Source organism: Kitasatospora sp. NPDC048365 (assembly GCF_043200835.1).
Taxonomy (GTDB): Bacteria; Actinomycetota; Actinomycetes; order Streptomycetales; family Streptomycetaceae; genus Kitasatospora; species Kitasatospora terrestris.
Genome location: NZ_JBICYJ010000001.1, coordinates 340822 through 398492, shown reverse-complemented (window position 1 = coordinate 398492; position 57671 = coordinate 340822). Strand labels below are relative to the sequence as shown.

The following is a 57671-nucleotide window of genomic DNA, read 5'->3' as shown; positions in this document are numbered from 1 at the left end:
ATGACGGCGGCGGTGCCGCAGGCGAAGACCTCGGTGAGGGTGCCGTCGGCGTTGCCCTGCTTCCACTCGTCGGTGGAGATCTTGCGCTCCTCCACGGCGTAGCCGAGGTCGGAGGCGAGCCGGAGGAGAGAGTCGCGGGTGATGCCGGGCAGCAGGGCGCCGGAGAGCTCCGGGGTGACGATCTTCGCGTCCTTGCCCTCGCCGAAGACGAAGTACAGGTTCATGCCGCCCATCTCCTCGATCCACCGGTGCTCGGCGGCGTCGAGCCAGACGACCTGGTCGCAGCCCTTGGCGGCGGCCTCGGCCTGGGCCACCAGGGAGGCGGCGTAGTTGCCGGCGCACTTGGCGGCACCGGTGCCGCCGGGCGCGGCGCGGACGTAGTCCTCGGAGAGCCAGACGGAGACCGGCTTCACGCCGCCGGAGAAGTACGCGCCGGCCGGCGAGGCGATGATCATGAACAGGTAGGAGTTCGCCGGACGGACACCCAGGCCGACCTCGGTGGCGAACATGAACGGCCGCAGGTAGAGGCTCTGCTCGGCCTGGTTCGGCACCCACGCCTGCTCCTGGCGGACCAGGATCTCCACCGCCTCGACGAAGGTCTCGACCGGCAGCTCGGGCATCGCCAGGCGGCGGGCCGAGGACTGGAAGCGGGCCGCGTTGGCCTCCGGCCTGAAGGTCGCGATCGAGCCGTCGGCCTGGCGGTACGCCTTCAGGCCCTCGAAGATCGCCTGGCCGTAGTGCAGGGTCATGTTCGCCGGGTCGATCTCCAGCGGCGCGTACGGCGTCAGCTGGGCGTCGTGCCAGCCCCGGCCCTCGGTCCACCGGATGGTGACCATGTGGTCGGTGAAGATCCGGCCGAAGCCGGGGTTGCTCAGCCGGGCCTCGCGCTCCGCGTCGGACAGCGGGTGCGCGGAGGGCTTGAGGTCGAACGTGATGGGCGCCTGGGTGGGCGTACTCATGACTGTCTGTCCTTCACCGTGGGGTTGGTCTGGGCCGACCCCCGCAGGTGCGGGAACACACGACGGCACGGCCCACTGTCGATACTCGCATCCAGAGGGCCGTGCCGAACAGCCGGGAGGCTGCGCGCGCTATGGGGTTCCGGCCCGCACGGACCGGAACGCGCTTGTTCGTTCCCGGCCCGTCAGCCGGAAGCGATTGTCGGTTCCGGCCCGTCAGCCGGATACTCGGGCGGCGAGCGCGTCGCCGACCTCGGACGTGGAACGGGTGCCGGTGCGCTCGGTCAGGTCCGCGGCCACAGCCGCCTCGACCTGCGCGGCCTCGGCGGTGAAGCCCAGGTGCTCCAGCAGCATGGCGACCGACAGGACCGTGGCGGTCGGGTCGGCCTTGCCCTGGCCGGCGATGTCCGGGGCCGAACCGTGCACCGGCTCGAACATCGACGGGAAATCGCCGCTCGGGTTGATGTTGCCGGACGCGGCCAGGCCGATGCCGCCGGTGACGGCGGCCGCCAGGTCGGTCAGGATGTCGCCGAACAGGTTGTCGGTGACGATCACGTCGAAGCGCTCGGGCTGGGTGACGAAGAAGATCGTCGCCGCGTCGACGTGCAGGTAGTCGGTGGTGACCTCGGGGAACTCCCGGCCGACCCGCTCGAAGATCCGGGTCCACAGGTGGCCGGCGTGCACCAGCACGTTGTTCTTGTGCACCAGGGTCAGCTTCTTGCGCGGACGCGCGGCCGCCCGGCGGTACGCGTCGCGGACCACCCGCTCGATGCCGAACGCGGTGTTCAGGCTGACCTCGGTGGCCACCTCCTGCTCCGTGCCGGTGCGCAGGGTGCCGCCGTTGCCCACGTACGGGCCCTCGGTGCCCTCGCGGACGACCACGAAGTCGATCTGCGGGTCGCCGGCCAGCGGCGACTTCACACCGGGGAACAGCTTGCCCGGGCGGAGGTTGATGTGGTGGTCGAAGGCGAAGCGCAGCTTCAGCAGCAGCCCGCGCTCCAGCACGCCGGACGGCACGCTCGGGTCGCCGATGGCGCCGAGCAGGATCGCGTCCGCGCCCTTCAGCTCCTCCAGCACGCTGTCCGGCAGGGTCTCGCCGGTGCGGTGGTACAGCCGGGCACCGAGGTCGTACTCGGCGGTCTCCAGCTTGACGTCGGCGGGGAGGGCGGCGCTGAGCACCTTGAGGCCCTCGGCCACGACCTCCTGGCCGATGCCGTCACCCGGGATCACTGCGAGACGAATGGTGCGAGACATGCCTCGGACAGTACTCCCCGTCCCAGGGCCTGAGCACGTACCGTCCACCATCCGGACGCGTCGCGTCAGCGGGAGTTGACGACCTGGAGGCGGCGGCCGTCGGGGTCGAGATGGTGCACCAGGAGGAGGGGTGCCGGGACGGCGGGGTGGACGAACGTGCCCGGGACGACGGGGGTGAGCAGGGTGTCGGAGCGGGTGAGGTCGACGGGGAGGGTGGGGCGGCCGTCGGCGAGGCCGAGCGTGTCGAGGGCGTCGGCCGGGTCGGCGGCGGAGACCGCGGTCCAGAGCGCGTAGCGCGGGCTCGTCAGGGGCGTCCTCAGGGCGGCCAGGCGGACCGGGAGGAGGAGCGTGTCGGTGTCCAGCAGGTCGGTGTCGGTGTCGCCCCAGCGCCCGTTCAGCGGCTGGACGTCCAGCTCGGCCCCGGTCCGGGCGTCCAGGGTGCGGGCGACCAGGATGTCGCTGCCCTTCAGCCGGCCCGCGACGACCAGGGCGTCCGTGGTGCCGTCGCCGTCGGTGTCGAGCGAGGCCCGGACGCCGTAGCCGCCGGCCGGGGTGGGGGCGGGCGCCCAGAGGGCCGCCGCCAGGTAGAGCATGCCGTCGCCGTCGGTGGCGGAACCGGCGGCCCGCAGGTTGGCGGCGCGGTCGCCCGGATCGGTGACGCACAGGTCCCGGCCCGGGCAGTCCGGCCAGCGGGTGCCCTGGGCGTCCAGGTGGAGGACGCTCAGCAGGCCGGCGCCGGTGCCGCGGACGGCGAGCAGGTCGGGGGTGCCGACCGCGGTGTGCGAGGAGGCCGGGCGCGGGGCGGCGAACAGCGGGACGCGCAGCGCGGGGTCGTCCCCGCGGGTCGGGGTGAGCTGCAGCCGGCCGGAGAGCTCACCCCGGTAGGTGCGGGCGCGGCCCGCCTGGGTCAGGTCGAGGGTGGCGTCGGGACGCCGCTCCAGCGCCGCGGGGTCGGGCACGGCCAGCGTGACGGCCACCCGGGCGGTCCCGCCGGGCGGGACGTCCACCCGGGCGGGGGAGATCCGGAAAGCGGCACCGGGGAGCTCGGTCGCGGGGAGGTACGAGGTCGCGTACGAGAGCGGCCGGTCGGAGAGGTTGCGGACCTCGACCTCGCGGACGAGCGCCGTCCGCCCGGTCACCGCAACGGGCCCGAACGACACCCCGACCGCCCCGGTGTCCACGCCGACGCCATCCCCGGCGGAGCCGGCAGCCTCGCCGGGGGCGGGCGAGCCGGTGGGGGCCGCGGTGTCCCCTGCGCCGGCGAGGGCGTAGGCGACGGCGGGGGTGCGGGTGGCGAGGTCGGCGCGGGTGCGGCCGGCGCCGGTGCGTTCGGGGCCGTAGGTGGGGCCGGTGCGGTCGTCGCCGCGCCAGGTGTCGGTGGCGGTGTTCATCAGGGCGGCCTTGACCTGGCCGGCGGTCCAGTCGGGGTGGGCGGCGCGGACCAGGGCGGCGAGGCCGGCGACGTGCGGGGTGGCCATGGAGGTGCCGTCCTCCCGCATGCCGCCGGTGCCGGCCCCGGCCTTGGCGGACCAGATGGTCTCGCCGGGTGCCGCGAGGTCGGGCTTGACCAGGCCGGGGACGCCGATGCCGCGCGAGGTGAAGCTCGCGAGGGTGTCGGCGCGTTGCGGCTGGTCCTGGGAGACCGCGCCGTGCAGCGGGTTGCCCGGGGTGGCGAGCTGGACCCGGACGGGCCCCTCCCCCGCCGCGCGGACGAGCCGTTCGCCGTCCGCGCGGGCGAGGATCGCGGCGGGGATCCGCTCGTTCCCGGCGATCTCGCCGAGCCCGTCGGCGTCGGCGGCGAACAGGGTGCCGACGGCTCCGGCGTCGGCGGCGTGGTCGGCGCGGGCGGCGGATCCGCAGGCGCGGTCGGGTTCGCGGGTGCGCCAGGCGAGCACAGCGATCTTCCCGGTCAGCCGGGCGGCGTCGGCGGCGCTGAAGGCGGTGCAGCCGTCGGTCTGGTCGACGGGCAGGGCGAGGTCGCCGCTGACGTCGGCGGTGGCCCAGCCGCGGTAGCGGGAGCTCCAGTGGGCGGGGACGGGCCCGGCGAGGGTGGCGGGGGCGAGCACCCGGATGCCGTCGGCGTCGGCGTGCGGGTCGACGGAGGCGGCGACGGTGAGGGCGCGGGTGGCGGTGCCGGGGCTGCCGCCGACGGCGTAGATGTCGCCTTCGTTGCCGGCGGCGGCGACGACCACGGTGCCGAGTTCGGCGAGCCGGTCGGCGGCGAGGGCGTCGGCGTCGGCGGGGCTGCCGAAGGGGCTGCCGAGGGAGAGGTTGACGACGTCGAGGCGGTCGGTGAGGTCGCCGTCGCCGTTGGGGTCGGCGGCCAGGTCGAGGGCGTGGGCGAGCTGGTCGGTGGAGCCGTCGCAGCCGAACACCCGGATCGCGTACAGCTGGGCGCCGGGCGCGGCGCCGGGGCCGACGGTGAAGCCGGCCGGGTCGAGGCCGGGCCGGTAGGGGCCGCGGTAGGTGGCGCCGGCGGTGGTGACGCCGTAGCCGGCGGCGGTGCCGGCGACGTGGGTGCCGTGGCCGTTGGCGGCGCAGTCGATCGGGTTGGGGTCGGGGTGCGGGGTGCGGGCGGCCTCGTCGGCGGACGGGTCGGGGTCGTACGCGTCGCCGACCAGGTCCTGGCCGCCGACCACCTTGGTGTTGGGGAAGAGCTCGGGCGGGGCGGGCCTGGCGCCGTCCACGGCAGTGAAGGCGGCCGCGGTGCCGGGGCCGCCGAAGTCGGCGTGGGTGTAGTCGATGCCGGAGTCGACGATGCCGATCCGCACGCCCTCGCCCGTGGTGCCGGTGGACCCGGCGCCGCCGGACGCGCCGGACCAGACGGCGGGGGCACCGGTGAGCGGGACGGAGTACCCGTTGGCGCGGGTCTTGAGCGCCACCGGCCGCACCGCCCGGACGCCGGGCAGGGTGCCGAGCCGGGGCAGGTCGGCGGGGCGTACCCGCAGGGCGAGGCCGGTGGCCAGGGTGCGGGTGCGGTAGAGCGGGGCGGCGCCGGGGACGGCAGTGCGCACCGCGCGGTCGAGCCGGTCGATCGCCCGGTCGGCGCGGGCGCGCTGGTCGGCGCCGGCCCGGGCGGCTTCGCGGCGGACCGCGTCGGGTGCCCGGCGGGCCCGCTTGGCCTCGGCCGCGGCCCGCTGGTAGGCGGGCGCGGCGGCCTCGGTGTCGAGCTCCAGCAGGACGGTCAGCGTGCCCCTGGCGGGGACGGCCGCGGCGGCGGGCTGGACGGGGGCGAGCAGGGCGAGGGCGACGCCGAGAGCGGTGAGTGGGGTGCGCACGCCCTCAAGCTAGGGAGCGCGCACTGCTCCGTGCGAGCAAAGTCACTCTCAGGTGACGCCCCGTCACCCGGGCGGCCCAACGGGCCGTCAGTGGCCGGTGGCGCCACCGTTGTCGCGGCGGTCCAGCGCGCGCTGGAGGGCGGCCGCGGCGTAGGGGTTGGGCTCGGTGCGGCGACGGCGGCGCGGGGCGCGGTCGGTGGTGGCGGCGGGGGTGGCGTGGCGGTCTGCGACGGGGGGCATACCGGACTCCTTGGTGCAGGTGCGCGGACAGGCGCGCGCGAGGGTGGGGAGAGGGGTACGCGGAGCAGGGATCGCCTGCGAAGGAGCGTACGGGCACACGGGCCACACACCCTGGCTTGCAGGGGTGGCACACCGTATGACTCCTTCACGGTACGACGGGAAGGCCGTGGTGTCTCTAGGAATACTTGGATTTCCTAGTATCTGAGACGAGGTTCACCCGGGTGCGCCCCGGCGCATGCGAACGGCCCTCCCGCCGCAGGGGCGAGAGGGCCGTTCGGGGCCGACGAACGGTCAGCCGAGGTTGACCGAGCGGGCGAAACGGGCGCCGATCGCGCCGGCGATCTCGCCGAGGACCTCCTGGGAGACCTCGCTGTCCACGGTGATGGACGCGAGCGCGCTGTCGCCGTCGCGGGCGACCTGCATGCCGGCGATGTTGATGCCGGCGTCGCCGAGGATCCGGCCGAGGGTGCCGACCACGCCGGGACGGTCCTCGTACTGGAAGAAGGCCATGTGGTCGGTGAGCGCCACGTCGACGTCGAAGCCGTCCACGCCGACGATCTTCTGGACCTGCTTCGGGCCGGACAGGGTGCCCGAGATGGACACCTCGCCGCCGCCCGACAGGGTGCCGCGCACGGTGATCACGTTGCGGTGCTCGGGCGACTCGCTGGAGGTGGTCAGGCGGACCTCGACGCCACGCTCCTGGGCGAACAGCGGGGCGTTGACGTAGGACACCGTCTCGGCCACCACGTCCTCGAACACGCCCTTCAGCGCGGAGAGTTCGAGCACCTTGACGTCGTGCTGGGTGATCTCGCCGCGGACCTCGACGTCGAGGCGGACGGCGACCTCGCCGGCCAGCGCGGTGAAGATCCGGCCGAGCTTCTCGGCGAGCGGCAGACCCGGGCGCACATCCTCGGCGATCACGCCGCCCTGGACGTTGACCGCGTCCGGCACGAGCTCGCCGGCCAGCGCGAGGCGCACCGAGCGGGCGACCGCGATACCGGCCTTCTCCTGCGCCTCGTCGGTGGAGGCGCCCAGGTGCGGGGTGGCGACCACGTTGTCGAAGGCGAACAGCGGGGAGTCGGTGCACGGCTCCTTGGCGTACACGTCCAGGCCGGCGCCGGCGACGCGGCCGTCGCGCAGCGCGGAGGCCAGGGCCGCCTCGTCGACGATGCCGCCGCGGGCGGCGTTGACGATGCGCACGGTCGGCTTGACCTTGTGCAGCGCCTCCTCGCCGATCAGGCCGATGGTCTCCGGGGTCTTCGGGAGGTGGACGGTGATGAAGTCCGACACCTCCAGCAGCTCCTCCAGGGAGAGCAGCTTGACGCCCATCTGGGCGGCGCGGGCGGCCTGGATGTAGGGGTCGTACGCGACGATCTTCATGCCGAAGGCCGACATCCGCTGCGCGACCAGGACGCCGATCCGGCCGAGGCCGACCACGCCGAGGGTCTTCTCGCTCAGCTCGACGCCGGTGTACTTGTTGCGCTTCCACTCGCCCTGCTTGAGCGCGGCGTTGGCCGGCGCGATGTTGCGGGCGACGGAGATCAGCAGGCCGCAGGCGAGCTCGGCCGCGGTGACGATGTTGGAGGTCGGCGCGTTGACGACCATCACACCGGCCTTGGTGGCGGCGGAGACGTCCACGTTGTCCAGACCGACACCGGCGCGGGCGACGACCTTGAGCTTCTTGGCCGCGGCCAGCGCCTCGGCGTCCACCTTGGTGGCGGAGCGGATCAGGATGGCGTCGACGTCGGCGATCGCGGTCAGCAGCTCGGTGCGGTCGGCGCCGTTGCAGTTCCGGATCTCGAAGTCCGGCCCGAGGGCGTCGACGGTGGCGGGCGAGAGCTCTTCGGCGATGAGGACTACGGATTTGCTCACGACAGTGTGTCCTTAACTGTCCGGTTCACCCCGCCGCACGGAGGTGGCGTGCACAGGGGCGGGGGAAGGTGGCATGTCGCGTAGCTAGACGCACGACGCTGTGGGCCTGACGCGTACTCGGGAGTCTATCGGCGGGTTCTATACGGGACTGCTCCCGTCCGGCGAAATCACTCGGACGAGAGCAGCCTCGTTGTACAAGCGGGAAGGACCGGCTCAGGCGGTCTCGTCCACCCAGCTCATCAGCTTGCGGAGCTTCTTGCCGGTGGTCTCCAGCAGGTGCTCGGAGTCGGCGTTCTTGTACTCGTTGTACTTCGGCAGGCCGGCCTTGTACTCGGCGATCCAGGTGTTGGCGAAGGTGCCGTCCTGGATCTCGGCGAGGACCTGCTTCATCGCGGCCTTGGTGTCGGCGGTGATGATGCGGGGGCCGGTCACGTAGTCGCCCCACTCGGCGGTCTCGGAGACCGACCAGCGCATCTTCTCCAGGCCGCCCTCGTACATCAGGTCGACGATGAGCTTCAGCTCGTGCAGGCACTCGAAGTAGGCGATCTCCGGCTGGTAGCCCGCCTCGACCAGGGTCTCGAAGCCAGCCTTCACCAGGGCGGCGGTGCCACCGCAGAGGACGGCCTGCTCACCGAACAGGTCGGTCTCGGTCTCCTCGGTGAAGGTGGTCTTGATCACGCCGGCCTTGGTCGCGCCCAGGCCCTTGGCGTAGGAGAGCGCCAGGTCGAACGCCTTGCCGGTGGCGTCCTGCTCCACCGCGACGATCGCCGGAACGCCGCGACCCTCCTGGTACTGACGGCGCACCAGGTGACCCGGGCCCTTCGGGGCGACCATGCAGACGTCGACGTCGGCCGGCGGCTGGATGAAGCCGAAGCGGATGTTCAGGCCGTGGCCGAAGAACAGCGCGTCGCCGGCCTTCAGGTTCGGCTCGATCGCGTCCTTGTAGACGTCCGCCTGGATCGGGTCCGGCACCAGGATCATGATGACGTCGGCCTCGGCCGCCGCCTCCGACGGGGTCACGACCCGCAGACCCTGCTCCTCGGCGGCCGCGCGGGACTTCGAGCCCTCCAGCAGACCGACCCGGACGTCGGCACCCGAGTCACGCAGCGACAGCGCGTGGGCGTGGCCCTGGCTGCCGTAACCGATGATCGCGACCTTGCGGCCCTGGATGATGGACAGGTCGGCGTCGTCTTCGTAGAACAGCTCGGCCACGGGGGCACATCTCCTTGCGTGGTGGTGATGCCGGGTCTTGCGGTTCCTACCGTACGAGGACCCGGCGTGATGTGGGGCGGTGCTTCAGGGTGTGAGACGCGGCGCCCGCGCGGAGCGCCAGTGTTACTACGCGCTGCGATCGAGGGCGCGCAGCGAGCGGTCGGTGATCGAACGGGCGCCGCGACCGATGGCGACCAGGCCGGACTGGACCAACTCCTTGATGCCGTAGGGCTCCAGCATCTTGAGCATGGCCTCCAGCTTGTCGGAGGAGCCGGTGGCCTCGATGGTCACCGCGTCCGGCGAGACGTCGACGGTCTTGGCGCGGAACAGCTGGACGATCTCGACGATCTGCGAGCGGGTCTCGGCGTCGGCGCGCACCTTGACCAGGACCAGCTCGCGCTGGACGGCCTGGGCCTGGTCCAGCTCGACGATCTTTATCACGTTGACCAGCTTGTTGAGCTGCTTGGTGACCTGCTCCAGCGGCAGGTCCTCGACGTTGACCACGATGGTCATCCGGGAGATGTCCGGGTGCTCGGTCGGGCCGACGGCGAGGGAGTCGATGTTGAAGCCCCGACGGGAGAACAGGGAGGCGATGCGGGCGAGCACGCCGGGCTTGTTCTCGACCAGGACGGAGAGGGTGTGCTTGGACATGGCGGTCATTGGCTCTCTATCGGTGGGTCGGGGCCGTCAGTCGAGGTCGTCGCCGAAGTCGGGACGGATGTCCCGGGCGAAGAGGATCTCGTCGTTGCTGGTGCCGGCCGCGACCATCGGCCAGACCATCGCGTCCTGGTGGACGATGAAGTCGATGACCACCGGGCGGTCGTTGATCTCCATCGCCTGCTTGATCACCGCGTCCAGGTCCTCCGGGCGCTCGCAGCGCAGGCCGACGCAGCCCATCGCCTCGGAGAGCAGCACGAAGTCGGGGATCCGGGTGCCCTGGGCCGGCGGCTCGATGCCGTCGTGGTCCGGGCCGGAGTGCAGCACGGTGTTGGAGTAGCGCTGGTTGTAGAACAGGGTCTGCCACTGGCGGACCATGCCCAGCGAACCGTTATTGATCACCGCGACCTTGATCGGGATGTTGTTCAGCGCGCAGGTGACCAGCTCCTGGTTGGTCATCTGGAAGCAGCCGTCGCCGTCGATCGCCCAGACCGCGGTCTCCGGCATGCCCGCCTTGGCGCCCATCGCGGCCGGAACGGCGTAGCCCATGGTGCCCGCGCCGCCGGAGTTCAGCCAGGTGGCCGGCTTCTCGAACTGGATGAACTGGCTGGCCCACATCTGGTGCTGGCCGACGCCCGCGGCGTAGATCGCCTCCGGGCCGACCAGCTGGCCGATCCGCTCGATCACCTGCTGCGGGGAGAGCTCACCGGCCGGGGCCGGCTCGTAGCCGAGCGGGTAGGTCTTCTTCCACTGGTCGAGCTTGGTCCACCAGTCGGCGTAGTCGCCGCGGTGGCCGGCGTCGTACTCGGCCTGGACGGCGACGATCAGGTCGGCGATCACCTCGCGGGCGTCACCGACGATCGGCACGTCCGCCGGGCGGTTCTTGCCGATCTCGGCGGGGTCGATGTCGGCGTGGACGACCTTGGCACCGGGGGCGAAGGAGTCCAGCTTGCCGGTGACCCGGTCGTCGAAGCGGGCGCCGAGGGTGAACAGCAGGTCCGCCTTCTGCAGCGCGGTGACCGCCGGGACGGAGCCGTGCATGCCGGGCATGCCCAGGTGCTGCGGGTGGCTGTCCGGGAAGACGCCGATCGCCATCAGGGTGGTGACCACCGGGGCACCGGTCAGCTCGGCCAGGATCCGCAGCTCGGCGGAGGCCTGCGCCTTGAGCACGCCGCCGCCGACGTAGAGGACCGGGCGCTTGGCGTTGACCAGCAGCTTCGCGGCCTCGCGGATCTGCTTGGCGTGCGGCTTGGTGACCGGGCGGTAGCCGGGCAGCGAGGTCTCCACCGGCCAGCGGAAGGTGGTGGTGGCCTGCAGCGCGTCCTTGGCGATGTCGACCAGGACCGGGCCGGGACGGCCGGTGGCCGCGATGTGGAAGGCCTCGGCGATCACCCGGGGGATCTCGGCCGGGTCGGTCACCAGGAAGTTGTGCTTGGTGATCGGCATCGTGATGCCGCAGATGTCCGCCTCCTGGAAGGCGTCGGTGCCGATCGCCTTGGAAGCGACCTGGCCGGTGATCGCCACCATGGCGACGGAGTCCATGTAGGCGTCGGCGATCGGGGTCACCAGGTTGGTGGCGCCCGGGCCGGAGGTCGCCATGCAGACGCCGACCTTGCCGGTGGCCTGCGCGTAGCCGGTGGCGGCGTGGCCGGCGCCCTGCTCGTGGCGGACCAGGATGTGGCGGACCTTGGTGGAGTCCATCAGCGGGTCGTACGCGGGGAGGATGGCACCACCGGGGATACCGAAGACGGTGTCCGCGCCTACGGCCTCGAGCGAGCGGATGAGCGACTGCGCGCCGGTCATGGTCTCGACGGTGGTCTGGGGACCCGGCGCGTGGGCTGCCGGGTTGTCCCCGCGGCGGGGGGCGGCGTGCTCAGTCATCTGCCTGTCTCTTCTCGGATCGCGTGGTGTCTCAATCGTCCCGATTCGGGGCGTTCGAGGCCAGTGGTTCTGCGGTGGTGGAGCAGCTTTCGTGCAACAAAAAACCCCTCGTGCCCATGGGCATGCGAGGGGTGGCGCGTCGGGCTGCTTCAGCCGACGCGCCCGCCAAGTACGAGAATTCGGGTGCGCATGGCAACGACCTTCCTCCCACGCAGTGGCGGGTGTCAAGCTGGTGGAACCGGCGTCTCACCATGCGGTCCGCCCCCCGGACCGCCGACGGTATGGCGTTGTGGCAGGTCAAGTGCCCCGTGCAGGTGCGCGGACCGAGCCTGAACAGCACCCGATCGGGCGTCCGCGCCGAGGTGCGGACGGCGCCCGCCGAGGGTGCCGACCGGACGCGGCAGCGGGAAGCCCCGGCGCAGCAGCGCGCGGCGCAGCCGGAGCTCGTCCAACGGCTGGGCGAAGGCCAGGCCCTGGGCCCGCCGGCAGCCCAGCTCCTGGAGCACCGCGAGCTGCCGGGGGGTGTCCACCCCCTCGGCGCCGGTGATCAGGCCGAGGTCGCGGCCGAGCCGCAGCGCGTGCCCGGCCAGGGTGCGGCCGAGCGCCGAGTCGGCGACGTCCTGGACCAGGCTGCGGTCCAGCTTCAGCGCGTCGAACGGGAGCCGGGTGAGCGCCCCCAGCGAGCCGCTGCCGGCCCCGAAGCCGGCCAGCGCGGTGGAGACCCCGAGCCGGCGCAGCGCGGCCAGCCGGCGGCCCAGCTCGTCCGCGGACTCGTCCGGCCCGGTCCGGGCCAGCTCGATCACCAGCAGCTCGGGCGGCAGCGCGCTCTCGCGCAGTGCGGCGGCGACCGTCTCGTACATCCCGGGGGCGCAGATCCGGTCGGCGCCGAGCCGGACGGTGACCGGGACGGGCGGCGCGCCGGGCCCGTCGGCGCGCCGGCGGGCGGCGGCGGCCACCGCCTCCTGGAGCATCCAGCGGGCGAACCGGGTGGCCGCGTCGCCCTGCTCGGCGGTGCGCAGGAACTCGGCGGGAGTGAGCAGCAGGCCCTGCGCGGAACGCCAGCGGGCCTGCGCCTCGACCCCGGCCAGCCGGCCGCCGGAGAGCTCCACCACCGGCTGGTGGAGCAGGGTGAAGCCGCCCTCGCGGACCGCGAGCCGCAGCCGGTCCTCCAGCTCGGTGCGGCGCTCCCGCTCGGCCCGCATGGCCGGGGCGTAGAGCACCACCCGGCCCTTGCCCTCGGACTTGGCCCGGTACATCGCCAGGTCGGCGTTGCGCAGCAGCTCGTCGGCGGCCGTTCCGCCGATCGGATCGGCCCCGGGCGCCGGCCCGGGGACGGCGGGCGGCCGTTCTCCGGCCCCGGGCTGGGCCGGGATGACCGGGCGCGGGGCCGGGGCGGGCTCGCGCGGGGCGAAGGCGATGCCGATGGAGGCGGCGACGCCGAGCTCGACGCCCCCGATCCAGTACGGCTCGGAGAGCGCGGAGCGGATCCGCTCGGCGAGGTCCTGCACCTGGGGCCGGCCGAGCCGGCCGCGCACCAGCACCGCGAACTCGTCGCCGCCGAACCGGGCCACGGTGTCCCCGGAGCGGACGGCGCCCTGCAGCCGGCGGGCGGCCTGCACCAGCAGCTCGTCGCCGACCTGGTGGCCGGCCGAGTCGTTGACCGCCTTGAAGCCGTCCAGGTCGAGGAAGAGCACGGCGGTGGCGGTGCCGTCCGACCCGTCCGCGTCCAGCGCGGCGCGCACCCGGTGGCCGAACAGGGCGCGGTTGGGCAGGTCGGTGAGCGGGTCGTGGAAGGCGTTGTGCTGCAGCTGGGCCTGCAGGAGGACCCGCTCGCTGACGTCCCGGCTGTTGAGGATCAGCCCGTCCCGGTACCGGTTGACGGTGGACTCCACGTGCAGCCACTCGCCGCCGCTGCCGGAGCGGATCCGGCACTCGACCCGGGCCGAGGGCTCGGCGGCGGCGCCCCGGGCGCGGGAGCGGGCGAGGATCCGGCGGACCTCGCCGAGCACCCGGTCCACGTCCTCGGGGTGGACCAGGTTGAGCAGGTTGCCGCCGACCAGCTCCTCCGGGTCGCGGCTGTAGACCCGCAGCGCGGCCGGGCTGACGTAGGAGAGCACCCCGGTCTCCCCGGCGATCATGATGACGTCGCTGGAGCCCTGCACCAGGGAGCGGAAGTGGGCTTCCTTGTGCGCGAGTTCCTGGGCGAGCGAGAGGTTGTCCAGCAGCATGACGCCCTGCCGGAGGATCAGCGCCAGGCCGACCGTGCAGGCCGCGGCGAGCACCACCCGGTCCAGCGCGTGGCCGCCGAGCGCGTTGTAGAGGATCCCGGCGGTGGCCACGGCGGCGGCCACGTACGGGGTGAGCGCGCTGAAGGTGGAGGCGACCCGGCGGCGCGGGAGGCCGCCGAGCGAGGGGTGCTCGGAGCGGGCCGGGCGGCGGTCGTGCGACCAGGGCGCCCAGGCCAGCAGCACGCTGCCGGCGAACCAGCCGGCGTCCAGCAGCTCGCCGGAGTGGTACCCGCTGCGGAACTCGGGCGAGGTGAACAGGGCGTCGCAGACCACCGTGACGGCCAGCGCCACCATCGCGGTGTGCACGGCCGCCCGGTTGCCGTCCCGGCTGCGGAAGCGCAGGCCCACCACCAGGGAGACCAGCAGGATGTCCAGCAGCGGGTAGCCGAGGCCGAGCGCCAGCTTCAGCGGGTCGTCGCCCTCCCCCGCGGCGACCCGGCCGAGCGCCAGGCTCCAGCTCAGCGTGAACAGCGAGCCGGCCACCAGCCAGGCGTCCAGCAGCAGGCAGAGCCAGCCGGCCGCGGTGCGCGGCCGCTGGGCGAGCACCAGCAGCCCGAGGATGGCCAGCGGCGCGAACAGCAGGAAGGCGTAGTCGGCCAGCGAGTCGGGCGGCAGCGGGGTGCGCAGCACCAGCTCGTACCAGCCCCAGGTGCCGTTCCCGAACGCGACCATCGCGGAGGAGAGGCCGAACAGCAGCCAGGCCGGCCGGGCGTGACCACCGACCGTGAACCCCCGGATCAGGCAGGACAGCGCGGCCGCGAGGGCCGCCCCGGCCAGGCCGAAATCCCCCATGAACAGTGCGAGTCCGCGCGAACCCCAGCCGACGGAGGCGCCGAGGGTGTAGCCGAGGCAGAGCGCCAGGAGCAGGGCGCCGGGCAGGCTGGGGCCCCGGGCAGGCAGTACCGAATCGGTGGAGTTCAAGCGACATCTCCCCCTCCGGCCTGCGGCCGTACCGGCGTTCCCGCCTCCGGACCCTACACCACTTCGGTCACTCAGTGGCACGCCATCTCAACTTAGAGTAATGGGCAGCAGGTGGGCGGCGGCCGGTTCACCACGGGATCCCCCGATCGGCCCAGCGCGCCCCGTGCGCGGTCGCGCTGGGCTCGGCGGCCGGTCGCGGCGGGCTCAGCGTCCGGTCGCGGCGGGCTCGGTGTCCGGGAAGAGCCGCAGCCGGTGGGCGAGCGCGGCGGCCTCGCCGCGGCCGCCGACCTCCAGCTTGGCCAGGATGTTGGAGACGTGGACGCTGGCGGTCTTCGGCGAGATGTAGAGCTCCTCGGCGATCTGACGGTTGGTCCGGCCGAGGGCCAGCAGCCGCAGGACGTCCCGCTCGCGCGGGGTGAGGCCGAGGCTCTCCACCGGGTCGGCGGCGGCCGGGCGCGGCCGGGGGGCGGCCGGCTCCAGGACGAGTCCGGCCCGGTCGGCGAGGTGCGCGACGTCCCGGCCGAGTCCGGTGTCGCCGCGCCGGGCGGCCGCGCCGGCCGCCTCCCTGAGCAGCGCGGCGGCGGCCTCGCGGTGGCCGGCCGCCGCCTCGGCCTCGGCGGCCCGCAGCAGGGCGAGCGCCAGCGGGTACGGCAGGCCGGTCGGGCGCAGGGTGTCGACGGCGTCGTTCCAGTGCCCGGCCGCGGGCCGGCCCTCGGCGCGGGCCAGTTCGCCGGCCAGCAGGTGGGACCAGCCGCGGTGCAGCGGCACCCTGGGGTCGAGCTGGGCGGCGGCCGCGGCGATCCGCTCCAGCACCACCGGGCGGCCGAGGTCGGCGGCGGGCAGGCCGCGGCTGTCCGCCTCGGCGCCGGCGGCGACCGCGAGCAGCGGCAGCAGCTGGGCCTCCTTGCCCTCGGCGCCGGTGGAGTCCAGGGCGTCCAGCAGGATCTCGCGGGCCTCGGCGGACCGGCCCCGGCGGGCGGCGAGCTGGACGCCGAGCTGCGCGGTGGGCAGCACGTGCTGCGGCTGGTCCTCCCGGCCGGCGGCGGTGCGGGCGCTCGCCCAGTGGGTCACGGCGGTGTCCAGCTCCCCGCGCATCAGCGCGAGTTCGCCGCGCAGCCGGTCCAGGAACTCGTGGTACCACTCGGTGCCGGGCACCGACGTCCAGGCGGTCAGCGTCGCGGCGGCCTCGTCGGGCCGGCCGACCGCGATCAGCGCCTCGGCGAGGTTGCCGCTGAGGATCGCGCCGGTGTTGCCGAGCAGCCCGGCCCGGTCGGCCACCTCCAGACCGCGCCGGGCGACCTCGACCGCCTCCTCGGAGCGGCCGTGCAGCAGGAGCAGCGAGGCCAGGTTGTTCAGGCCCCGGGTGTGCAGGTCGAGGCCGAGCGGGCGGGAGCGCTCGACGGCGTCGGCGAGCATCGCCAGGCCGCCCTCGGGGTCGCCGAAGTCGCTGTACAGCGAGGCCAGGGTGATCCGGGCGTGCTGCTCGACGGAGTCGGCGCCGACCTGCCGGGCGATCTCCACGGCCCGTTCGGCGGTGGCGATCAGCTGCCGGTCGGGGGTGCGGAGCATGCCGTGCGCGGCGTCCTGGGCGAGCACCTCGGCCTGGATCGCGGACGGGCCGAGGTGGGCGACCAGGCGGTGCGCGTACTGGATCTCCTCCACGCCGCCGGCCCGGTTGAGGTGGCCGAGGATCCGGGCCCGCTGGAGGCGGAACCAGGCGGCCCGGACCGGGGTGCGGTCCTCGTCGACCAGCTTGAGCGCGCGCTTGGCGAGGCTGAGTCCGCGCTCCCGGTCGCCGGCGCGGCGGGCCGCGACGGTGGCCTCGGCGAGCACGTCGACCAGTTGCAGCCGGTCGCAGCTCTCGTCGTGCTCGCCGGCCGCGCAGGCGCACGGTGGGTAGGTGTCGGCCCAGTCGTACGGGCGCAGGGTGGTGGCGAGGACGTCCTCGGAGACCTCGTCCCACAGTTCGAGGGCGCGCTCCAGCATCCGCAGCTGCTCGGCGAAGGCGTTGCGGCGGCGGGCGGCGCGGGCGGCGTCCAGCGCGCTCGGCAGCGCCTTGGCCGGGTGGTGGGCGTGGTACCAGTAGTTGGCCAGCCGGGCGGGCCTGCCCTCGCCGCAGAGCAGGGCCGGCTCGCGTTCCACGGCGGTGGCGAAGCTCCTGTTGATCCGGTACCGCTCGCCGGGCAGCAGGTCGTCGGAGACCGCCTCGCGGACCAGCGCGTGCCGGAACCGGTAGCCCTCGCCGTCGGTGTCCGGGCGCAGGATGTTGGCGCCGACCGCGGTGCGCAGCGCCTCGATCAACCGGTCCTCGCCGAGTGCGGTGCCGATCGCGCTGTCGCCCTCGCCGAGCACGGCGGCGAGCAGCCCGTGCTCCACGTACGAGCCGCCCTCGGCGGCCGCCCTGAGCACCCGTTGGGTGTCGTCCGGCAGCGCCTCGACCCGGACCAGCAGCATGTCGCGCAGCGAGTCGGTCATCCCGGCGGAGCAGCCCTGCTGGTGGGAGGTGGCCAGCTCCTCGACGAACAGCGCGTTGCCCTCGGAGCGGCGGTGGATCCGGTCGACCAGCTCGCGGTCGGGGGTCGCGGTGCCGAGGATGCCGGCCAGCTGGGCGGCGACCTCGCGCTGGTCGAAGCGGTCGAGCTCCAGGCGCTGTACGGTGCGCAGCCGGTCCAGCTCGGCCAGGAAGGGCCGCAGCGGGTGGCGGCGGTGGAGGTCGTCGGTGCGGTAGGTGGCGAGGATCAGCAGCCGGGTGCCCTGCAGGGTGCGGATCAGGTAGGCGAGCAGCTCGCGGGTGGAGCGGTCGGACCAGTGCAGGTCCTCGACGGCGAGCACCACCGTGCGGTCGGTGCCGAGCCGCTCGAACAGCCGGCCGGCGTGGTCGAAGAGCCGGGCCCGGCCGAACTCGTCGTTGGGCTCGCCGTCGGCCTCGCCGAAGTCGGGGAAGAGCCGGGCCAGATGGCCCTCCATCCCGGCGGCGGCCCGGTCGAGTTCCGGGCCGAGCCGGCGGCGCAGCCGACGCAGCGCGGCGGCCAGCGGCGCGTACGGCAGGCCCTCGGCGCCGATCTCCAGGCACCCCCCGAGCGCGGTCACCACGGTGTCGGAGCCGGCGGCCGCCAGGAACTCCTCCACCAACCGGGTCTTGCCGACCCCTGCCTCTCCCCCGATGAGGACCGCCTGCGGGTCACCGTTCTCCGCCCGGCGCAGCGCCCCCGTCAGGAGTCCGGTCTCGGTTCCTCGGCCCACGAAGACGGGGCTCACCGATGTCTGCTCCATGTCGGCGAGCATGCCACAGGCCGCGGACCGGGGCCGACCGGTTATCCCGGGGTCCGGACGGCCCGAAGGGGAGGCGCCGGTGGCGTCCTCCCCTTCGTCGGCGCGGGCCGGTCGCGGCCCGGCGGTGGTCACCCGAGCCGCGCGGCGGGAGCGGTCAGGTGCAGGCTCCGGGCCACCCGGTGCAGCAGGCCCTCGTGCTGACGGGCGGCGGGCCGGCCGGCCACCGCCTCGCGGGCCAGCCGGTCCTGGGCGGCCAGGGCGAGCAGTTCCTGGTGGCGGTGCTGGATGAGCTCGTACTCGATCATTGCGGTTCCCCTCGTTGCGGTGTCGAGTACGAGACTCCTCTCCCAGTGGGGGGTGCCACATCGGCCCGATGCCTCATCCTGGCCGGGGCCGGTGCCTTAGGACCCGGGTCCCGGATGCCGAAAGGCCCGTGCGCAGGGCTCCGAGGAGCCGTACGCACGGGCCTTTCCGTCCCGGGTGCCGTCTAAGGCGTCTAAGGCGTCTTAGGCGTCTTAGGCGAGCTTCTCCAGGATCATGTCCTTGACCTTGGCGGCGTCGGCCTGGCCGCGGGTGGCCTTCATGACCGCGCCGACCAGGGCGCCGACCGCCTGGACCTTGCCGTCGCGGATCTTCGCGGCGATGTCCGGGTTCCCCGCGATCGCCTCGTCGACGGCCGCGCCGAGCGCCGAGTCGTCGGAGACCACGGCGAGGCCGCGCTTCTCGACGACCTGGTCCGGCTCGCCCTCGCCGGCGAGGACGCCCTCGATGACCTGGCGGGCCAGCTTGTCGTTGAGCTTGCCCTCGGCGACCAGCGCGCAGACCCGGGCCACCTGGACCGGGGTGATCGGCTGCTCGGACAGGTCCGTGCCGGTCTCGTTGGCGCGGCGGGCCAGCTCGCCCATCCACCACTTGCGGGCCTGGTCGGCGGGGGCGCCGGCGGCGATCGTCTCCGAGATCGGCTCGACCGCGCCGGCGTTGAGCACCGACTGCATGTCCTTGTCGGACAGGTCCCACTCGGCCTGCAGCCGGGCGCGGCGCACCCGGGGCAGCTCGGGCAGACCGGCCCGGAGCTCCTCGACCCACTCGCGCGAGGGGGCGATCGGCACCAGGTCGGGCTCCGGGAAGTACCGGTAGTCCTCGGCGTTGTCCTTGATCCGGCCGGCCGTGGTGGTGCCGTTGTCCTCGTGGAAGTGCCGGGTCTCCTGGACGATCGTCCCGCCGTCGGTCAGGACGGTGGCGTGCCGCTGGATCTCGAAGCGCGCCGCCCGCTCGACCGAGCGCAGCGAGTTGACGTTCTTGGTCTCCGAGCGGGTGCCGAAGGTCTCGGTGCCGTTGGGGCGCAGCGACAGGTTGACGTCGCAGCGCATCTGGCCCTTGTCCATCCGGGCCTCGGAGACGCCCAGCGCCTTGATCAGCTCGCGCAGCTCGGCCACGTACGCCTTGGCGACCTCGGGAGCGCGGTGGCCGGCGCCCTCGATCGGCTTGGTGACGATCTCGATCAGCGGGATGCCGGCCCGGTTGTAGTCGAGCAGCGAGTACTCGGCGCCGTGGATGCGGCCGGTCGCGCCGCCCACGTGGGTGGACTTGCCGGTGTCCTCCTCCATGTGGGCGCGCTCGATCTGCACCCGGAAGACCTCGCCGTCCTCCAGCTGCACGTCGAGGTAGCCGTTGAAGGCGATCGGCTCGTCGTACTGGGAGGTCTGGAAGTTCTTCGGCATGTCCGGGTAGAAGTAGTTCTTCCGGGCGAACCGGCACCACTCGGCGATCTCGCAGTTCAGCGCGAGGCCGATCTTGATCGCCGACTCCACGCCGATGGCGTTGACGACCGGGAGCGAACCGGGCAGGCCGAGGCAGGTCGGGCAGGTCTGCGAGTTGGGCTCGGCGCCCAGCTCGGTCGAACACCCGCAGAACATCTTGGTCTTGGTACCCAGCTCGACGTGGACCTCAAGGCCCATCACCGGGTCGTACGCGGCCAGCGCGTCGTCGTACGAGACCAGGCTGATGACGCTCACAGCGTTTCCTTCACTTCTTCTCTCGGAGGTCCGTCAGCCGAGCAGCACGTCGTCGTCGCCGAGCCTACGGAGCTCGCGGACGAGGAGTGCGGTGCCGGTGATGAGGGCGGCGGCGCCGACCAGGGCGTTGATCAGCTTGAGCGTGTCGCTCTCGTCCCGGGCCTTGCGGACGTCCTTGGCGATGCCGATCGCGCCGAACGCGGTGGTGCCGATGGACAGCCAGAGGCCGGGCTTGGAGTGCTTGAAGCCCTTTGCCTTCGCTACGGTGCTCGTGCTCACAGTGCCGGTGCCTCCTCGAGCAGGGGGTGTCCCCACTTGTCGTTGAGTGCGGCCTCGACGGCGCCGCCCACGCGGTACAGGCGGTCGTCCGCCATCGCGGGGGCGATGATCTGCAGGCCGACCGGGAGATTGTCCTCCGGCGCGAGCCCGCAGGGCAGCGACATGGCCGCGTTGCCGGCGAGGTTGGACGGAATCGTGCACAGGTCGGCCAGGTACATCGCCATCGGGTCGTCGGCGCGCTCGCCGATCGGGAACGCGGTGGTCGGCGTGGTCGGCGAGACCAGCACGTCCACGCCCGCGAACGCCGCGTCGAAGTCGCGCGAGATCAGCGTGCGGACCTTCTGCGCCGAGCCGTAGTACGCGTCGTAGTAGCCCGAGGAGAGCGCGTAGGTGCCGAGGATGATGCGGCGCTTCACCTCGTCGCCGAAGCCCGCCTCGCGGGTCAGCGCGGTGACCTGCTCGGCCGAGCGGCCGCCCTCGTCGCCGACCCGCAGGCCGTAGCGCATGGCGTCGAAGCGGGCCAGGTTGGAGGAGGCCTCGCTGGGCGCGATCAGGTAGTACGCGGGCAGCGCCAGGGTGAAGGACGGGCAGGACACCTCGACGACCTCGGCGCCCAGCTCGCGCAGCAGCTCCACGCTCTCGTTGAAGCGCTGCATCACACCGGCCTGGTAGCCCTCGCCGGCGAACTCCTTGACGACGCCGATCCGCATGCCGCGGATGTCGCGCATCTTCGCCGCCTCGACCACGGCCGGGACCGGCGCGTCGATGGAGGTGGAGTCCAGCGGGTCGTAGCCGGCGATCGCCTCGTGCAGCAGGGCCGCGTCGAGGACGGTACGGGCGCACGGGCCGCCCTGGTCCAGGGAGGAGGAGAAGGCGACCAGGCCGTAGCGGGAGACCGAGCCGTAGGTCGGCTTCACACCGACGGTGCCGGTGACGGCGCCCGGCTGACGGATCGAACCACCGGTGTCGGTGCCGATCGCCAGCGGAGCCTCGTACGCGGCGAGCGCCGCGGCCGAGCCGCCACCGGAGCCGCCCGGGATGCGGGACAGGTCCCACGGGTTGCCGGTCGAGCCGTAGGCGGAGTTCTCGGTGGAGGAGCCCATCGCGAACTCGTCCATGTTGGTCTTGCCGAGGATCACCACGTCCGCGTCCTTCAGACGCGAGGTCAGGGTGGCGTCGTACGGCGGGATCCAGCCCTCGAGGATCTTCGAACCACAGGTGGTCGGGATCCCCTTGGTGGTGAAGACGTCCTTCAGCGCCAGCGGGACGCCGGCCAGCGGGCCGAGCTCCTCGCCGCGGGCGCGCTTGTCGTCCACCGTGCGGGCGGCCTTCAGCGCACCCTCGGTGTCGACGTGCAGGAAGGCGTTGACCTTCTTGTCGACCGCGTTGATGCGGTCGAGGTGGGCCTGGGCGACCTCGACGGCCGAGACCTCGCCCTTGGAGATCGCGGCGGCGGTCTCGGCAGCGGTGAACTTGATCAGCTCGGTCATCTCGGTCAGTCCTCCCCGAGGATCTGGGGAACGCGGAAACGCTGGTCCTCACTGGCGGGGGCGCCGGAGAGCGCCTGCTCCGGCGTGAGCGACGGACGCACCTCGTCGGCACGCATGACGTTGGTCAGCGGCAGCGGGTGCGAGGTCGGCGGGACGTCCTGTCCGGCCACCTCGGAAACGCGGGCGACCGCGCCGATGATCACGTCGAGCTGCTCGGCGAAGTGGTCCAGCTCTTCGGCCTGCAACTCCAGACGCGACAGCCGGGCGAGGTGGGCGACCTCCTCGCGCGTGATGCCAGCCATGCGGCGATCCTCTCCTTACATGGGTCAGACCCCCATCCTATGGGCACACGGGTAGGCATTTTCCGGCACCGCGGGCCGGGGCGGCGCCTCACTGCGGGGCGAGGCGCTCCACGTCCGGCGCTTCGGTCTGGTGCACCAGCAGCCAGGCGGTGGCCTGGTCGGCGGGCAGCGCGGCGGAGACCAGCCAGCCCTGGACCGCGTCCACCCCCATCACCTGGAGCCGCTCCCACGTCTCGTCGTCCTCGACGCCCTCGGCGACCACGGTCAGCCCGAGCGAGTGGGCGAGCTCGACCGAGCAGCGGACCACCGCCGCGTCGTGGTCGTCCGCGACCATCCGCGACACGAAGGACCGGTCGATCTTCAACTCCCCCACCGGCAGGCTGCGCAGCCGCACCAGCGAGGAGTGCCCGGTGCCGAAGTCGTCCAGCGACATCCGCACGCCGTACCGACGCAGCTCGTCGAGCGTGTCGGCGGCCCGCCGGGAGTCGTCCAGCAGCAGCCGCTCGGTGATCTCCAGCTGCAGCGCGTCGGCGGGCACGTCGTGCCGCTTGAGGTGGCCTGCCACCCGCTGGGCGAAGCCCGGGTTGAGCACGTCGCGCGGCGAGACGTTGACGGCGACCGGCACCATCAGGCCCTGCGCCCGCCAGAGCGCCAGCTGCCCGACCGCCGTCTCCAGGACGTAGTCGGTCAGCCGGGGCATCAGGCCGCTGGACTCCGCCAGGCTGATGAACTCGTCCGGGGGGACCCGGCCCTGGCCGGGGCGGTCCCAGCGGACCAGCGCCTCCAGGCCGACCACCCGGCCGTCGAAGGCGACCTTCGGCTGGTAGTGCAGCTGTACCTCGGCCAGCTCCAGGGCCCGCCGCAGGTCGCCGAGCAGGCCGATCCGGTACGGCGTGTCGACGTCCCGGGCCTCGTCGTAGCGCTCCACGCCGGAGCGGCCGCGCTGGGCGTGGCCCATCGCGACGTCGGCGCGGCGCAGCAGCGACTCGGCGTCCTGGGCGTGCGTCGGGTAGACGCACACCCCGGCGCTGGCCTCCAGCACCAGCAGCAGCCCGTCGAGGCGGATCGGCGCGGCGAGTTCGGTGATCAGCGCCTTGGCCACCCGCTCCAGCACCTCGGTGGAGCCGACGCCCGGGAGCAGCACGGCGAACTCGTCGCCGCCCATCCGGGCCACCACCGGCCGCTCCCCGCGCTGCGCGGGCTGTGGCGGCAGGGCGGCGGCCAGCTCGTCCCCGCCCTCGCCGTGCGGGCCGTGGCCGGTGCCGGTGCGCAGCGCGCGGTGCAGCCGGCGGGCGATGTGGACCAGCAGCCGGTCGCCCGCGGTGTGGCCGAGCGCGTCGTTCAGCGAACGGAACCGGTCCAGGTCGAGCAGGATCAGCCCGACCTGGTACCCGGGTTCGGCGTCGTGCCGGGTGAGCGCCTCCTGCGTGGCGAGCAGCAGCGCCTGCCGGTTGGGGAGGTCGGTCAGCGGGTCGGTGAGCTGGTCCCGGGCGCGGTCGCGGGCGATCCGCCAGGCCGCGACCAGCACCGCGAGCGGCACGGCGAACAGCGGCAGCAGCTCGGGCTCGTACCGGTAGACCAGGACGGCCAGCGGGATGAGCGGCGCAGCGCCGGCCAGCAGCACGCCGAGCAGCAGGACCGCACCCGCCACCCCCTGCGGCGGGCGTGTGGGCGCGCCGCCGGTCGTACGATCCATAAGCCCTGTCCTCCGTCGGGCCCGCCCCGTCAGGCCGCCTTACGGTGAGGCACCGTCACGGTGCCGGCGGACGTCAGGCGAGGGGCGTCCCCACGGGGTCCGGGCATGACCGGACCACACACCCTTGCTGACAGTTCGTTGCACCCAGGGTAAGCCGGTGTCCGTCGGGAGGGCACACTTTCGGACATCCCCGAGCGCGCCACCGGTCACCGCGCGCTGCACAGTGACAGAATGCCCGACTTCGCGCGGCAACACCCCGGCGACGCGGCATCAGGACGATAACGACCCGTCAGGAAACGGACTCCGCGGAATCCTCGACCGGCAGTCCCAGGAACGCCCGGGCCGCGTCGGCGCCCTGGTCGAGCAGGACGGCGAAGCCGGCGTCGTCCAGCACCGGGACGCCGAGCTGCACCGCCTTGTCGTACTTCGACCCGGGGTTGTCACCGACCACCACGAAGTGCGTCTTCTTCGACACCGAGCCGGTCACCTTCGCACCGCGCGAGGTCAGCGCCTCCTTGGCGCCGTCCCGGGTGTGCCCGGCGAGCGTCCCGGTGACCACCACGGTCAGCCCCTCCAGCGGCCGCTCGCCCTGCTCCTCGGCGCCCTCCTCGACGAAGCGGACGCCGGCGGCGCGCCACTTCTCCAGGATCTCCCGGTGCCACTCCTCGGCGTGCCACTCCCGGATCGCCCTGGCGATGGTCGGGCCGACGCCCTCGACGGCCGCCAGCTCCTCCTCGTCGGCCCCGAAGACCCGGTCCAGGTCGCGGAACTCGCGGGCCAGCGCCTGCGCGGCGACCGGGCCGACGTGGCGGATGGACAGGCCGTTGAGGAAGCGCCAGAGCGGACGGTCCTTCACCTTGTCCAGGTTCTCCAGCAGCAGGCCGAGCGACTTCTTCGGCTCGCCCTTGGTGTTGGCGAAGAAGAAGACCTCCTTCTCCTGGCCGGTCCGGTCGTCCAGCTTGGGCATGCCGGTCTTCTGGTCGCGGACCAGGACCTTGATCGGCAGCAGCTGCTCCTCGGTCAGGCCGAAGATGTCCCCCTCGTTCTTGACAGGAGCGTCAACAGGCTTCAGCGGCTGGGTCAGCGCGGTCGCGGCGACGTAGCCGAGCCCGTCGATGTCCAGCGACTCCCGGCCGCCCAGGTAGGCGATCCGCTCCCGCACCTGCGCCGGGCAGAACTGCGCGTTGGGGCAGCGCAGGTCGATGTCGCCCTCGGCCATCGGCCGCAGCTCGGTGCCGCACTCGTGGCAGTGCGAGGGCATCACGAACTCGCGCTCGGTGCCGTCCCGCAGGTCCTCGACCGGGCCGAGGATCTCCGGGATCACGTCGCCGGCCTTGCGCAGCACGATGGTGTCGCCCAGCAGCACGCCCTTGGCCTTCACCACCTCCTGGTTGTGCAGCGTCGCGTACTGCACCATCGAGCCGGCCACCTTCACCGGCTCGGCGAGCACCGCGAACGGGGTGGCCCGGCCGGTGCGGCCGATGCCGATCATGATCGAGGCCAGCTTGCCGGTGACCTCCTCCGGCGGGTACTTCCAGGCGATCGCCCAGCGCGGGGACTTGGAGGTGGCACCCAGCCGCCCCTGCAGGGCGATCTCGTCCACCTTCACCACGACGCCGTCGATCTCGTGCTCGACCGAGTGCCGCTGCTCGCCGTACTGCCGGATGAAGGCACGCACCTCCTCCAGCGTGCCGACCACCCGGTTGTGCCTGGCGGTGGGCAGGCCCCAGTCGCGCAGCAGCTGGTAGGCGTGCGACTGGCAGTCGATCTCGAAGCCGACCCGGGCGCCGATGCCGTGCACCACCATGTGCAGCGGGCGGGAGGCGGTGACCAGCGGGTCCTTCTGCCGGAGCGAACCGGCGGCCGCGTTGCGCGGGTTGGCGAACAGCTTGACCATCGCCTGCGGGCGCCTGCCCTCCTTGGCGCGCTCCTCGTTGACCGCCCGGCGGCGCTCGTTCTCCGCCGCGAAGGAGGCGTTCAGCTCGGCGAAGGCCTCGGTCGGGAAGTAGACCTCGCCGCGGATCTCCACCAGCGCGGGGACGTTCTCCCCCCGCAGGCGGTGCGGGATCTCGGCGATGGTGCGGACGTTAGCGGTGATGTCCTCGCCGACCCGGCCGTCGCCGCGGGTCGCGGCCTGCACCAACTCGCCGTCGACGTACGTGAGGTTGACCGCGAGGCCGTCGACCTTGAGCTCGCACAGGTAGTGATACTCGACCCCGGCGAGCTCGCCGGCCACCCGCTCGGCCCAGGCGGCCAGCTCCTCGTCGTCCATCGCGTTGTCGAGGCTGAGCAGCCGCTCCCGGTGCTCGACCTTGGCGAAGCCCTCGACGGCGGCGCCGCCGACCTTCTGCGAGGGGCTGTCGGGCGTGACCAGCGCCGGGTGCTCGGCCTCCAGCGCCTCCAACCGGCGCATCAGGCGGTCGAAGTCGGCGTCGCTGACGGTCGGCGCGTCGTGCTCGTAGTACCGGGCGCGGTGCTCCTCGATCTCGGCCGCCAGCTCCGCGTGCTGCTTGCGCACCTCGGCCGGGATCTCCTCCCAGCCCTCGACAACCGCCACCTGAGCCCTCCAAGTCCCTTACTCGGGCGTGTCCACCAGGCTCTGCGCCGCCTTCACGGTGTGTGACAGGGCCGCCCGGGCATACCGGGGGGAAGCCCCCGCCAACCCGCACGTCGGTGTCACCAGCACCCGGCGGCCCAGCAGCTCCGGATCCAGCCCCAGCCTGCGCCACAACGTCCTGACACCCTGGACACTACCGGCAGGGTCGGACAATTCCCGGTCCGCGGAGGGCACCACACCGGCCAGGACCGCGGTGCCGCCCTCGATCGCCTCGCCCAGGTCGTCGTCGTCACGCTCCGTCAGGAACGAGAAGTCCAGCGACACCGCCGCGGCACCGGCCCGGCGCAGCAGCGGGATCGGCACGCCCGGCGCGCAACTGTGCACCACCACCGGCACGTCCAGCGCCCCGATCACGTCCCGCAGCGCCTGCTCGGCGTGCTGCCGGTCGACCGCGCGCAGCCGCTGGAAGCCGCTGGCGGTCTTCACGCTGCCGGCCAGCACGGCGGGCAGCGAGGGCTCGTCCAGCTGCAGGACGAGCTGCGCGCCGGGCACCCGCTTGCGGACGTCCGCGAGGTGGCGGCGCAGGCCCTCGGTCAGCGACCCGGCGATGTCCCGGCAGGCGCCGCGGTCGGAGAGCGCCTTCTCCCCGTAGTGCAGCTCGATCGAGGCGGCCAGCGTCCACGGGCCGACCGCCTGCAGCTTGAGCGCGCCGTCGTACCCCTGGGTGAACTCCTCCAGGGCGTCCAGGTCCTCGCCGAGCCAGGAGTGGGCGCGCCGGGTGTCCCGGCCCGGGCGGTCGGAGAACCGCCAGCCGCTCGGCTCGGTCTGCGCGAAGAGCTCGACCAGCAGGCCGGCGCCGCGCCCGATCATGTCCGCTCCCGGCCCCCGGGCCGGGAGTTCGGGCAGGTGCGGCAACCGGTCCAGCTCGCCGACGACGGTCCTGGCGGCCTCCCGCGCGTCGGTGCCGGGCATCGACCCGACCGCCGTCGCGGCGCCGTTCAGCTCGGGGAAGGAGTACTCAGTGCTCACGGCCCCGAGCCTACGGCCTGAGCGGTCAGGCGCGTTCGGCGGCGGGGTCGGCGGCCGGCAGGCGGCCGGACCGGACGGCCTTGAGCAGGGCCGCGTGGTCGCGCTCGTTCTGGTCGGCGTAGGCCTCGGCGAACTCCGCCAGCGCCCGGTCGAAGGACTCGCCGCCGCCGAGGTAGGCGGCGATCGCGATCCGGTCGCCGGAGCGGGCGTGGGCGCGGGCCAGGGTGAAGCCGCAGAACTCGCCGAAGGTCCGCATCCCGGCGGGCGCCATCTGCTCGGCGACCGCGATGCCCTTCCAGTCGCGCAGCTGGCGCACGTAGAAGTCCCGGCGGCGGCCGTCGATGCCCTCCACCCGCTCCCAGCCGAGGAAGATGTCGCTGGCCGCCTGCATCAGCCGCTGCCCGGACACCACCCGCTCGCCCTGGTTCTTGTAGGCGCTGGCGCCGACGTACGGGGCCAGCACCGAGGTGTCGGCCTCCTTGGCCTGCAGGAACAGCGGGTCGCGGCCGTCCCGGCCGAGCAGCAGGAAGATCCAGCAGCGGGTGCCGACGCTGCCCACGCCGACCACCTTGCGGGCCGCGTCGACCATCCTGAAGTCCCGCAGCAGGGTGCGCCGGTCCGAGACCAGGGTGCTGCCGTACCGCTCGACCAGGCCGGTGAAGAGCTTGGTCAGGGCGCTGCGCTCCACCTCGGGCAGCAGGTCGGCGATCGGCACCAGCAGCGGCGGGTCGGCGGCGATCCGCAGCTGCCCGTCGACCTCCTCGGTCAGCTTCTCGAAGACCTGCAGGCTGTCGCGGGTGCGGGCCTTCACCAGGGCGCGCTCCAGGTTCTTGCGGCCCTGCTTGGCGATCTTGTCCGCAACGAGCTCCTGGAGGTCGTCGGCCTCCAGCCGGGCGTACCAGACGTCGAGGTCGCGCATGCCGGCGAAGCGGGTCATCGACTCGCGGTAGGAGCGGACGGTGGCCCGCACCACGCCGGAGCGCTCGGCGTCGTCGAAGCCGTTGGCCCGGCCGGCGATGACCAGGCTGGCGGCGAGCCGCTTGACGTCCCACTCCCACGGCCCGGGCAGGGTCTCGTCGAAGTCGTTGATGTCGAACAGCAGCCGGCGCTCCGGGGAGGCCAGCAGCCGGAAGTTCAGCATGTGCGCGTCGCCGCACAGTTGGGCCCTGATCCCGGAGTGCGGGGTGGCGGCCAGGTCGGAGGCCATGACGGCGGCCGCGCCCCGGTAGAAGCGGAACGGGGACTCGCTCATCCGGCTGTAGCGGATCGGCACCAGCTCGGGCACCCGCCGGGACGACTGGCCCTGGAGGATCTCCAGCGGATCGGGCCGGTCCTCGGCCGGCCGGTACTCGGCGTGGCCCGAGCGGGGCGAGTGCTTGCGGGCGGCGCGGCCGAGCGCGACCCGCTCCTCCGGGGTGGCATCGGGGACCGCGCGCATGGCCGTGTCGTCGTTCCTCGGCATCGAGGACCTCCCGCCGGATCGGCGCGCGCCGCCGCCCCGGACGGCGGTCGGCGCGCAGCCCCTCGATCATCGCGGCGCGGCCCGGTTCCGGCCTCCCGGGCGGGCCGTCCGGGGAAGGCCCGCCGCCGGCCGCTACTGGCCCGGGCGGACGGTGATCTCGGTGATCTCGGCGTCGCGCGGGAGGTCGATCGCGGTGAGGATCGCGGTGGCGACCGACTCCGGGGCGATCCAGCGGGACGGGTCGTACGCCGCGCCCTCCTGCTGGTGGACCTTCTGCTGCATCGGCGTCGCGGTGCGGCCCGGGTACACCGTGGTGACCCGCACGCCGTTGGCGTGCTCCTCGCCCCGCAGCGCGTCGGCCAGCGCCCGCACAGCGAACTTGCTGGCCGCGTACGAGCCCCAGGTGGGGTCGGCGCGCAGGCCGGCGCCGGAGTTGACGAACAGCACGTGGCCGCGGGTCAGGCGCAGCTGCGGGAGCACCAGGCGGGTCAGCTCGGCGGGGGCGACCGTGTTGACGTTCAGCTGGTGCTGCCACGCCTTGACGGGGGTGTCGCCGACGGTGCCGAGCTCGACCACGCCGGCGATGTGCAGCAGGGTGTCCAGCTCCACCGGCAGGGACTGGTGGCCGAACGCCCAGGACAGCTTGGCCGGGTCGGCCAGGTCGCCGACCAGGGTGTTCGCCCCGGGGAAGCGCTCGCGCAGCTCGGCGGCCCGGCGGGCGTCGCGGGCCAGCAGCCAGAGCTCCTCGCCGCGGGCGGCGAGACGTTCGGCGACGACGGCGCCGATGCCGGATCCGGCACCGGTGATCAGGTGGGCAGCCATGCGGACGGGCTCTCCTTCAGGACTGGAGGTGGGCGAGGGCTTCGGCGGGGGTGTCGGCGAAGGAGATCAGCTCGGCCAGCGGGCGCGGCAGGAAGCCCTCCGCGTCCATCCGCTCCAGCTGGGTGCGCAGCCCGGCGTAGAAGCCCTCGGTGTCCAGGACGACGACCGGCTTGTCGTGCAGCGCGTGCTTCTTCAGCTCCAGCACCTCGGTGACCTCGTCGAGCGTGCCGAGGCCGCCGACCAGGACCACCACCGCGTCGGCGCGGGCCAGCAGCTCCGCCTTGCGGGCCGCCAGGTCGGCGGTCATCACCAGCTCGTCGGCGCCCTCGTAGGTCTTGTGGGCGAGCAGTTCGACGGAGATGCCGACCAGCCGGCCGCCGGCCTCCTTCACGCCGTCGGCGAGCAGGCCCATCAGGCCGGCGTGCGAGCCGCCCCAGACCAGGGTGTGGCCCTGCGTGCCGAGCAGCCGGGCGAATTCGGCCGCCGGGGCGGTGTAGCGGGCGTCGAGCGAGTACGCGGAGCAGAAGACCGTGATGTTCATGATGCGATCAGGTCTACCACGCCGGTCGAACGGGTTTACCGGGACGGGACCGCGGGGCGGGTGGTGGTGGCGATGGTCGCGGAGCCGACCACCCGGGTGCCGTCGTACAGCACGACCGCCTGACCGGGCGCGATGCCCCGGGCCGGGCTGTCCAGTGTGACCTGCAGCTCGTCCCCGGCGAGGGTGGCCGTGACCGGCACCTCCTCGCCGTGCGCGCGCAGCTGCGCGGTGTACCGGCCCTCGCCGGCCGCCGGGGTGCCGCACCAGCGCGGCTTGATCGCGGTCAGCCCGCTGACGTCCAGGCCCTCGACCGGGCCGACCGTGACGGTGTTGTTCACCGGGGAGATGTCGAGCACGTAGCGCGGCTTGCCGTCGGCGGCCGGCCGGCCGATCCGCAGGCCCTTGCGCTGGCCGATGGTGAAGCCGTACGCGCCGTCGTGCTCGCCCAGCTTGGTGCCGTCCACGTCCAGGATGTCGCCGGTGGCGGTGCCCAGGTGCTTGGCCAGGAAGCCCTGGGTGTCGCCGTCCGCGATGAAGCAGATGTCGTGGCTGTCGGGCTTCTTCGCGACGGCCAGGCCGCGCCGCTCGGCCTCGGCGCGGATCGCGTCCTTGGTGGTGTCGCCGAGCGGGAAGAGCGAGTGCGCCAGCTGGTCGGCGTCCAGGACGCCGAGGACGTACGACTGGTCCTTGGCGGCGTCCACCGCGCGGTGCAGCTCGCGGATGCCGTCCGGGAGGTCGACGATCCGGGCGTAGTGGCCGGTGCAGACCGCGTCGAAGCCGAGGGCGACGGCCTTGTCGAGCAGCGCGGCGAACTTGATCTTCTCGTTGCAGCGCAGGCACGGGTTGGGGGTGCGGCCGGCCGCGTACTCGGCGACGAAGTCGTCGATGACGTCCTCGCGGAAGCGCTCGGCGAGGTCCCAGACGTAGAACGGGATGCCGATCACGTCGGCGGCGCGGCGGGCGTCGCGGGAGTCCTCGATGGTGCAGCAGCCGCGGGCGCCGGTCCGGAAGGACTGCGGGTTGGACGACAGCGCCAGGTGCACGCCGGTCACCTCGTGCCCCGCCTCCGCGGCACGCGCGGCGGCGACGGCGGAGTCCACCCCGCCGGACATCGCGGCCAGCACCCGCAGGCGACGGCCGTCGGACGGAGCGGTGGGGGCACCCGGGAATTCAGTCATGATGCCCACAAGGGTAACCAACTGGGGGCGCGGGGAACTGCGCGAGTGGCCGGGCAGCCGCTTGCGGCCGGTGACGGTCCCGGCCACTCCCGTGGTCGGCCCTACGCGCTGGTCGACCCCACTCGCGTGGTCGGCATCGCCCCGCGGCGGAGCCGCCTATCGAACAGAGGCCCGAGCCCCTGCCTTTCGTGCTCGTTCCACAACGCCGGGAAGGGCCACCGCGAGGGCGTCCACGTCGGCCTTGGTGGAGGTGTGGCCGAGGGAGAAGCGGAGCGAGGCGCGGGCGAGCAGCGGGTCGGCGCCCATCGCGAGCAGGACGTGCGAGGGCTGCGGGACGCCCGCGGAGCAGGCGGAGCCGGTGGAGCACTCGACGCCCTGGGCGTCGAGCAGCATCAGCAGGGCGTCGCCCTCGCAGCCGGGGAAGGAGAAGTGCGCGTTGGCGGGCAGCCGCCCGTCCGCGGCGGGGTCGCCGTTGAGGACGGCGTCCGGCACCGCCGCGAGCACGGCGGCGACCAGGTCGTCGCGCAGCGCCCCGACGGCGGCGGCGTGCTCGGCCCGCCGTTCGACGGCGATGGCCGCGGCGGCGGCGAAGGCGGCGGCGGCGGGCACGTCGAGCGTGCCGGAGCGGACGTCGCGCTCCTGCCCGCCGCCGTGCAGCAGCGGGACGGGTGCGGCGCTGCGGGCGAGCAGCAGTGCGCCGATGCCGTACGGTCCGCCGATCTTGTGGCCGGTGACGGTGAGTGCGGTCAGCCCGGACTCGGCGAAGGAGACCGGGACCTGACCGAGCGCCTGCACCGCGTCGGCGTGCATCGGCACCCCGAACTCGGTGGCCACGGCCGCGAGTTCGACGACCGGCTGGATGGTGCCGACCTCGTTGTTGGCCCACATCACGGTGACCAGGGCGACGTCGGCGGGGTTGCGTTCGATGGCGGCCCGCAACTCGGCGGGGTGGACCCGCCCGTGGCCGTCGACCGGCAGGTACTCGACCGCGGCGCCCTCGTGCTCGGCGAGCCAGTGCACGGCGTCCAGGACGGCGTGGTGCTCGACCGGGCTGCACAGCACCCGGACCCGGGCCGGGTCGGCGTCGCGGCGGGCCCAGTAGAGGCCCTTGACGGCGAGGTTGTCGGATTCGGTGCCGCCGCCGGTGAGGACGATCTCGCTCGGGCGGGCGCCGAGCGACTCGCCGAGGGACTCGCGGGCCTCCTCGACGGTGCGGCGGGCGCGGCGGCCGGCGGCGTGCAGCGAGGAGGCGTTGCCGACCACGCCGAGGTGCGCGTTCATGGCGGCGATCGCCTCGGGCAGCATCGGCGTGGTGGCGGCGTGGTCCAGGTAAGCCATAGCGGCTCCAGTGTAGGCGCCGTCAGAGTCACGATTTGGCCATTGCACCCTCTGCAACGCGCCGTTAGCCTCCAGGCTCACCGGCGTGTGAAAGGGGTGTGGACGACGGTGTCGCAGACGGTCGACCGGGCGCTGACCATCCTCGCGTCCCTGGGTGACGGGCCGGCCTCGCTGGAGCAGGCGGCGGCCCGGATCGGGGTGCACAAGTCGACGGCGCTGCGGCTGCTGCGGACGCTGCAGGAGCACGGCTTCGTGACCCGGCAGGCGGACCACCGGTACCGGCTGGGCGGACGGATGTTCTCGCTGGCGCACCAGGCCCTGGAGGGCATCGACATCCGCCAGGTCGCCGCGCCGTACCTGGCCTCCCTGAACGAGCGCTACGGCCACACCGTGCACCTGTCGGTGCTGGAGGAGGGCGAGGTGCTCTACCTGGACAAGGTGGAGGCCCGCTACCCGGAGACGGCGGGGACCTGGCTGGGCGACGCGAGCCGGATCGGCCGGCGCGCCCCAGTGGTGGCGACGGCGGCGGGCAAGGTGCTGCTGGCGGGCCTGCCGGCGGAGCGGCTGGCGGCGGCGCTGGCGGAGCAGGGCTTCCCGGCCCGGACCCGGCGGGCGGTGCGCACCGCGGAGGAGTTCAGGGCGGAGCTGACCGAGGTTCAGCGCCGGGGCTGGGCGGTGGACGAGGAGGAATACCAGGAGTCGGTGAACTGCATCTCGGCGCCGATCGCCGGGACGGACGGCAGCGCGATCGCCGCGTGCTCGATCTCGGCGCCGGTCCGGGTGGTGAGCGCGACCGAGCTGAGCCGGCTGCTGCCGGAGCTGCTGTGCACGGTCGAGGCGATCTCGCTGGCGTACGGCGGCTCGCCTACTCCTCGCTGGTGCGAGAACCGTTGCGGTGCCAAGCACGAGGTGCGCGCCAGCCGTACTTGAGGGCGAGCAGCCGGGTCACGAAGGCGGTGACGGCGGCGAGCGAGGCGCTCAGCGGGGTGAGGCTCCCGGTGGCGATCAGGATCGCGACCACGGCCGAGCCGATCAGCGCGGGGACGGCGTAGATCTCCCGGTCCCAGCGCAGCAGCGAGGGGGGTTCGGTGGCGAGCACGTCGCGGACCACGCCGCCGCCGGCGGCGGTGAGCATGCCGCAGGCGACCGAGGAGACCGAGCCGAGGCCGTAGTCGTGCGCCTTGATGGTGCCGGTGACGCAGAACAGGCCGAGGCCGGCCGCGTCCAGGGTCTGCACGGCGAGGTTGATCCGCTCGACCTCGGGGTGCAGGAAGAACACCACCACCCCGGCGGCGAGCGGGGTGACGAAGTAGCCGAGGTTGGTGAAGGCGGCGACCGGGGTGGCGCCGATCACCAGGTCGCGCAGCACGCCGCCGCCGAGCGCGGTCGCCTCGGCCAGCACGCAGATGCCGAAGATGTCCATGTTCTTGCGGACGGCGAGCAGGCCGCCGGAGAGCGCGAAGACGAAGATGCCGACGAGGTCCAGCGTCTGCTGGACCCCGTGCGGAAAGATCTCTGAGGTCACTTGCCGAGCTTCCCCTGCGAGACGCAGGCTGGGTTGCCGATACGGCTGTGAATCATAGGCTAGGCGAAGGTCTCGTGCGGTGCCGGTCCACCCAGCGCGTTCAGCCGCTCGGGCATCGACAACCGGGTCATCCGCCGCCAGCCGCCGAGCCGCTCGTAGGCGTGCACGCCGTGGATGCCGGCCGCCAGCGCCGCGGACTTGGCCTTCGGCCAGCGCAGCAGCTCGCCCATGTGCTGCATCACCGCCAGGCTGACGTCCCGGTAGGTGCGGATCTCCGCCCGGGCGGTCTCGTTCAGGGTGTCGAGGATGGTCCGCCCGTGGCCCTCGGCGGCCAGGCGCAGCAGCTCCTCGTGGCAGAACGCCAGGTGGTTGTCCTCGTCGTTGGAGATCATCCGCACCGCGCGGCCGATCTCCGGGTGGTCGCCGAAGACCTTCTTCAGCAGCAGCATCTGCTCGGACGCCCGCTGCTCGGTGACCCGGCTGTGCGCGAGGTAGGTGATCACGTCCTGTTCGGAGAGCATCTCGTCGCGGCGCAGCCGGCTGTGCGCCAGGCCGATGCCCTGACGCTCCAGGATCATCGTGTAGTCGGTGTCGTCCGGGACCTCGACGGTCTCCAGTTCGCGCTTGTGCAGCAGCGCCTTGAAGATCCGGCCGTGCTTGTCCTCGTCGGCGCCGTGCCGGGCGACCTTGGGGGCCAGCACCTGGTCCGGGACCAGCTTGGCGATCCGGCCGTTCTCCCAGCCGCCCTGGTCCTCGCCCTTCGCCGCGATCGAGCAGAACAGGCGGAAGGCCTGGTCGTCGTCGTGGATCTCCATGAACAGACTGCGGGCCGAGAGCATCGCTGCCACCCCTCGAACGGAGCCGGGAACACCGTCCAGTCAAGGCAGCCGCCCCGCCCGGCGGCAACAGCAGCGCGGCCGTGCTCCGCCGGACGAAGGACAGGCTTGCCGCAGTCGGGCTAGCGGGCGCCCCGCCCGGGCCCGGCTCAGCCGACCAGGCGCCGGCGCCAGTCCAGCGGGGTCACGTCGAGGGCGCGGCCCGGGTCGCCGTCCCAGCGCACCGGCAGGCCGGCCGCCTCCGAGCCGTCGAAGCCGCCGTAGTACAGCGAGAGGCCGTAGCCCTCGACGGCGCCCTCGGTGGACTGCTGGTGGAAGTGGACGAAGCCGCGGGCGTCCGGCGCGCCCGCCGCGTGGATCTCGCTCTGCCCGCAGGAGTGGCAGCAGGTGAAGTGCTCCCGGGCGGTGATGCCGGAGCGCTCCAGCGCGGCGAACGCACGGCCCAGCCGGTCCGGGTCGGTGTCGCCGTCCCACTCCTCCTGCTCCGCCACCCGCTCCAGCCACATCCGCTCGGCCAGTTGCCGGGCCTGCTCGGGCGAGACCGGGCGGCGGTCGCCCGAGATCAGGTACTCCTCGGCGGTCTCGGCCAGCCGGTCCGTCAGGGGCGGGTGCCGGAGGCCAGCAGGGCGGCGACCGGCAGGCCGTCGGGGTGGGCGGCCGCCAGGCGGTGGTAGGCGGCGTGGATCCGCTCGACGACGGCCGGGGGCTGGCCCTCGATCAGGGAGGAGGTCAGGACCGTCCCGGACAGCACGTCCTGCCACCAGCGCTGGGGGTCGACCCGGTGCGTCCAGGTGACCGGCTCGACCACGACCTCGGTGAAGCCGGCGGCGGTGAGCAGGCCGGCCAGGCCCTCGGCGGTGGCGTACGGGGCGAACGGCGAACTGCTCGGCAGGTCGTCGGGGCGGGCCGCGCCGGTCTCGGCGACCGCGTCGAAGAAGATCCCCTGCGCCCGGTTGCGGGCCAGGGTGTCCCAGCAGGACAGTGCGACCCGGCCGCCGGCGGCCAGCACCCGGTGCAGGTCGGCGACGGCGCCCGGCGGGTCGGGCACGTGGTTGACCACGAACGCGCCCACCGCGGCGTCGAACCCGCCGTCGGGGAAGGGGAGGCCGGGCAGCGCGGCCTCCCGCACCCGGATGCCGGGCAGCGCGACGGCCGCCTCCTTCACCATCTCCGGGACGGCGTCGGTGGCGGTCACCTCGGCGCCCCGGCCGTGGGCCAGCGCCGCCAGCCGTCCCGTCCCGCAGCCGACCTCCAGCAGCCGGGTGCCGGCGGCGGCACCCACGGCGTCGAGCAGCCGTGGGTGCAGCGCCGCGGTCATCGCCCCGAACCCGCTGTCATAGGTGCCACTGCGCAGCGCCCAGCCGCGCCGCTCGAACTCGGCGAACTCCATGCAACTTTCTCCAGCCTCGGAAGGCCGTGCCGGAGTCGAGGCTACTCAGTCACCGTTCTCGGGGAAGTGGCAGGCCACCTGGTGGCCGACCTTCGCCGCGGTGAGCTGCGGCTCCTGGGTGGCGCAGATGTCCTGGGCCTTCCAGCAGCGGGTGCGGAAGCGGCAGCCGGACGGCGGGTTGAGCGGCGAGGGCACGTCGCCCTTGAGCAGGATCCGCTCGCGCTGCTCCTTGCGCCGCGGGTCGGGCACCGGCACCGCGGACATCAGCGCGGTCGTGTAGGGGTGCATGGGCTTCGCGTAGAGCGAGTCCCGGTCGGCGATCTCGACGATCTTGCCGAGGTACATCACCGCGACCCGGTCCGAGACGTGCCGGACCACCGAGAGGTCGTGGGCGATGATCAGGTAGGTCAGCCCGAGTTCCTTCTGCAGGTCGTCGAGCAGGTTGACCACCTGTGCCTGGATCGAGACGTCCAGCGCCGAGACCGGCTCGTCCGCGACGATCATCTTGGGCTTGAGGGCGAGCGCCCGGGCGATGCCGATGCGCTGGCGCTGGCCGCCGGAGAACTCGTGCGGGTAGCGGTTGTAGTGCTCGGGGCTGAGGCCGCAGAGCTCCAGGAGCTCCTGGACGGCCTTCTTGACGCCGCCCTCGGTGGCGACCTTCTGCAGGCGGAAGGGCGCGCCGACGATGGTGCCGATGGTGTGCCGGGGGTTCAGCGAGGAGTACGGGTCCTGGAAGATCATCTGGATGTCGCGGCGCAGCGGCCGCATCGCTCCGGCGCCGAGGTGGGTGATGTCCACGCCCTCGAACTCGATCTTCCCGCTGGTCGGCTCGTCGAGCCGGGTGACCAGGCGGCCCATGGTGGACTTGCCGCAGCCGGACTCGCCCACCACGCCGAGGGTCTCACCGGCGTTGACGGTGAAGTCGATCCCGTCGACCGCGCGGACGGCGGCCACCTGGCGCTTGAGCAGGCCCTTGGTGACCGGGAAGTGCCGGGTCAGGCCGGTGACCCGGAGCAGCGGCTCGCGGTCGGAGGCGGGCGCGGGTGCGGGCACCTTCACGGGCTCGGCCGCCGTCTGGCTGTCCGTCATCGGTTGTCTCCAAGTGGGTGGTACGTGCTCACAGCCGGGGCGCGATCTCTTCGGTGAAGATCCGGTGGCGTTCGGCGATCGGCAGGTGGCAGGCGGCGTGGTGCCGGGGTGCGGCCTCGGCCAGCACCGGCAGCTCGCTGGTGGACCGCCCGCCGGTGAGCTCGGCGTACGGGCAGCGCGGGTGGAAGGCGCAGCCGGACGGCACGTTGATCAGGCTCGGCGGGGTGCCCTTGACCGGGGTCAGCCGGTCCTGGAGCTCCCGGTCGAGCCGGGGCATCGAGCCGAGCAGGCCCCAGGTGTAGGGGTGCTCGGGGGATTCGAAGAGGGTGGCCGCGGGGCCGCGCTCGACCGGCTTGCCGCCGTACATCACCAGGATGTCGTCGGCCAGCTCGGCGACCACGCCGAGGTCGTGCGTGATGATGATGACCGCGGAGCCGAACTCCTGCTGCAGGTCCCGGATCAGGTCGAGGATCTGGGCCTGGACGGTGACGTCGAGCGCGGTGGTCGGCTCGTCGGCGATCAGCAGCGAGGGGTCGTTGACCAGTGCCATGGCGATCATCGCGCGCTGGCGCATGCCGCCGGAGAACTGGTGCGGGAAGTCGTCCACCCGGCGGTCCGGCTGCGGGATGCCGACCCGGTCGAGCATCTCGACCGCGCGCTTGCGGGCGTCCTTCTTCTTGACCTCCGGGTGGTGCACCCGGTAGGCCTCCACGATCTGCTGACCGACCGTGTAGTACGGGTGCATCGCGGTCAGCGGGTCCTGGAAGATCATCGACATCTCGCGGCCGCGCAGCTTGCGCACCCGCTCGGGGCCGGCCGCGATCAGCTCCTCGCCGTCGAGCCAGATCTCGCCGGTGATCCGGGCCCGCCGCGAGTTGTGCAGGCCCATGATGCCGAGCGAGGTCACCGACTTGCCGGAGCCGGACTCGCCGACGATGCCGAGGGTCTTCCCGCGCTCCAGGTCGAAGCTGACCCCGTCCACCGAGCGGACCAGGCCGTCGTCGGTGTCGAAGTGGATCCGCAGGTCGCGGACGGAGAGGAAGGCCCCGGAGGACGGCTTCTCGGGCTCGATCATGACAGCCTCACGCGGGGGTCGACAGCGGCGTACAGGAGGTCAACCAGGAGGTTGCAGATGACGATGAAGAAGGCGGCGACCAGGGTGACGCCGAGGACCTTGGGGAGGTCGTTCTCGCCGATGGCCTGGACGGCGTAGGCGCCGATGCCCTTGAGCGAGAAGACCTGCTCGGTGATCAGGGCGCCGCCGAGCAGCAGGCCGAGGTCCATGCCGAAGATGGTGATGATCGGGGTCAGCGCGGCGCGCAGACCGTGCCGGACCACGACCTTCTTCTCGTCCAGGCCCTTGGCCCGGGCGGTGCGGATGTAGTCCTCGCTCATCGTCTCCAGCATTCCGGCGCGGGTGAGCCGGGCGTAGAGCGCGGAGTACAGGAAGGCCAGCGAGATCCAGGCGAGCATCAGGTGGCCGGCCCAGGCGAACGGGTCCTCGGCGAACTCGACGTACTCGATGTTGTCGAAGACCACCCACTTGTAGTGGAACAGCCACTGCACCAGCAGGCCGGTGAAGAAGATCGGGGCGGAGACGCCGGCCAGGGCGATGCCCATCGAGGCGCGGTCGAAGAACGAGCGCGGCCGCAGGGCCGAGACCACACCGGTGGCGACACCGGAGAGCAGCCAGATGAAAGCCGCGCCAATGGCCAGCGAGAAGGTCACCGGGATCCGGGAGGAGATCTCCGGCCAGACCTCGACGTGGTTCTTGAACGAGTACCCGAAGCAGGGGACGTTGCAGGTGACCGGGTCCGGGCCGAACTGGTACTCGGCGCCGCTGACCAGGCCCTTGAGAAAACGCCCGTACTGGACGTAGAGCGGCTGGTCGAAGCCGAGGTTCTGCTTGACCGCGGCGATCGCCTCGGGGCTCGGGTTCTTGCCGACGTACTGGGCGGCCAGCTGGTCGGTGGTCTCACCGGCCAGGGCCGGGAGCACGAAGAAGATCGCGAAGGTGATCGCGCTGACCACCAGCAGCAGCAGGACGGCTGCGGCGATCCTTCGGATGATGTAGGCGAGCATAGTTGTGCGGCCGCGGCGGCCCGCCTCCGCCCGGGGTGTCCGGGTCGGCGGCGGGCGCCGCTGCCTTCACCTGCCTTCAGGGGTGTGGAGCCAGGGTCTGGAGCCAGGAGTTACTTGGTGAGACCGATGTTCAGGTAGTCGTACTGACCCGAGAAGGCGGGGGTGGAGCCCAGGTTGCTGGCGCCGGCCGGGCGGTAGAGGAAGACCTTGTAGTAGGTCAGCGGGACGATGACCGCGGCCTCCATGGTCTTCTTGTCGATGTCGCCGTAGATCTTCTCGCGGGCGGCCCGGTCCGGGTTGGTGATCGCGTCGTCCAGCAGCTTGTTGATCGCGGGGTCGTTCAGCTGCGAGAGGTTGGTGTTGCCGGACTTCTTGATGGCGTCACCGTCGACGACCTGCTGCAGGAAGCCGTAGCCGGTCGGCCAGTCGGCGCCCCACTGCATCATGATCAGACCGGTGTTGTGCTCCTGGGTGTACGCCGGGACACCGGCGAAGTCCGAGAAGTACTTGCCCTGCGGGAACTGCTGGATCTCGACGGTGATGCCGACCTTCTTCAGGGCCGCCTGGATCGCGGTGGCCGAGGCGACCTCGGTCGAGCGGTCCTGACGGGCCATGATGTTGGTCGTGAAGCCCTCCGGCTTGCCGCAGGCCTTCAGGGCCTCCTTGGCCTTGGCCTCGTCGCCCTTGTTGCCGGCGGTCTCGTAGAGGTTGAAGTCCTGGTGGCCCGGGATGTCCGGGGGCAGCACGGTGGAGGCGATGTCACCGCGGATCGGGCCGCCGATCGCGGTCTGCACCGAGACCTTGTCGATCGCGTACTGGACGGCCTTGCGGCACTCGATGTTGTCGAACGGCGCGACCTTGGTGTTGATCGCGGTGTAGACCAGACGGCCGCCGTAGGCGTTGTCGGTCGACTCCTTGAGCTTCGGGTCGAGCAGGATCTTGGCCTGGGTCTGCGGGTCGACACCCTTGCCGGCCAGGTCGACCTGGGCGTTGCCGGCCAGCAGGTCCTGGTCGATGGTCGCCTGCGCGATCTTCAGCTTGACCTGGATCTTGTCGGCGAGCTGCTTGCGGATCGGGTCGGTCTTGGCGTCCCAGTTGGTGTTCGGGACGAGGTTGACCTCCTTGCCGTCCTCGTAGCTCGCGAACTTGTAGCTGCCGGAGGACACGATGTGCTTCACGTAGTCCGCACCGGTGTCCTTGGCCTGCGGGACCGGCACGGTCTGCGGGGCGGAGACCAGGTAGTCGAAGTCCGCGAACGGCTGCTTCAGGTGGAAGACGATGGTGGTGTCGTCCGGGGTCTCGATCGACTTCAGGTCGCCGGTCTTGTCCTTGTACGGGCCCTGGTACGGCTCCGGGTTGTCCACCAGGAGGTCGTGGAAGTAGGTCGGGCCGTTGGACAGCACGTCGGGCGCGAAGTTGGAGCGCTCGACCGCGTACTTGACGTCCTTGGAAGTGATCGCGGAGCCGTCGTCGTACTTCAGGCCCGCACGCAGCTTGTAGGTCCAGGTCAGACCGTCGGCGCTGACCTTGCCCAACGACTCGGCCAGGTCCGGGACGAGCTTGTTGCCCTCCTCGCCGGCGGCCGGCTGGAAGGTGGTCAGCGGGCGGCCGTACAGGCGCGAGAAGTTGTACATGTACGCGTAGTACGTGTTGCCCGGGTCGAAGGAGTCCGGCACGTCGGAGTGCTCGTAGACAACCGTGCCGCCCTTCTTGTCCGAGACGTTCACGACCGCCTTGGTGGCCGCGTTGGCACCGGAGGCCTTGGTGCCGCCGGAGTCGCCGCTGCCGCCCTTGCTGCTCGAGCAGCCGGTGAGGGCCAGAGCGGTGGCCGCGGCGAGCGCGGTCAGCGCGGTGATACGGGACCTGCGCATGGGAGAGATCAACCCCTTGACGTTAGGAGCGAGGGTGGCGGTGGATACCTGACCCGAGGTCAGTTGTTCTTGGGGTCGAGGGCGTCTCGCAGCCCGTCGCCCAGCAGGTTGAAGGCGAGCACCGTGACGAAGATCGCCAGGCCGGGGACGAGCATGAACTGCGGGTCCACCTGGTAGTACACGATCGCGTCCGCGAGCATGCCGCCCCATGAGGCCTGCGGCGGCTCGACGCCGACGCCGAGGAAGCTCAGGCCGGCCTCGAAGAGGATGTTGGTCGGGATCAGCAGGGTCGAGTAGACCAGGATCGGGCCGACCAGGTTCGGGAGCAGCTCCCGGAACAGGATGAACGGCGTCCGGGCGCCCAAGCTGCGGGCCGCGAAGACGAACTCGCGCTCGCGCAGCGAGAGGGTCTGGCCGCGGACGATCCGGCCGATGTACGGCCAGTTGAAGAAGCCGATCACGAAGATCAGCACCGCGATGTGCAGCGGCGTGCCGTGCAGGCCGAAGGCGCCGTCCTTGAGCGAGGCCGAGATGGCGATCGCGAAGAGCAGCAGCGGGAAGGCCAGGAACATGTCCATCAGCCGGCTGATCACGGTGTCGACCCGGCCGCCGTAGTAGCCGGCGATGATGCCGAGCGCGGTGCCGATCACGTTGGAGAGCACGGTGGCGCAGAAGGCGACCAGCAGCGACACCCAGGAGCCCTCGATGATGCGGGTCATGATGTCGCGTCCGTACTGGACGTCGATGCCGAGCGGGTGGCTCCAGCTCATCCCGCCGAAGTCGCCGACCGGGATGCCGCCGAGGTTGGCGTCCAGCAGGTCCTGGTTGAACTTGTTCGGGTCGAGCCCGAAGACGGCCTCGATCGGCTTGGCCAGCACCGCGAGCAGCACCAGCAGGATCACCACCACGCCGCCGGCGAGGGCGGCCTTGTCACGCTTGAAGCGGGTCCAGGCGATCCGGCCGAGCGAGCGGCCCTCGATCTGCTTGGCCGCGGCGGCGACCGGCTCGGCTTCGGCGCCGATGGTCTCGGTGGGTGTGGTCATGAGTCAGTTCGTTCCCCTCGCCGACGGTGGCCGGCCCACGGAGTCGCAGCGGTTGCAACGGGTGCGGTGCAGTGCTGTGCGGATTGCGGTGGTGCCGAACACCTAGCGGCGGTGCAGAAGTTCGTGCGATGTGCGCAACAGGCGGGTTGCGCAGCACTCTCTGTCATGGCGAGCACCGGGCGCCAGCCCCCATCGAGGAGAGATGCCCAACCGTGATCTGTCGGCATGCACGATCGTTGCCGCGGTATATCGCTCTTCACATACGTGTTACATGTCCGTCAAGACGCACGCTGACGAGACCTCGCCAGTGGCGGAATAGTGCCAGGTGGCAGCCCGGACAGCAGAAACCCCCGCCGACCTGACAAAAGGTCAATGCGGGGGTGTACGAAGGTTTTTCAGCGGCCCGGATAACCCGGCCACGGCTGCTGCGGCCAGCCCGGGGCGGGCGCCTGCTGCGGTGGCGCTGAGTAACCGAAACCGGCGTACGACTGCGGGGGCCCGGCCTGGCCCGGCGCGCCGCCGTACTGCGCGCCCCGGTCGAACACCGGGCGCCCGTGCGCCCACATCCACATCGCGACCGGGTCGAACTCGTCCGCCAGCATCACGGTGGACACCGCCGGCACGTCCGGCGCCTGCGCGGCCGCGCGCAGCACCAGGGCCCGGGCCGCCTCGATCGACGGCGGCGAGGTGTCGTACAGGTCCAGCCCGACCGCCAGGTAGGGCTCGCCCAGGGCCGGCTGCACCCAGGCCACCCGCAGCGAGCGCAGCGGGCGGACCTCGCCCGCCTGCTGCTGCAGCACCGCGTAGAACGCCGGGGCCGGCAGCTGGGGCTCGGAGATCCGCAGCGGGCCGGCCGGCAGCCGGTCCAGGCCGACCGCGACCCGGCGCAGGTCCGCCCAGGGGATGCCGACGCCGCCGCCCGGGCGGTGCGGGTCCAGCCACAGGCCCCAGCGGGTGCGGTACAGCGCGTTCGCGATCTCCAGGCCGGAGATCACCTCGTGGCCGCGCGACCAGCCGCTGGCCGCCAGCTGCTCGGGCGAGGTGACGCACGGGGCGTACCCCATCCCGCCGATCTCCATGTTCCCGTACTGGGCGTCCGGGCTGCCGGGCGTGCCGTGCCAGAGCAGCATCCAGACCCTGCCCTCGGCGAGCGCCCGCAGCAGCGTCTCGTACGCCGCCCAGCGCTCCGGTGCGACCTCTCTGAGGGCGCGCTCGATCGCGCCCGGGTCGCCGGCTGCTCCCGTCACGTCGCCCTCTTCCGTCCGCCCTGCGGTGTCGGGCCAACCCTATGGGGCGGGCCGGACACTCGTCATGCCGCCGTCCCCCTACTGGCCGGTCACCGCCGCCGCCCCGTCACGGCCGGACGTAGAACGGCTGCACCCGGGTCAGCAGCCACTCGACCACCGGGTCCGCGACCAGGTCCAACAGCACCAGGTTGACGCGCCAGGCCGGGGCGGCGGTTCCCAGTGCCCGGCCGAGCGCCTGGTTGACCTCCGCGGGGTCGGCCGGCAGCGCCGGGTCCAGCTGGACGCCGACGTACAGCAGGGTCGGCTCGCCCTCCACCCGGGCCAGCGCCCGACGCGCCGTCAGCACGCCCGGAAGTGCGGCGAGTTCGGTGGTCACGGCGGCCAGGAAGGCGAACGGCTCCTGGTGCGGATCGGGCTCCTTGAGCGCCACCCGGGCCCCCTCCTGGATCCCCTCGGCCGCCCAGCGGTCGCCCTGCGGGCCGCGGCGCAGCTCGCCCACGCCCTCCGGCGGCACCGGGATGCCCACCGGGGCCTCCGGGTTGACCGCGATCCCGATGCCCAGCGGCAGTCCGCGGGCGAACTCCCACATCGGGGCGACCGCGAAGGCCATGCCGGGCGCGTGCCGCAGGAACACCTCCTGCGAGGAGAACACCGGGACGTACGGCGCACCGGCCAGCTCGATGGTCGGCAGGTCCAGCGACTCGCCCTGCGGGTCCGCGCCCGCCGGCAGCGGGATCCACACCTGGCTGCGGCCCAGCACCTCGATCACCCGGGGCGTCGCCCCCGGATCGCCGAGCGCCGCGGTGAGCACCTGCTCCAGCTCGTTGGCCGGCCACGCGCCGCCCTGCGGAGCCTCACCCACCGGGAAATCCATCGGTCCACCCCTTCAGATCCACTGCTGTGAGAAGCGTATCCGCCGGGGTGCACTCCCCTACCGGGCGCCGGGCATGCCATGATGTGCGCGCCGAACTTCATACTGGCCGCTCGAACCCGCGCGGGAGAGCCGGAACGCCCCTGTCGGGGGCGCGACCGGCGCCGAAGGAGCAAGTCCTCCCCGGAATCTCTCAGGCACCCATACCGCACGGGCGAGGCACATCTGGAAAGTGGACACGGCCGCGCCGTGCGCCCACCCACGGTGCAAGCCGCCATCCTTGGATGCGGTGAAGCTCTCAGGTTGTGACGACAGACGGGGAGACTCCACCCCCGCATGCCCATATGCAGCCAAGGAGCTCTGCCGTCATGTCCCTCCGCCTCACCGCGCTCGACGCGCTTCACCGCTCGCTCGGTGCCACCATGACCGACTTCGCCGGCTGGGACATGCCGCTGCGCTACGGCAGCGAGCGCGAGGAGCACCTCGCGGTCCGCACCAAGGCCGGTCTCTTCGACCTCTCGCACATGGGCGAGATCACCGTCTCCGGCCCGCAGGCCGGCGAGTTCCTGGACCACGCGCTGGTCGGCTTCATCTCGGCGCTCGGCGTGCTGCGCGCCCGCTACACCATGATCTGCCGCGAGGACGGCGGCATCCTGGACGACCTGATCGTCTACCGGACCGCCGAGAACGAGTACATGGTGGTCGCCAACGCCTCCAACGCCCAGGTGGTGCTGGACGCGCTGACCGCCCGCACCGAGGGCTTCGACGTCCAGGTCCGCGACGACCGCGACGCCTACGCGCTGATCGCCGTCCAGGGCCCGGAGGCCAACGGCATCCTCGGCTCGGTCACCGACGCCGACCTGCCCGGCCTCAAGTACTACGCCCTGCTGCCCGCCACCGTGGCCGGCAAGGACGTCTGGCTGGCCCGCACCGGCTACACCGGCGAGGACGGCTTCGAGATCTTCTGCGCCCCGGCCGACGCCGCGCACCTGTGGACCGCCCTCACCGAGGCCGGCGCCGACAAGGGCCTGGTGCCGTGCGGCCTGTCCTGCCGCGACACGCTGCGCCTGGAGGCCGGCATGCCGCTGTACGGCCACGAGCTGACCACCGAGCTGACCCCGTTCGACGCGGGCCTCGGCCGGGTCGTCCGCTTCGACAAGACCACCAACGGCGGCGAGTTCGTCGGCCGCAAGGCGCTGGAGGCCGCCGCCGCCCAGGCCGAGGCCAACCCGCCGCGCAAGCTGGTCGGCCTGGTGTCGGACGGCAAGCGCGTCCCGCGCGCCGAGTACACCGTGGTCGCCGCCGACGGCACCCCGATCGGCACCATCACCTCCGGCTCGCCCTCCCCCACCCTGGGCAAGCCGATCGCCATCGCGTACGTGGACGCCGCGCACGCCGAGCCGGGCACCGCGGTCGCGGTGGACGTGCGCGGCAAGCACGAGCCGGTCGAGGTCGTGGCGCTGCCGTTCTACAAGCGCGCCCGCTGAGCTTCCTCCCCCCTTCACTGCCCGGTCCGCTCAGCGGACGGCTCCGCCCTACCCTCTTGCGATCCTGGAGAATGACGTCATGAGCAACCCCACGCACCTGCAGTACACCGAGGAGCACGAGTGGCTGACCACCGCTGAGGTGGGCGCCGTCGCGACCGTCGGCATCACCGCCCACGCCGCCGACGCCCTCGGCGACATCGTGTACGTCCAGCTCCCGGAGGTCGGTGACACCGTCACCGCGGGTGAGACCTGTGGCGAGCTCGAGTCCACCAAGTCGGTCAGCGACCTGTTCTCCCCCGCCACCGGCGAGGTCACCGAGGTCAACCAGGCCGTCATCGACGACCCGGCGCTGGTGAACGCGGAGGCCTTCGAGGGCGCCTGGCTGTTCAAGGTCCGCGTCGAGGCCACCGACAAGCTGCTCAGCGCCGAGGAGTACACCGCCTTCATCGGCGGCTGACCCGACTCGTGTCCCGGGGGCGGCCGCAGCGCGGCGGCCGCCCCGCCTCCGCCCACCCGCTCCACGGGGAGATCCACCTCATGACGGTTCTCAACCAGTCCCTGCACGCGCTCGACCCGGAGATCGCCGCCGCGGTCGACGCCGAGCTGCACCGCCAGCAGACCACCCTCGAAATGATCGCCTCCGAGAACTTCGCCCCGGTGGCGGTCATGGAGGCCCAGGGCTCGGTCCTGACCAACAAGTACGCCGAGGGCTACCCCGGCCGCCGCTACTACGGCGGCTGCGAGCACGTCGACGTGGTCGAGCAGATCGCGATCGACCGCATCAAGGAGCTGTTCGGCGCCGAGCATGCCAACGTCCAGCCGCACTCCGGCGCGCAGGCCAACGCCGCCGCCATGTTCGCGCTGATCCAGCCGGGCGACACCATCCTGGGCCTCAACCTGGCCCACGGCGGTCACCTGACCCACGGCATGAAGATCAACTTCTCCGGCAAGCTCTACAACGTGGCCGCGTACCACGTCGACGAGAAGACCGGCCAGGTCGACATGGCCGAGGTCGAGCGCCTCGCCAAGGAGCACCAGCCCAAGCTGATCATCGCCGGCTGGTCCGCCTACCCGCGCCAGCTGGACTTCGCCGAGTTCCGCCGCATCGCGGACGAGGTCGGCGCCCTCCTCATGGTCGACATGGCGCACTTCGCCGGCCTGGTCGCCGCCGGCCTGCACCCCTCCCCGGTGCCGTACGCCGATGTGGTCACCACCACCACGCACAAGACCCTGGGCGGCCCGCGCGGCGGCGTCATCCTGTGCAAGGAGCAGTGGGCCAAGAAGATCAACTCTGCGGTCTTCCCCGGCCAGCAGGGCGGCCCGCTGGAGCACGTGATCGCCGCCAAGGCCGTGGCCTTCAAGGTCGCCGCCTCGGAGGAGTTCAAGGAGCGCCAGCAGCGCACCCTGGAGGGCGCCAAGCTGCTCGCCGAGCGCCTCCTGCAGGACGACGTGGCCGCCGCCGGCGCCACCGTCCTGTCCGGCGGCACCGACGTGCACCTGGTCCTGGTCGACCTGCGCAACAGCGAGCTCAACGGCCAGGACGCCGAGGACCGCCTGCACGAGGTCGGCATCACGGTCAACCGCAACGCCGTCCCGAACGACCCGCGCCCGCCGATGGTCACCTCCGGCCTGCGCATCGGCACCCCGGCCCTCGCCACCCGCGGCTTCGACGCCGAGGACTTCCGCGAGGTCGCCGACGTCATCGCCGAGACCCTCCTCCCGGGCTTCGACGAGACCAAGGCCGCCGCCCTCAAGGCCCGGGTCACCGCCCTGGCCGCGAAGCACCCGCTCTACCCCGAGCTGTAAGCCGCACCGGGTGACCGGCCTCACCGGGCCGGCACCCGTGGTTTTCCGGGGCACCGCGCACACTGGACAGTGCGCGCGGTGCCCCGTCCCATGTCACCGCCCTCTGTTTACCCCACGAGACCAGACAAGGACGTCCCTCCGTGGCCATCAGCGTCTTCGACCTCTTCTCCATCGGCATCGGCCCCTCGTCGTCGCACACCGTCGGCCCGATGCGTGCGGCCCGGATGTTCGCCCGCCGCCTCAAGTCCGAAGGCCTGATCGCCGACGTCGCCACGCTGCGCGCCGAGCTGTTCGGCTCGCTCGGCGCCACCGGCCACGGCCACGGCACCCCCAAGGCCGTCCTGCTCGGCCTGGAGAACAACTCTCCCCGCACCGTCGACGTCGACCGGGCCGACCTCGACGTCGAGCGGATCCGCGCCGACAAGCGGCTGATGCTGCTCGGCACCCACGAGATCCCGTTCGACCCCGACACCCAGCTGATCCTGCACCGGCGCAAGGCCCTGCCGTACCACGCCAACGGCATGACCCTGTGGGCGTTCGCCGCCGACGGCTCCACCCTGCTGGAGAAGACCTACTACTCGGTCGGCGGCGGCTTCGTCGTCGACGAGGACGCCATCGGCGCCGACCGCGTCGTCCCCGACGACACCCAGCTGCGCTACCCCTTCCGCACCGGCGAGGAACTGCTGCGGCTCACCCGCGAGACCGGCCTGTCCATCTCCGGGCTGATGCTGGAGAACGAGAAGGCCTGGCGCAGCGAGGCCGAGATCCGCTCCGGCCTGCTGCAGATCTGGGCCGTGATGCAGGAGTGCGTCGCCGCCGGCATGGCCCGCGAGGGCATCCTCCCCGGCGGGCTCAAGGTGCGCCGCCGTGCCGCCGCCGGGGCCCGCGCGCTGCGTGCCGAGGGCATCGGCCCGGCCAACGCGATGGAGTGGGTCACCCTCTACGCGATGGCCGTGAACGAGGAGAACGCCTCCGGCCGCCGCGTGGTCACCGCGCCCACCAACGGCGCCGCCGGCATCATCCCGGCCGTCCTGCACTACTTCCTGAACTTCATCCCCGGCGCGGACGAGGACGGCATCGTCCGCTTCCTGCTCGCCGCGGGCGCGATCGGCATGCTCTTCAAGGAGAACGCCTCCATCTCCGGCGCCGAGGTCGGCTGCCAGGGCGAGGTCGGCTCCGCCTGCTCGATGGCCGCCGGCGGCCTCGCCGAGGTCCTCGGCGGCAGCCCCGAGCAGGTCGAGAACGCCGCCGAGATCGGCATCGAGCACAACCTGGGCCTCACCTGCGACCCGGTCGGCGGCCTCGTCCAGATCCCCTGCATCGAGCGCAACGGCATGGCCTCGGTCAAGGCCGTCACCGCCGCCCGGATGGCGCTGCGCGGCGACGGCCGGCACCACGTCTCCCTCGACAAGGCGATCAAGACCATGAAGGAGACCGGCGCCGACATGAAGATCAAGTACAAGGAGACCTCGCGCGGCGGCCTCGCCGTCAACGTCATCGAGTGCTGACCAATTCCTGTCGCTTTTCCACCCTGTACCGGCGTACAGCTGTACCGAGAGACAGCTGTACGCCGGCTTTTACTCCGTGTTGAACTCTTCTCCGGCGGGGGCATCGGCCCCCGCAAATCACGTGGGGAGAATTCCATGCGTATCGGAAATGCAATCCGCCGTTCCGTCGCGGTGGGGGTCGCGGTCGCCGCTCTGGGCGCCGGCGCGCTGGCCACGGCCGGCACCGCCTCGGCCGCCGGCAAGGACGGCAGCCTCACTCCCGGTGAGCTCGGGCTGTACTTCCTGCAGAACCAGAGCAGCTACGTGTTCGACCTGTACGTCAGCGACGCCGACTTCAGCAACGACACCTTCCCGGGCACCTCGATCTCGGCCAACGACAACGCCGAGTCGTACTGGAACCGCGACACCCTGACCTGGGACGTCTACACCGACGCCAACCGCGGCGGTGTGCACGGCTGGATCGACGCCGGTGTGAGCAGCAACGCGAGCACCAACTTCAAGAACAAGGTCTCGTCCGCGTACTACCGCTGACCCGACCCCTGGCCGTCCGGCCCCCGCGCGGGGGCCGGACGGCCGTTCTGTCGGCCAACCACCATTCCTGGAGCCCGAGATGACCCGACGGCCGGTCGGTCTGTCGTTGATCCTTGCCGCTGCCGCGCTGGTGACCGCCGCGTGCGCCCAGCCGTCCGGCCGCGCCTCCGCCGAGCCGGAGGTGCCCGCCTTCCCGACCCTGCTGGACGCGCGCCGGGTCGTGTACCCGCTGCAGTCGTACGACGTGGACGCGGCCCGGCACCGCGAGCTGGAGAAGGCGCAGGACGCCCTGATCGACCAGTGCATGCAGCGCTTCGGATTCCGGTTCGCGCCGCGCCCGGCCGGGCCGGACGGCGAGGAGGAGAACAGCCGGCGCTACGGCCTCACCGACGCCTCGGTGGCCGCCCGCGACGGCTACGCCGTGCCGCCCGGGGAGAAGCCGACCCGCAGCACGCCCGCCCCGGGCAGCGACGAGGCACTGGCACTGTTCGGCGAGGAGAAGCTGGCCCCGTCCGCGCTGCCGAGGAACCAGCAGGACGCCGAGCGCTCGGGCGGCAGCGAGCGCGTGCTGGGCGGGGCCAGGGTGCCGGTCGGCGGCTGCCTGACCGAGTCGCGGCTCAAGCTCTTCGCGCCGGCCGCGGACACCGTCGACCCGCAGCTGGTCTTCAACCTGGCCGTGCAGGCGTACAACGACTCCAAGGCCGACTCCCGGGTCCGCGCCGCGGTCGCGGCCTGGTCGTCCTGCCTGGCGCACGCCGGCTTCCACGCGGAGAACCCGGTCTCCCCGCTGAAGGAACTGGGCCTGACCCCGGCGAGCGCGAACGCCCCCGAGGCGGTGGCCGCCGCCGAGGCCGATGTGGCGTGCAAGCGGGAGGTCAACCTGGTGGGCATCTGGTCGACCGTCGAAGTCGCCTACCAGAAGCGGCAGATCGAACGGAACGGCGAGGTTCTCCGGCGGGCCAGGGGCCAGCTGGACGAGCGGCTGAAGCTGGCCGCCGCGCTGACCCGCTGACCCGCCGGTCGCTCATCTCTCCCGGCGTCCGCGCCAGACGTACGAGGCGATCGCGGCCTCGACCCGGGAGCGCACACCGAGCTTCTGCAGGATCGCGGCGACGTGGAACTTCACCGTCCGCTCGGAAATGCTGAGCTCCCGGGCCACTTCCCGGTTGGTCGCACCGGTCGGCAGCAGGGAGAATACCGCGATTTCCCTCGGACTCATCTGGTCGACGCTCCTGACGACTTCGTCGATCCGTTCACGCAAAGCCTCTGCACTGGTCATTCCCATCCCCCAGAGAAATCGACTCGGCTAGCTCGACACGGCCCCGCACGCCATTCCGAACCATATCACCGGGAACGGCATTCGGATACGGACTAACCTTTTGCCGCAACGGGGCCGAAGGGTGGAATTCACAATTCCATCGGAAGCGTGATCTCGACCAGCAGTCCGCCGGCCGGGCGCGCGGTCGCGGTCGCCTCGCCGCCGTGCATCCGGGCCACCGAGCGGACGATCGACAGGCCGAGACCGGTGCCCTGGGCCGATCCCACCCGGTCGGCGAGCCGGCGGAACGGCTCGAACAGCGCCGGGACGTCCTCGGCGGGCACCAGCGGCCCGCTGTTCTCGACCAGCAGCCGCACCCGGCCGCCGGTCGACTCGGTCCTGGCCGACACCCATCCGTCCGACACGTTGTAGCGGATCCCGTTCTGCAGCAGGTTCTGCGCCATCCGCTCCAGCAGCGCCGGGTCCCCGCGCAGCGGTGTCACGCCGGGATCGAGCCGCAGCTCGACCCCGGCGTGCGCGGCCTCCTCCCGCACCCCGTCGGCGGCGCTGCTCAGCTGCGCGCCCAGGTCGACGGGGACGGCGTCGGCGACCCGCTGCTCGGACCGGGCCAGCGCCAGCAGCCCGTCGATCAGTCGCTCGTGCCGGCGGTTGACCTCCAACAGGGAGCCGCCGAGGCGGGCGAGCTGCGGGGTGGCGTCGGGCCGGTTCAGGGCGACCTCGATGAGGGTGCGGTTGATGGCGAGCGGCGTCTTCAGCTCGTGCGCGGCGTTGGCCACGAACCGGCGCTGCCCGTCGAAGGCGGACTCCAGGCGGGCCAGCATCGCGTCGAAGGTCTCGGCCAGCTCGCGCAGCTCGTCGTGCGGGCCGTCGAGCGCGATCCGCTGGTCCAGGCTGCCCTCGGCGACCCGGCGGGCGGTGGTGGTGATCCGCCGGATCGGGCGCAGCGTACGGCCGGAGACGACCCAGCCGACCGCCAGGCCGCCGATCGCGAACACCCCGAGCGCCTGGGCGCTGCTGGTGAGCAGCGGGGGCAGGATCTCGCCGCGGAAGTCGCTGCGGACCCGTTCGGCGACGGCGTGCAGCCGGGCCTTCTGCTCGGTGGCCCGGCGCTGGTCCTCCTCGGAGTAGCTGACCCGGCCGTCGCTGCCGACGGTCCCGCTCGGGCTCTCGGTGCCGAGCGCGGCGGTGGCCAGCGCGTCGGACAGCCGGTCGGCGACGACCCGTTCCTGCAGCGCGTAGCTGAGCGAGAGCAGGCCGACGCCGGAGGCGAGGACCAGCGCGCCGTACAGCAGGGTGAGCCGGACCCGGACGGTCCACCGCCGGGCGGAGGCGAGGCGGTTCACGGGATCCGGTACCCGACGCCGGGCACGGTGAGGACCGGTTGGGGTTCGCCGAGCTTGCGGCGCAGGGTCATCACCGCGACCCGGACCACATTGGTGAACGGGTCGATGTTCTCGTCCCAGGCCCGCTCCAGCAGCTGCTCCGTCGAGACCACCTGCCCCTGGGCGCGCAGCAGTTCCTCCAGGACCGCGAACTCCTTCCGGGAGAGCGCGATGTACCGGCCGTCGCGGAACACCTCGCGCCGCCCGGTGTCCAGGGTGAGCCCGGCGCGGGACAGCACCGGCGGCGCCGCGGGCCGCGAGCGGCGCCCCAGGGCCCGCACCCGGGCGACGAGTTCGGCGAAGGCGAAGGGCTTGGTGAGGTAGTCGTCGGCGCCGAGGGACAGGCCGGTGACCCGGTCGGAGATCTCGCCGGAGACGGTCAGCATCAGCACCCGGACCTCCCAGCCGTGGGCGACCACCTGCCGGCAGACCTCGTCGCCGTGCACCTTCGGCAGGTCACGGTCGAGGACCAGCACGTCGTACTCGTTGACGCCGAGCCGCTCCAGCGCGGCCGCGCCGTCGTACGCGAGGTCGACGGCCAGGGCCTCCTGGCGCAGGCCCTCGGCGATCGCGTCGGCCAGCAGGACCTCGTCCTCGACCACCAGCACGCGCATCCGGTCTCCTTCCCCCGTGTGTCCCGGGCACCTTGCCGCACGGACAGTAAGGAAACCGTAAGCGGTTTCGCTCACGGGCGGCTTACAGGCCGTGGGCTGTCCTGGTGCCCCATCGAGGATGCGAGCACCCGGGAGTCCCGCCATGCCACCTGTCCGTCCCACCGTCGCCGCGCTGGCGCTGCTGGCCGCGCTCGGTCTGAGCGCCTGCGGGTCCACCGCCGAACCGCCGAAGGTCGCCAGCGCCGGCGGCGCCTCCGCGACCGCCACCGCCGACAGCGCCGAGCAGGCCAGGAAGCTGACCGACTGCCTGCGCGGCGAGGGTGTGGTGCTCACCCACGGCACGGACGGCCAGCCGGTCATCGACAAGGAGAAGAACCCGGTCGACCGGATCGCCCGGGCGACCGAGAAGTGCCGGCAGTACCAGCCCGCCGCGGCGGCACCGTCCAAGCTCTCGGCGCAGGACCTGGAGGCCCGGCGGAGGTACTCGGCCTGCATGCGCGAGCACGGCCTGGCCTACTACCCGGACCCGGATCCGGCCACCGGGGAGCCCGCGCTGACCGACGAGCTGGCGGCCCGGCTGAAGACCGACCCGGCCCGCGCGTCCGCCGCCGAGGCGTGCCGCTCGGTGCAGCCGTACGCGTTGGAGTCCGGAGTGCCGGGCGCATGAGCGGAACCTCCTCGCGGCGCCGCCGCCTCGGACTGCTCACCACCGCGGTGGCGATCGCGGCGGCCTCGGCGGGCGGAGCGCTGCTGCTGCGCCCGGGCGGCGGACCGGCGCAGGCCCCGGCCGCGCACGGCCCGGCGGTCACCACGAAGATCACCCGGCAGACCCTGGCCACCACCAACTCGCTCACCGGCGAACTGGGTTACGGCACGGCGACGCCGATCCGCTCCAGGGCCGGGGGCACCGTGACCTGGCTGCCCGAGGTGGGCGCCACGGTCTCCCGCGGCGAGGTGCTGCTCCGCGCCGACAACCTCCCGGTGGTCCTGATGTACGGCAGCCTGCCGGTGTACCGGACGCTCGGCCTGGACGCCAAGGGCCCGGACGTGGAGCAGTTCGAGCGCAACCTGGCGGCCCTGGGCTACACCGGCTTCACCGTGGACGACACCTTCTCGGCCACCACCGTGGCGGCGGTGAAGCGCTGGCAGAAGGCGCTCGGCCGCCCGGAGACCGGTCAACTCACGGCCGACGCGGTGGTGTTCGCTCCCGAGGCGGTCCGGATCGCCGCGCGCACCGCGCGGATCGGCGCGGACGCGACCGGAGACGTGCTCACCGCCACCGGCCCGGCCAAGGTGGTCACCGCGCAGGTACGGGTGAACGAGGCGGCCTGGGCGGTGGCCGGCCGCACGGTGCAGGTCGCCGTGCCGGGCGGCCGCACCACCGAGGCCGTGGTGGCCCGGATCGGCAGCCAGGCCTCGTCCGGCCAGGCCGACGGGGAGGGTGGCGCCGCCGCGGGCGGCGGCGCGGCACCCGCCGCCCAGAACGCCACCCTGCCGGTCACCCTCACGGTGGCCGACCAGGCGGCACTCGGCCCGCTGGAGAGCTCCCCGGTGGACATCCGGTGGAACGGCGAGGAGCGCAAGGACGTCCTCACCGTCCCGGTGGCCGCGCTGCTGGCACTGGCCGAGGGCGGGTACGGCCTGGAACTGGTGGAGGGCGGCACGACCCGCACGGTGGCGGTGAGGACCGGCCTGTTCGCCGACGGCCGGGTCGAGGTCAGCGGCCCCGACCTGGCGGCCGACCTGACGGTGGGGCTGCCCGGATGACCGACCGTCCGAACGTGGTGGAGCTGCGCGGCGTCTCCAAGCGCTACCCGGGCGGCGTCACCGCCCTGCGCGAGGTGGACCTGGCCGTCGGCCGGGGCGAGCTGCTGGGGATCGTCGGCCGGTCCGGCTCCGGCAAGTCCACGCTGCTGAACATCATCGGCACCCTGGACCGGCCGACCGAGGGCACCGTGGTGATCGACGGCCACGACATCGCCACCCTCTCCGACCGGCGGCTGTCCGCGCTCCGGGCCCGCCGGATCGGCTTCGTCTTCCAGCAGTTCCACCTCGCACCCGGCATCCCGGTGCTGGACAACGTGGCGGACGGCCTGCTGTACGCGGGAGTGCCGATGCGCGGCCGGCGGGCGGCGGCCGAGGCGGCCCTGGTCCGGGTGGGCCTCGGCCACCGGCTCACCCATCGGCCGCACGAGCTGTCCGGCGGCGAGCGGCAGCGGGTGGCGATCGCCCGCGCGGTGGTCGGCGATCCGGCCCTGCTGCTGGCCGACGAGCCGACCGGCAACCTGGACTCCGCCTCCGGCGCGGCGGTGCTCGGCGTCCTCGACGAACTCCACCGGGCCGGCACCACCGTCCTGGTGATCACCCACGACCTGGAGACCGCGGCCCGACTGCCGCGCCAGGTCCACGTCCACGACGGCCGGGTCACGGCCGCCCGTCCGGAAGGCTTCCCCGCATGACTTGGACCCCCGCCCGGCTGCGCCCGGCCGACGTCGCCCGGGTCGGCGCCGCCGGGCTGCGGGCCCGTCCGCTGCGCGTGGTGCTCTCGGCGCTGGGCATCGCGATCGGCATCGCGGCGATGCTCGCCGTGATCGGGATCTCCAGCTCCGGCCGGGCGGACCTGGACCGGACGCTCGACCGGCTCGGCACCAACCTGCTGACCGTCAGTCCCGGCAACGACCTGCTGGGCACGGCCGCCCGGCTGCCGGTCGAGTCACCCGCGATGGTGCGCCGGGTCGGCCCGGTGGAGTCCGTCGCGGCGGTCGGCCGGATCCCCAACACCGCCGTCTACCGCAACGACCACATCCCTGACGGGTGGACCAACTCCATCGCGGTGCTCGCCGCCCGCGCCGAGCTGCCCACCGCGGTGGGCGCCCGGGTGCGCACCGGCGGCTGGCTGAACCCGGCGACCGAGGAGTACCCGGGGGTGGTGCTCGGCTCCCGTGCCGCGGACCGGCTCGGCATCACCGTCCCCGGCACCCGGGTGTGGCTGGGCGGGCAGTGGTACTCGGTCGCCGGGATCCTCGAACCGGTGCCGCTGGCCTCCGAGTTGGACTCGGCGGCACTGATCGGCTGGCCCTCGGCGGAGCGGCTGCTGCACTTCGACGGGCATCCCACCCAGCTGTACGTCCGAGCCGCGCCGCCCGCGGTGGAGGCAGTCCGGTCGGTGCTCGCGGCCACCGCCAACCCGGAGTCGCCGTCCGCGGTCCGGGTCTCCCGACCCTCGGACGCGCTGGCCGCTCAGCGCGCCACCGACACCGCGCTCAGCGGGCTGCTGCTGGGCCTCGGCTCGGTGGCGCTGCTGGTGGGCGGGATCGGGGTGGCCAACACCATGGTGATCTCGGTGCTGGAGCGGCGGGCCGAGATCGGACTGCGGCGCTCGCTGGGCGCGACCCGCGGGCAGATCCGGGTGCAGTTCCTGACCGAGTCGCTGCTGCTGTCGGCGCTCGGCGGGCTGGTCGGCGCGGCGCTGGGCACGGTGGCGACCGCGGGGTACGCGGTGTCGCGGGGCTGGCCGACGGTGGTGCCGCTGTGGGCGGCGGCCGGCGGGATCGCCGCGACGCTGCTGATCGGCGGGCTGGCCGGCCTCTACCCCGCCGTCCGGGCGGCCCGGCTCTCGCCCGCCGAGGCACTGGCCACACCATGACCTAGCATATGAAGGTGAAGTAAGCCACAAACCTTCGGATCCAATTTGTTCCAGCGGGTGAGGCCGTGCGAGAGTAGAGCAAGTCGGACAAACACCCCCGACTTCTTGATCCACGGCCTCCCGGACCCGGTTCGGCCGTCTGCACCGCGTGGCACGCACCCCCTCGGCCGGCGCGGTGACATGGCAGGGGCCCCCAGACCACACACACGGTGGACGGGGGCCCCGCACTGTCTCTTCACTCGAACGAGTGGGTCACATCTGGGAGTTGGCCGATCCGGCCCGCTCGCGCACCTTCAGCTCGAACCAGACGGCCTTGCCGCGGGGCAGCAGGTCCGCCCCCCAGCGCTCGGCGATCGAGTCGACCAGCTTGAGCCCGTTGCCGGTGGCGTAGCCGGTCTCGTTGGCGACGATCAGGCAGGGCAGCGCCCGTGAGGAGTCCCGCACTTCGACGCGCAGCCAGCCCGGTCTGCGAATCACCCGCAGTCCGACGATCCGGCCGCCGGTGTGCCGGACGGCGTTGGCGACCAGCTCGCCGGTGAGTAACTCCCCCGCCTCCAGGAGCTGGTGGAGCCCCCAGAGGCGCAGCAGGGCGAGCACCGTGCGGCGCGCCACCGCGGCCGAGGCCGGCCGGGAAGGCAGCGGAGCCTCCCGCGGCTCGGCGGGATCGCGGAGCAGCGCGACGCACGCCCGCTCCAGCTCTTCGGACGTCATCCGTTCCAGATCTGCCAGCACCACCCGACCACCGGTCTCCGACAGATCGTCATCGCCCGCTGGTGCCAACCGATGTGACGCCAGAGTCGCTTCGCCGATTCCCGCCATGGGGCCATCATTGCGGAACGCAAGCGGGCGCGTACGGACAATGAGCAAACGATCACTAGTCACTTGGCATATGCCGAACGCAACCGAAAGTTCACTCGAGCGGA

Annotated in this window: 47 protein-coding genes, 2 pseudogenes and 1 riboswitch (1 of these 50 running past the window's edge); of the genes and pseudogenes, 11 read left to right on the top strand and 38 right to left on the bottom strand. The window is 72.7% G+C overall.

Going from position 1 to position 57671, the window contains the following annotated elements; all coding sequences use genetic code 11:
• The 23 genes and pseudogenes from ACGFX4_RS01745 to ACGFX4_RS01635 form a co-directional block, all read right to left on the bottom strand.
• Nucleotides 1-959, bottom strand: the 5' portion of a protein-coding gene (locus ACGFX4_RS01745) for a branched-chain amino acid aminotransferase (protein ID WP_393069305.1). It extends 154 nt beyond the left edge of the window; only the first 959 of its 1113 coding nucleotides appear in the window; it begins with the start codon at nt 957-959; its stop codon lies beyond the left edge, outside the window.
• Nucleotides 960-1172: 213 nt separating this feature from the next.
• On the bottom strand, nt 1173-2210 hold the full coding sequence (locus ACGFX4_RS01740) for a 3-isopropylmalate dehydrogenase (protein WP_345699077.1): 1038 nt from the start codon (nt 2208-2210) through the stop codon (nt 1173-1175).
• 65 nt (nt 2211-2275) lie between these two features.
• A complete protein-coding gene (locus ACGFX4_RS01735; protein WP_393069303.1) occupies nt 2276-5488 on the bottom strand; it encodes a S8 family serine peptidase in 3213 nt (1070 codons plus the stop codon).
• 87 nt (nt 5489-5575) lie between these two features.
• Entirely contained in the window at nt 5576-5728 is a 153-nt protein-coding gene (locus ACGFX4_RS01730; protein WP_393069302.1) for a hypothetical protein, read from the bottom strand.
• Between the two features lie 291 nt (nt 5729-6019).
• Nucleotides 6020-7600, bottom strand: a complete 1581-nt coding sequence (gene serA, locus ACGFX4_RS01725) for a phosphoglycerate dehydrogenase (protein WP_393069300.1) — start codon at nt 7598-7600, stop codon at nt 6020-6022.
• 213 nt (nt 7601-7813) lie between these two features.
• Nucleotides 7814-8812, bottom strand: a complete 999-nt coding sequence (ilvC, locus tag ACGFX4_RS01720) for a ketol-acid reductoisomerase (RefSeq protein ID WP_393069298.1) — start codon at nt 8810-8812, stop codon at nt 7814-7816.
• Nucleotides 8813-8938: 126 nt separating this feature from the next.
• Nucleotides 8939-9463, bottom strand: coding sequence for an acetolactate synthase small subunit (gene ilvN, locus ACGFX4_RS01715; protein WP_345699072.1), 525 nt, complete (start codon nt 9461-9463; stop codon nt 8939-8941).
• Nucleotides 9464-9499: 36 nt separating this feature from the next.
• On the bottom strand, nt 9500-11350 hold the full coding sequence (locus ACGFX4_RS01710; RefSeq protein ID WP_393069296.1) for an acetolactate synthase large subunit: 1851 nt from the start codon (nt 11348-11350) through the stop codon (nt 9500-9502).
• A 224-nt stretch (nt 11351-11574) separates the two neighbouring features.
• A complete protein-coding gene (locus ACGFX4_RS01705; protein ID WP_393069294.1) occupies nt 11575-14559 on the bottom strand; it encodes a putative bifunctional diguanylate cyclase/phosphodiesterase in 2985 nt (994 codons plus the stop codon).
• 204 nt (nt 14560-14763) lie between these two features.
• On the bottom strand, nt 14764-17832 hold the full coding sequence (locus ACGFX4_RS01700) for an AAA family ATPase (RefSeq protein WP_393069292.1): 3069 nt from the start codon (nt 17830-17832) through the stop codon (nt 14764-14766).
• A gap of 128 nt (nt 17833-17960) precedes the next feature.
• Complete coding sequence (locus ACGFX4_RS01695; RefSeq protein ID WP_393069291.1) at nt 17961-18137, bottom strand: hypothetical protein; 177 nt, start codon at nt 18135-18137, stop codon at nt 17961-17963.
• 210 nt (nt 18138-18347) lie between these two features.
• The gene (gene gatB / locus ACGFX4_RS01690; RefSeq protein ID WP_393069289.1) at nt 18348-19847 is read right to left on the bottom strand and encodes an Asp-tRNA(Asn)/Glu-tRNA(Gln) amidotransferase subunit GatB; all 1500 of its coding nucleotides are present in this window, start codon (nt 19845-19847) and stop codon (nt 18348-18350) included.
• Nucleotides 19848-19880: 33 nt separating this feature from the next.
• Entirely contained in the window at nt 19881-20126 is a 246-nt protein-coding gene (locus tag ACGFX4_RS01685; RefSeq protein ID WP_393069288.1) for a hypothetical protein, read from the bottom strand.
• The gene (gene gatA, locus ACGFX4_RS01680) at nt 20123-21616 is read right to left on the bottom strand and encodes an Asp-tRNA(Asn)/Glu-tRNA(Gln) amidotransferase subunit GatA (RefSeq protein ID WP_393069287.1); all 1494 of its coding nucleotides are present in this window, start codon (nt 21614-21616) and stop codon (nt 20123-20125) included. Before gatA ends, ACGFX4_RS01685 begins: the two co-directional genes overlap by 4 nt.
• A gap of 5 nt (nt 21617-21621) precedes the next feature.
• Nucleotides 21622-21918: an Asp-tRNA(Asn)/Glu-tRNA(Gln) amidotransferase subunit GatC gene (gene gatC, locus ACGFX4_RS01675; protein WP_345699064.1), complete on the bottom strand. Its 297-nt coding sequence runs from the start codon at nt 21916-21918 to the stop codon at nt 21622-21624.
• Nucleotides 21919-22006: 88 nt separating this feature from the next.
• Nucleotides 22007-23551 (bottom strand): annotated as a pseudogene (locus ACGFX4_RS01670) (putative bifunctional diguanylate cyclase/phosphodiesterase); the annotation flags it as partial.
• Nucleotides 23552-23903: 352 nt separating this feature from the next.
• Nucleotides 23904-26171 (bottom strand): NAD-dependent DNA ligase LigA, encoded by a 2268-nt coding sequence (ligA, locus tag ACGFX4_RS01665; RefSeq protein ID WP_393069284.1) that lies wholly within the window; start codon nt 26169-26171, stop codon nt 23904-23906.
• An 18-nt stretch (nt 26172-26189) separates the two neighbouring features.
• Nucleotides 26190-27200 (bottom strand): methionine synthase, encoded by a 1011-nt coding sequence (locus ACGFX4_RS01660; RefSeq protein ID WP_393069282.1) that lies wholly within the window; start codon nt 27198-27200, stop codon nt 26190-26192.
• Between the two features lie 25 nt (nt 27201-27225).
• Nucleotides 27226-28662, bottom strand: a complete 1437-nt coding sequence (locus tag ACGFX4_RS01655) for a DUF2252 domain-containing protein (protein WP_393069280.1) — start codon at nt 28660-28662, stop codon at nt 27226-27228.
• Nucleotides 28663-28794: 132 nt separating this feature from the next.
• Nucleotides 28795-29484, bottom strand: coding sequence for an SDR family oxidoreductase (locus ACGFX4_RS01650; RefSeq protein WP_393069279.1), 690 nt, complete (start codon nt 29482-29484; stop codon nt 28795-28797).
• 16 nt (nt 29485-29500) lie between these two features.
• Complete coding sequence (locus ACGFX4_RS01645; protein WP_393069277.1) at nt 29501-30025, bottom strand: TIGR00730 family Rossman fold protein; 525 nt, start codon at nt 30023-30025, stop codon at nt 29501-29503.
• A gap of 35 nt (nt 30026-30060) precedes the next feature.
• Nucleotides 30061-31203 carry a tRNA 2-thiouridine(34) synthase MnmA gene (mnmA, locus tag ACGFX4_RS01640; protein WP_393069276.1) on the bottom strand — a complete coding sequence of 381 codons (1143 nt, stop codon included), beginning with the start codon at nt 31201-31203 and terminating at the stop codon, nt 30061-30063.
• 156 nt (nt 31204-31359) lie between these two features.
• The gene (locus ACGFX4_RS01635; protein ID WP_393069274.1) at nt 31360-32541 is read right to left on the bottom strand and encodes a cysteine desulfurase family protein; all 1182 of its coding nucleotides are present in this window, start codon (nt 32539-32541) and stop codon (nt 31360-31362) included.
• A 108-nt stretch (nt 32542-32649) separates the two neighbouring features.
• On the opposite strand from ACGFX4_RS01635, the gene ACGFX4_RS01630 reads away from it, so the two are divergent.
• On the top strand, nt 32650-33471 hold the full coding sequence (locus tag ACGFX4_RS01630) for an IclR family transcriptional regulator (protein WP_393069272.1): 822 nt from the start codon (nt 32650-32652) through the stop codon (nt 33469-33471).
• On the opposite strand, the gene ACGFX4_RS01625 is transcribed toward ACGFX4_RS01630, so the two are convergent.
• The 11 genes and pseudogenes from ACGFX4_RS01625 to ACGFX4_RS01575 form a co-directional block, all read right to left on the bottom strand.
• A complete protein-coding gene (locus ACGFX4_RS01625; protein ID WP_345699055.1) occupies nt 33407-34066 on the bottom strand; it encodes a trimeric intracellular cation channel family protein in 660 nt (219 codons plus the stop codon). The genes ACGFX4_RS01630 and ACGFX4_RS01625 overlap by 65 nt on opposite strands.
• A gap of 59 nt (nt 34067-34125) precedes the next feature.
• Complete coding sequence (locus tag ACGFX4_RS01620) at nt 34126-34905, bottom strand: ferritin-like domain-containing protein (protein ID WP_393069338.1); 780 nt, start codon at nt 34903-34905, stop codon at nt 34126-34128.
• Between the two features lie 146 nt (nt 34906-35051).
• A pseudogene (locus tag ACGFX4_RS01615) lies at nt 35052-35492 on the bottom strand (DUF6891 domain-containing protein); the annotation flags it as partial.
• A gap of 8 nt (nt 35493-35500) precedes the next feature.
• Complete coding sequence (locus tag ACGFX4_RS01610; protein WP_393069269.1) at nt 35501-36292, bottom strand: class I SAM-dependent methyltransferase; 792 nt, start codon at nt 36290-36292, stop codon at nt 35501-35503.
• A gap of 45 nt (nt 36293-36337) precedes the next feature.
• Nucleotides 36338-37381 (bottom strand): ABC transporter ATP-binding protein, encoded by a 1044-nt coding sequence (locus ACGFX4_RS01605; protein WP_393069268.1) that lies wholly within the window; start codon nt 37379-37381, stop codon nt 36338-36340.
• A 28-nt stretch (nt 37382-37409) separates the two neighbouring features.
• Nucleotides 37410-38456, bottom strand: a complete 1047-nt coding sequence (locus tag ACGFX4_RS01600; protein WP_393069266.1) for an ABC transporter ATP-binding protein — start codon at nt 38454-38456, stop codon at nt 37410-37412.
• A complete protein-coding gene (locus tag ACGFX4_RS01595; RefSeq protein ID WP_393069264.1) occupies nt 38453-39463 on the bottom strand; it encodes an ABC transporter permease in 1011 nt (336 codons plus the stop codon). The genes ACGFX4_RS01600 and ACGFX4_RS01595 overlap by 4 nt, the downstream gene beginning before the upstream one ends.
• Before the next feature lie 110 nt (nt 39464-39573).
• A complete protein-coding gene (locus tag ACGFX4_RS01590) occupies nt 39574-41334 on the bottom strand; it encodes an ABC transporter substrate-binding protein (RefSeq protein WP_393069262.1) in 1761 nt (586 codons plus the stop codon).
• Between the two features lie 59 nt (nt 41335-41393).
• The gene (locus ACGFX4_RS01585) at nt 41394-42377 is read right to left on the bottom strand and encodes an ABC transporter permease (protein WP_393069260.1); all 984 of its coding nucleotides are present in this window, start codon (nt 42375-42377) and stop codon (nt 41394-41396) included.
• Between the two features lie 395 nt (nt 42378-42772).
• On the bottom strand, nt 42773-43624 hold the full coding sequence (locus tag ACGFX4_RS01580; RefSeq protein WP_393069258.1) for an enhanced serine sensitivity protein SseB C-terminal domain-containing protein: 852 nt from the start codon (nt 43622-43624) through the stop codon (nt 42773-42775).
• A gap of 106 nt (nt 43625-43730) precedes the next feature.
• Nucleotides 43731-44498: an enhanced serine sensitivity protein SseB gene (locus tag ACGFX4_RS01575; protein WP_393069257.1), complete on the bottom strand. Its 768-nt coding sequence runs from the start codon at nt 44496-44498 to the stop codon at nt 43731-43733.
• 111 nt (nt 44499-44609) lie between these two features.
• Nucleotides 44610-44714: riboswitch (glycine riboswitch) on the top strand.
• Nucleotides 44715-44863: 149 nt separating this feature from the next.
• Between ACGFX4_RS01575 and gcvT the strand changes: the two genes are divergently transcribed.
• The 6 genes from gcvT to ACGFX4_RS01545 all read left to right on the top strand — a co-directional run bounded on the left by gcvT (nt 44864) and on the right by ACGFX4_RS01545 (nt 50839).
• Nucleotides 44864-45982 carry a glycine cleavage system aminomethyltransferase GcvT gene (gcvT, locus tag ACGFX4_RS01570; protein ID WP_393069255.1) on the top strand — a complete coding sequence of 373 codons (1119 nt, stop codon included), beginning with the start codon at nt 44864-44866 and terminating at the stop codon, nt 45980-45982.
• A 79-nt stretch (nt 45983-46061) separates the two neighbouring features.
• Complete coding sequence (gcvH, locus tag ACGFX4_RS01565) at nt 46062-46439, top strand: glycine cleavage system protein GcvH (RefSeq protein WP_345699045.1); 378 nt, start codon at nt 46062-46064, stop codon at nt 46437-46439.
• A gap of 80 nt (nt 46440-46519) precedes the next feature.
• Nucleotides 46520-47788, top strand: coding sequence for a serine hydroxymethyltransferase (gene glyA / locus ACGFX4_RS01560; protein ID WP_393069253.1), 1269 nt, complete (start codon nt 46520-46522; stop codon nt 47786-47788).
• 140 nt (nt 47789-47928) lie between these two features.
• A complete protein-coding gene (locus tag ACGFX4_RS01555; RefSeq protein ID WP_393069252.1) occupies nt 47929-49296 on the top strand; it encodes an L-serine ammonia-lyase in 1368 nt (455 codons plus the stop codon).
• A 135-nt stretch (nt 49297-49431) separates the two neighbouring features.
• Nucleotides 49432-49827, top strand: a complete 396-nt coding sequence (locus tag ACGFX4_RS01550; RefSeq protein WP_393069250.1) for a peptidase inhibitor family I36 protein — start codon at nt 49432-49434, stop codon at nt 49825-49827.
• Between the two features lie 79 nt (nt 49828-49906).
• Nucleotides 49907-50839 carry a hypothetical protein gene (locus tag ACGFX4_RS01545; protein WP_393069249.1) on the top strand — a complete coding sequence of 311 codons (933 nt, stop codon included), beginning with the start codon at nt 49907-49909 and terminating at the stop codon, nt 50837-50839.
• 12 nt (nt 50840-50851) lie between these two features.
• Here the strand turns inward: ACGFX4_RS01545 and ACGFX4_RS01540 are convergent, their stop codons facing one another.
• The 3 genes from ACGFX4_RS01540 to ACGFX4_RS01530 form a co-directional block, all read right to left on the bottom strand.
• A complete protein-coding gene (locus ACGFX4_RS01540; protein WP_393069247.1) occupies nt 50852-51046 on the bottom strand; it encodes a response regulator transcription factor in 195 nt (64 codons plus the stop codon).
• A gap of 188 nt (nt 51047-51234) precedes the next feature.
• The gene (locus ACGFX4_RS01535) at nt 51235-52449 is read right to left on the bottom strand and encodes a sensor histidine kinase (protein WP_393069245.1); all 1215 of its coding nucleotides are present in this window, start codon (nt 52447-52449) and stop codon (nt 51235-51237) included.
• Nucleotides 52446-53102, bottom strand: coding sequence for a response regulator transcription factor (locus ACGFX4_RS01530; RefSeq protein ID WP_393069243.1), 657 nt, complete (start codon nt 53100-53102; stop codon nt 52446-52448). The genes ACGFX4_RS01535 and ACGFX4_RS01530 overlap by 4 nt, the downstream gene beginning before the upstream one ends.
• Before the next feature lie 142 nt (nt 53103-53244).
• Here ACGFX4_RS01530 and ACGFX4_RS01525 point away from each other — a divergent pair, with 142 nt between their 5' ends.
• From ACGFX4_RS01525 to ACGFX4_RS01510, 4 genes are read left to right on the top strand one after another with little or no spacing between them, the layout of a single operon-like run.
• Entirely contained in the window at nt 53245-53769 is a 525-nt protein-coding gene (locus ACGFX4_RS01525; protein ID WP_393069241.1) for a hypothetical protein, read from the top strand.
• On the top strand, nt 53766-54869 hold the full coding sequence (locus ACGFX4_RS01520; protein ID WP_393069240.1) for a peptidoglycan-binding protein: 1104 nt from the start codon (nt 53766-53768) through the stop codon (nt 54867-54869). Before ACGFX4_RS01525 ends, ACGFX4_RS01520 begins: the two co-directional genes overlap by 4 nt.
• A complete protein-coding gene (locus ACGFX4_RS01515) occupies nt 54866-55561 on the top strand; it encodes an ABC transporter ATP-binding protein (protein WP_393069239.1) in 696 nt (231 codons plus the stop codon). The genes ACGFX4_RS01520 and ACGFX4_RS01515 overlap by 4 nt, the downstream gene beginning before the upstream one ends.
• Nucleotides 55558-56748 (top strand): ABC transporter permease, encoded by a 1191-nt coding sequence (locus tag ACGFX4_RS01510; protein ID WP_393069238.1) that lies wholly within the window; start codon nt 55558-55560, stop codon nt 56746-56748. The genes ACGFX4_RS01515 and ACGFX4_RS01510 overlap by 4 nt, the downstream gene beginning before the upstream one ends.
• A 252-nt stretch (nt 56749-57000) precedes the next feature.
• Here the strand turns inward: ACGFX4_RS01510 and ACGFX4_RS01505 are convergent, their stop codons facing one another.
• On the bottom strand, nt 57001-57459 hold the full coding sequence (locus ACGFX4_RS01505; protein WP_393069237.1) for an ATP-binding protein: 459 nt from the start codon (nt 57457-57459) through the stop codon (nt 57001-57003).
• Between the last annotated feature and the right edge of the window lie 212 nt (nt 57460-57671).

Bases quoted from the DNA above. Each gene is read 5' to 3' on its own strand.
- ACGFX4_RS01530 (WP_393069243.1), bottom strand. From the start codon at position 53,102: ATGCGCGTGCTGGTGGTCGAGGACGAGGTCCTGCTGGCCGACGCGATC.
- ACGFX4_RS01645 (WP_393069277.1), bottom strand. From the start codon at position 30,025: ATGAACATCACGGTCTTCTGCTCCGCGTACTCGCTCGACGCCCGCTAC.
- ACGFX4_RS01650 (WP_393069279.1), bottom strand. From the start codon at position 29,484: ATGGCTGCCCACCTGATCACCGGTGCCGGATCCGGCATCGGCGCCGTC.
- ACGFX4_RS01595 (WP_393069264.1), bottom strand. From the start codon at position 39,463: ATGCTCGCCTACATCATCCGAAGGATCGCCGCAGCCGTCCTGCTGCTG.
- gcvT (WP_393069255.1), top strand. From the start codon at position 44,864: ATGTCCCTCCGCCTCACCGCGCTCGACGCGCTTCACCGCTCGCTCGGT.
- ACGFX4_RS01520 (WP_393069240.1), top strand. From the start codon at position 53,766: ATGAGCGGAACCTCCTCGCGGCGCCGCCGCCTCGGACTGCTCACCACC.
- ACGFX4_RS01505 (WP_393069237.1), bottom strand. From the start codon at position 57,459: ATGACGTCCGAAGAGCTGGAGCGGGCGTGCGTCGCGCTGCTCCGCGAT.
- ACGFX4_RS01635 (WP_393069274.1), bottom strand. From the start codon at position 32,541: ATGGCTTACCTGGACCACGCCGCCACCACGCCGATGCTGCCCGAGGCG.
- glyA (WP_393069253.1), top strand. From the start codon at position 46,520: ATGACGGTTCTCAACCAGTCCCTGCACGCGCTCGACCCGGAGATCGCC.
- ACGFX4_RS01600 (WP_393069266.1), bottom strand. From the start codon at position 38,456: ATGATCGAGCCCGAGAAGCCGTCCTCCGGGGCCTTCCTCTCCGTCCGC.
- ilvN (WP_345699072.1), bottom strand. From the start codon at position 9,463: ATGTCCAAGCACACCCTCTCCGTCCTGGTCGAGAACAAGCCCGGCGTG.
- ACGFX4_RS01550 (WP_393069250.1), top strand. From the start codon at position 49,432: ATGCGTATCGGAAATGCAATCCGCCGTTCCGTCGCGGTGGGGGTCGCG.
- ACGFX4_RS01655 (WP_393069280.1), bottom strand. From the start codon at position 28,662: ATGCCGAGGAACGACGACACGGCCATGCGCGCGGTCCCCGATGCCACC.
- ACGFX4_RS01730 (WP_393069302.1), bottom strand. From the start codon at position 5,728: ATGCCCCCCGTCGCAGACCGCCACGCCACCCCCGCCGCCACCACCGAC.
- gatC (WP_345699064.1), bottom strand. From the start codon at position 21,918: ATGGCTGGCATCACGCGCGAGGAGGTCGCCCACCTCGCCCGGCTGTCG.
- ACGFX4_RS01525 (WP_393069241.1), top strand. From the start codon at position 53,245: ATGCCACCTGTCCGTCCCACCGTCGCCGCGCTGGCGCTGCTGGCCGCG.
- ACGFX4_RS01610 (WP_393069269.1), bottom strand. From the start codon at position 36,292: ATGGAGTTCGCCGAGTTCGAGCGGCGCGGCTGGGCGCTGCGCAGTGGC.
- ACGFX4_RS01545 (WP_393069249.1), top strand. From the start codon at position 49,907: ATGACCCGACGGCCGGTCGGTCTGTCGTTGATCCTTGCCGCTGCCGCG.
- ACGFX4_RS01710 (WP_393069296.1), bottom strand. From the start codon at position 11,350: ATGACTGAGCACGCCGCCCCCCGCCGCGGGGACAACCCGGCAGCCCAC.
- ACGFX4_RS01540 (WP_393069247.1), bottom strand. From the start codon at position 51,046: ATGAGTCCGAGGGAAATCGCGGTATTCTCCCTGCTGCCGACCGGTGCG.
- mnmA (WP_393069276.1), bottom strand. From the start codon at position 31,203: ATGACTGAATTCCCGGGTGCCCCCACCGCTCCGTCCGACGGCCGTCGC.
- ACGFX4_RS01695 (WP_393069291.1), bottom strand. From the start codon at position 18,137: ATGATCGAGTACGAGCTCATCCAGCACCGCCACCAGGAACTGCTCGCC.
- ACGFX4_RS01590 (WP_393069262.1), bottom strand. From the start codon at position 41,334: ATGCGCAGGTCCCGTATCACCGCGCTGACCGCGCTCGCCGCGGCCACC.
- ACGFX4_RS01585 (WP_393069260.1), bottom strand. From the start codon at position 42,377: ATGACCACACCCACCGAGACCATCGGCGCCGAAGCCGAGCCGGTCGCC.
- ACGFX4_RS01740 (WP_345699077.1), bottom strand. From the start codon at position 2,210: ATGTCTCGCACCATTCGTCTCGCAGTGATCCCGGGTGACGGCATCGGC.
- gatA (WP_393069287.1), bottom strand. From the start codon at position 21,616: ATGACCGAGCTGATCAAGTTCACCGCTGCCGAGACCGCCGCCGCGATC.
- ACGFX4_RS01620 (WP_393069338.1), bottom strand. From the start codon at position 34,905: ATGCTCTCGGCCCGCAGTCTGTTCATGGAGATCCACGACGACGACCAG.
- ACGFX4_RS01605 (WP_393069268.1), bottom strand. From the start codon at position 37,381: ATGACGGACAGCCAGACGGCGGCCGAGCCCGTGAAGGTGCCCGCACCC.
- gcvH (WP_345699045.1), top strand. From the start codon at position 46,062: ATGAGCAACCCCACGCACCTGCAGTACACCGAGGAGCACGAGTGGCTG.
- ACGFX4_RS01510 (WP_393069238.1), top strand. From the start codon at position 55,558: ATGACTTGGACCCCCGCCCGGCTGCGCCCGGCCGACGTCGCCCGGGTC.
- ACGFX4_RS01515 (WP_393069239.1), top strand. From the start codon at position 54,866: ATGACCGACCGTCCGAACGTGGTGGAGCTGCGCGGCGTCTCCAAGCGC.
- ACGFX4_RS01575 (WP_393069257.1), bottom strand. From the start codon at position 44,498: ATGGATTTCCCGGTGGGTGAGGCTCCGCAGGGCGGCGCGTGGCCGGCC.
- ACGFX4_RS01700 (WP_393069292.1), bottom strand. From the start codon at position 17,832: ATGGAGCAGACATCGGTGAGCCCCGTCTTCGTGGGCCGAGGAACCGAG.